Annotated in this window: 44 protein-coding genes (1 of these 44 running past the window's edge); 22 read left to right on the top strand and 22 right to left on the bottom strand. The window is 55.9% G+C overall.

Features of this window, described 5'->3' with window-relative positions:
• On the bottom strand, positions 1–445 hold the 5' portion of the coding sequence (locus JUJ53_RS19060) for a PD-(D/E)XK nuclease family protein (RefSeq protein WP_204153626.1). It extends 248 nt beyond the left edge of the window; the window shows 445 of its 693 coding nt (coding positions 1–445); its start codon is at positions 443–445; its stop codon lies off the left edge, out of view.
• A gap of 150 nt (positions 446–595) precedes the next feature.
• Between JUJ53_RS19060 and JUJ53_RS19055 the strand changes: the two genes are divergently transcribed.
• The 7 genes from JUJ53_RS19055 to JUJ53_RS19025 all read left to right on the top strand — a co-directional run bounded on the left by JUJ53_RS19055 (position 596) and on the right by JUJ53_RS19025 (position 10,295).
• Positions 596–2,353, top strand: coding sequence for a glycosyltransferase (locus JUJ53_RS19055; protein ID WP_204153625.1), 1,758 nt, complete (start codon positions 596–598; stop codon positions 2,351–2,353).
• Between the two features lie 1,297 nt (positions 2,354–3,650).
• Positions 3,651–4,028, top strand: a complete 378-nt coding sequence (locus JUJ53_RS19050) for a PadR family transcriptional regulator (protein ID WP_204153624.1) — start codon at positions 3,651–3,653, stop codon at positions 4,026–4,028.
• 231 nt (positions 4,029–4,259) lie between these two features.
• Positions 4,260–5,831 carry a photosystem II high light acclimation radical SAM protein gene (locus JUJ53_RS19045; RefSeq protein WP_204153672.1) on the top strand — a complete coding sequence of 524 codons (1,572 nt, stop codon included), beginning with the start codon at positions 4,260–4,262 and terminating at the stop codon, positions 5,829–5,831.
• A gap of 37 nt (positions 5,832–5,868) precedes the next feature.
• On the top strand, positions 5,869–7,335 hold the full coding sequence (locus tag JUJ53_RS19040; protein WP_204153623.1) for a DICT sensory domain-containing protein: 1,467 nt from the start codon (positions 5,869–5,871) through the stop codon (positions 7,333–7,335).
• Between the two features lie 22 nt (positions 7,336–7,357).
• On the top strand, positions 7,358–8,005 hold the full coding sequence (locus tag JUJ53_RS19035) for a pentapeptide repeat-containing protein (protein ID WP_204153622.1): 648 nt from the start codon (positions 7,358–7,360) through the stop codon (positions 8,003–8,005).
• 345 nt (positions 8,006–8,350) lie between these two features.
• Positions 8,351–10,018 (top strand): CHAT domain-containing protein, encoded by a 1,668-nt coding sequence (locus JUJ53_RS19030; protein WP_204153621.1) that lies wholly within the window; start codon positions 8,351–8,353, stop codon positions 10,016–10,018.
• Complete coding sequence (locus JUJ53_RS19025) at positions 9,999–10,295, top strand: MoaD/ThiS family protein (protein ID WP_239125209.1); 297 nt, start codon at positions 9,999–10,001, stop codon at positions 10,293–10,295. The genes JUJ53_RS19030 and JUJ53_RS19025 overlap by 20 nt, the downstream gene beginning before the upstream one ends.
• Positions 10,296–10,435: 140 nt before the next feature.
• Here the strand turns inward: JUJ53_RS19025 and JUJ53_RS19020 are convergent, their stop codons facing one another.
• Together JUJ53_RS19020 and JUJ53_RS19015 are read right to left on the bottom strand one after the other, a co-directional pair.
• Entirely contained in the window at positions 10,436–10,777 is a 342-nt protein-coding gene (locus JUJ53_RS19020; protein ID WP_204153620.1) for a hypothetical protein, read from the bottom strand.
• 216 nt (positions 10,778–10,993) lie between these two features.
• Positions 10,994–11,188, bottom strand: coding sequence for a hypothetical protein (locus JUJ53_RS19015; RefSeq protein ID WP_204153619.1), 195 nt, complete (start codon positions 11,186–11,188; stop codon positions 10,994–10,996).
• Positions 11,189–11,289: 101 nt separating this feature from the next.
• Between JUJ53_RS19015 and JUJ53_RS19010 the strand changes: the two genes are divergently transcribed.
• Both JUJ53_RS19010 and JUJ53_RS19005 read left to right on the top strand, forming a co-directional pair.
• The gene (locus tag JUJ53_RS19010) at positions 11,290–14,652 is read left to right on the top strand and encodes a valine--tRNA ligase (protein ID WP_204153618.1); all 3,363 of its coding nucleotides are present in this window, start codon (positions 11,290–11,292) and stop codon (positions 14,650–14,652) included.
• A gap of 234 nt (positions 14,653–14,886) precedes the next feature.
• Entirely contained in the window at positions 14,887–15,378 is a 492-nt protein-coding gene (locus JUJ53_RS19005) for a hypothetical protein (RefSeq protein ID WP_204153617.1), read from the top strand.
• A gap of 159 nt (positions 15,379–15,537) precedes the next feature.
• Here the strand turns inward: JUJ53_RS19005 and JUJ53_RS19000 are convergent, their stop codons facing one another.
• Positions 15,538–17,580, bottom strand: a complete 2,043-nt coding sequence (locus tag JUJ53_RS19000) for an AarF/ABC1/UbiB kinase family protein (RefSeq protein WP_204153616.1) — start codon at positions 17,578–17,580, stop codon at positions 15,538–15,540.
• Between the two features lie 463 nt (positions 17,581–18,043).
• Between JUJ53_RS19000 and recN the strand changes: the two genes are divergently transcribed.
• Entirely contained in the window at positions 18,044–19,960 is a 1,917-nt protein-coding gene (gene recN, locus JUJ53_RS18995) for a DNA repair protein RecN (RefSeq protein ID WP_204153615.1), read from the top strand.
• A 109-nt stretch (positions 19,961–20,069) separates the two neighbouring features.
• Positions 20,070–20,492: a pentapeptide repeat-containing protein gene (locus JUJ53_RS18990; protein ID WP_204153614.1), complete on the top strand. Its 423-nt coding sequence runs from the start codon at positions 20,070–20,072 to the stop codon at positions 20,490–20,492.
• Positions 20,493–20,508: 16 nt separating this feature from the next.
• Here the strand turns inward: JUJ53_RS18990 and JUJ53_RS18985 are convergent, their stop codons facing one another.
• The gene (locus tag JUJ53_RS18985) at positions 20,509–22,398 is read right to left on the bottom strand and encodes a two-component system sensor histidine kinase NblS (protein ID WP_204153670.1); all 1,890 of its coding nucleotides are present in this window, start codon (positions 22,396–22,398) and stop codon (positions 20,509–20,511) included.
• A gap of 313 nt (positions 22,399–22,711) precedes the next feature.
• A complete protein-coding gene (gene purD / locus JUJ53_RS18980) occupies positions 22,712–23,989 on the bottom strand; it encodes a phosphoribosylamine--glycine ligase (RefSeq protein WP_204153613.1) in 1,278 nt (425 codons plus the stop codon).
• A gap of 451 nt (positions 23,990–24,440) precedes the next feature.
• On the opposite strand from purD, the gene JUJ53_RS18975 reads away from it, so the two are divergent.
• Positions 24,441–25,802 carry a hypothetical protein gene (locus tag JUJ53_RS18975; RefSeq protein WP_204153612.1) on the top strand — a complete coding sequence of 454 codons (1,362 nt, stop codon included), beginning with the start codon at positions 24,441–24,443 and terminating at the stop codon, positions 25,800–25,802.
• A 67-nt stretch (positions 25,803–25,869) separates the two neighbouring features.
• On the opposite strand, the gene JUJ53_RS18970 is transcribed toward JUJ53_RS18975, so the two are convergent.
• From JUJ53_RS18970 to JUJ53_RS18950, 5 genes are all read right to left on the bottom strand, one after another.
• Positions 25,870–26,589: an ABC transporter ATP-binding protein gene (locus JUJ53_RS18970; protein WP_204153611.1), complete on the bottom strand. Its 720-nt coding sequence runs from the start codon at positions 26,587–26,589 to the stop codon at positions 25,870–25,872.
• Positions 26,590–26,758: 169 nt separating this feature from the next.
• Positions 26,759–27,979 carry an ABC transporter permease gene (locus JUJ53_RS18965; RefSeq protein WP_204153610.1) on the bottom strand — a complete coding sequence of 407 codons (1,221 nt, stop codon included), beginning with the start codon at positions 27,977–27,979 and terminating at the stop codon, positions 26,759–26,761.
• Positions 27,980–27,984: 5 nt separating this feature from the next.
• Positions 27,985–29,337, bottom strand: coding sequence for an efflux RND transporter periplasmic adaptor subunit (locus JUJ53_RS18960; RefSeq protein ID WP_204153609.1), 1,353 nt, complete (start codon positions 29,335–29,337; stop codon positions 27,985–27,987).
• Between the two features lie 359 nt (positions 29,338–29,696).
• Entirely contained in the window at positions 29,697–30,500 is an 804-nt protein-coding gene (locus tag JUJ53_RS18955) for a hypothetical protein (protein ID WP_204153608.1), read from the bottom strand.
• 157 nt (positions 30,501–30,657) lie between these two features.
• Complete coding sequence (locus JUJ53_RS18950; RefSeq protein WP_204153607.1) at positions 30,658–31,218, bottom strand: hypothetical protein; 561 nt, start codon at positions 31,216–31,218, stop codon at positions 30,658–30,660.
• 413 nt (positions 31,219–31,631) lie between these two features.
• Between JUJ53_RS18950 and larB the strand changes: the two genes are divergently transcribed.
• On the top strand, positions 31,632–32,405 hold the full coding sequence (gene larB / locus JUJ53_RS18945) for a nickel pincer cofactor biosynthesis protein LarB (RefSeq protein ID WP_204153606.1): 774 nt from the start codon (positions 31,632–31,634) through the stop codon (positions 32,403–32,405).
• Between the two features lie 240 nt (positions 32,406–32,645).
• Here larB and JUJ53_RS18940 read toward each other — a convergent pair whose 3' ends face one another.
• A complete protein-coding gene (locus JUJ53_RS18940; protein ID WP_204153605.1) occupies positions 32,646–35,984 on the bottom strand; it encodes a DEAD/DEAH box helicase in 3,339 nt (1,112 codons plus the stop codon).
• 461 nt (positions 35,985–36,445) lie between these two features.
• Here JUJ53_RS18940 and JUJ53_RS18935 point away from each other — a divergent pair, with 461 nt between their 5' ends.
• Together JUJ53_RS18935 and tpiA are read left to right on the top strand one after the other, a co-directional pair.
• Positions 36,446–38,593, top strand: coding sequence for a polyribonucleotide nucleotidyltransferase (locus tag JUJ53_RS18935; RefSeq protein ID WP_204153604.1), 2,148 nt, complete (start codon positions 36,446–36,448; stop codon positions 38,591–38,593).
• Between the two features lie 193 nt (positions 38,594–38,786).
• Entirely contained in the window at positions 38,787–39,515 is a 729-nt protein-coding gene (gene tpiA / locus JUJ53_RS18930) for a triose-phosphate isomerase (RefSeq protein ID WP_204153603.1), read from the top strand.
• A gap of 117 nt (positions 39,516–39,632) precedes the next feature.
• Here tpiA and JUJ53_RS18925 read toward each other — a convergent pair whose 3' ends face one another.
• Positions 39,633–40,313, bottom strand: a complete 681-nt coding sequence (locus tag JUJ53_RS18925) for an SH3 domain-containing protein (protein WP_204153602.1) — start codon at positions 40,311–40,313, stop codon at positions 39,633–39,635.
• Between the two features lie 135 nt (positions 40,314–40,448).
• Positions 40,449–40,697, bottom strand: coding sequence for a hypothetical protein (locus JUJ53_RS18920; protein WP_204153601.1), 249 nt, complete (start codon positions 40,695–40,697; stop codon positions 40,449–40,451).
• A gap of 206 nt (positions 40,698–40,903) precedes the next feature.
• Here JUJ53_RS18920 and JUJ53_RS18915 point away from each other — a divergent pair, with 206 nt between their 5' ends.
• From JUJ53_RS18915 to JUJ53_RS18905, 3 genes are read left to right on the top strand one after another with little or no spacing between them, the layout of a single operon-like run.
• Positions 40,904–42,652 carry a SpoIIE family protein phosphatase gene (locus JUJ53_RS18915; RefSeq protein ID WP_204153600.1) on the top strand — a complete coding sequence of 583 codons (1,749 nt, stop codon included), beginning with the start codon at positions 40,904–40,906 and terminating at the stop codon, positions 42,650–42,652.
• A gap of 3 nt (positions 42,653–42,655) precedes the next feature.
• Positions 42,656–43,093, top strand: a complete 438-nt coding sequence (locus JUJ53_RS18910; RefSeq protein WP_204153599.1) for an anti-sigma regulatory factor — start codon at positions 42,656–42,658, stop codon at positions 43,091–43,093.
• Positions 43,094–43,124: 31 nt separating this feature from the next.
• Positions 43,125–43,604, top strand: coding sequence for a CRR6 family NdhI maturation factor (locus JUJ53_RS18905; protein WP_204153598.1), 480 nt, complete (start codon positions 43,125–43,127; stop codon positions 43,602–43,604).
• Between the two features lie 170 nt (positions 43,605–43,774).
• On the opposite strand, the gene JUJ53_RS18900 is transcribed toward JUJ53_RS18905, so the two are convergent.
• The 4 genes from JUJ53_RS18900 to JUJ53_RS18885 are packed head-to-tail and all read right to left on the bottom strand — an operon-like array spanning position 43,775 to position 45,122.
• Positions 43,775–44,002, bottom strand: a complete 228-nt coding sequence (locus JUJ53_RS18900) for a DUF2281 domain-containing protein (RefSeq protein WP_204153597.1) — start codon at positions 44,000–44,002, stop codon at positions 43,775–43,777.
• Between the two features lie 40 nt (positions 44,003–44,042).
• The gene (locus JUJ53_RS18895; protein WP_204153596.1) at positions 44,043–44,384 is read right to left on the bottom strand and encodes a XisI protein; all 342 of its coding nucleotides are present in this window, start codon (positions 44,382–44,384) and stop codon (positions 44,043–44,045) included.
• A 1-nt stretch (position 44,385) separates the two neighbouring features.
• Positions 44,386–44,718 carry a XisI protein gene (locus JUJ53_RS18890; RefSeq protein ID WP_204153595.1) on the bottom strand — a complete coding sequence of 111 codons (333 nt, stop codon included), beginning with the start codon at positions 44,716–44,718 and terminating at the stop codon, positions 44,386–44,388.
• Complete coding sequence (locus JUJ53_RS18885; protein WP_204153594.1) at positions 44,706–45,122, bottom strand: element excision factor XisH family protein; 417 nt, start codon at positions 45,120–45,122, stop codon at positions 44,706–44,708. The genes JUJ53_RS18890 and JUJ53_RS18885 overlap by 13 nt, the downstream gene beginning before the upstream one ends.
• Positions 45,123–45,171: 49 nt before the next feature.
• On the opposite strand from JUJ53_RS18885, the gene JUJ53_RS18880 reads away from it, so the two are divergent.
• On the top strand, positions 45,172–45,417 hold the full coding sequence (locus tag JUJ53_RS18880) for a hypothetical protein (protein ID WP_204153593.1): 246 nt from the start codon (positions 45,172–45,174) through the stop codon (positions 45,415–45,417).
• A gap of 64 nt (positions 45,418–45,481) precedes the next feature.
• Here the strand turns inward: JUJ53_RS18880 and JUJ53_RS18875 are convergent, their stop codons facing one another.
• From JUJ53_RS18875 to JUJ53_RS18860, 4 genes are all read right to left on the bottom strand, one after another.
• Entirely contained in the window at positions 45,482–47,119 is a 1,638-nt protein-coding gene (locus JUJ53_RS18875) for an acetolactate synthase large subunit (RefSeq protein ID WP_204153592.1), read from the bottom strand.
• Between the two features lie 172 nt (positions 47,120–47,291).
• Positions 47,292–48,683 carry an NAD-dependent succinate-semialdehyde dehydrogenase gene (locus JUJ53_RS18870; RefSeq protein WP_204153591.1) on the bottom strand — a complete coding sequence of 464 codons (1,392 nt, stop codon included), beginning with the start codon at positions 48,681–48,683 and terminating at the stop codon, positions 47,292–47,294.
• Positions 48,684–48,694: 11 nt separating this feature from the next.
• Positions 48,695–48,844 (bottom strand): hypothetical protein, encoded by a 150-nt coding sequence (locus JUJ53_RS18865; protein ID WP_204153590.1) that lies wholly within the window; start codon positions 48,842–48,844, stop codon positions 48,695–48,697.
• Positions 48,845–49,010: 166 nt separating this feature from the next.
• On the bottom strand, positions 49,011–49,211 hold the full coding sequence (locus JUJ53_RS18860; protein ID WP_204153589.1) for a hypothetical protein: 201 nt from the start codon (positions 49,209–49,211) through the stop codon (positions 49,011–49,013).
• Here JUJ53_RS18860 and JUJ53_RS18855 point away from each other — a divergent pair.
• The 3 genes from JUJ53_RS18855 to JUJ53_RS18845 all read left to right on the top strand — a co-directional run.
• Entirely contained in the window at positions 49,210–51,084 is a 1,875-nt protein-coding gene (locus JUJ53_RS18855) for an ABC transporter substrate-binding protein (RefSeq protein ID WP_204153588.1), read from the top strand. The genes JUJ53_RS18860 and JUJ53_RS18855 overlap by 2 nt on opposite strands.
• A 562-nt stretch (positions 51,085–51,646) precedes the next feature.
• A complete protein-coding gene (locus tag JUJ53_RS18850; RefSeq protein ID WP_204153587.1) occupies positions 51,647–56,593 on the top strand; it encodes a translocation/assembly module TamB in 4,947 nt (1,648 codons plus the stop codon).
• A 209-nt stretch (positions 56,594–56,802) separates the two neighbouring features.
• A protein-coding gene (locus tag JUJ53_RS18845) for an IS630 family transposase (protein WP_204153586.1) occupies positions 56,803–57,671 on the top strand; the annotation gives its coding sequence in 2 pieces (ribosomal slippage) (positions 56,803–57,132 and positions 57,135–57,671; 867 coding nt annotated over the 2 pieces). This gene is flagged as partial in the annotation.

The following is a 57,671-nucleotide window of genomic DNA, read 5'->3' as shown; positions in this document are numbered from 1 at the left end:
CACATAGGCAGGGCGTGCCTTGGTAGCTAACCACGCAATCGACCCGGCCGGCGTAACCCAAGTCGTAGTGAAAAACAGGGCTTTCTACCAAACGCACGGCGTCTAAATCGGCCAGCACCGCCTGCAAACTCTGCCAGTAGGGCTGCACCGTATCGGGACAGGTAACTACTTCACCTTGCAAAAATTGTCGTAAGTACTTATGGGTTTGGCTACCCCAGCGGCTGGCCGTCATCGTCACCTTGGTGGCGGCATCGTGTCCTAGACGCGATCGCCATTGGGCCAGAGCAGCGCGGGCCTCCGGTGGCTTAGTGGCATTCAAAATAGTGCTCACACTCGGGAGCGATCGCGCTTGGTCATCTTGAATGAACTGCTTCCCTGCTTGGCGCACGGATTTCCCCGTCAAGGCGGGCAGCCAATCTGCTTCTGGCGGCATCAGCTCGGCCATTGTTCCCATCCTTCCATGCGTCTCACCATGCATCTAGTATCCATGGTCTTGGATGCAACGTGAGTGAGGCTTGAAATGCGTTACGGCTTCGCCTAACGCAATCCTACTCCTGACTAAGATCACGGACTGAGACCGCTTCCTGATAAAGTGATGGGCGATTCGTTCAGCGCAACTCCCATGAACCATGTGCCGCCACGAGGTAGATCGCCAGCAGCCTGGATTGGACTTCTGCTATGGATGCTTGTGGGCACTGGATTACGCCTCTGGGGCTTAGCCGACAAACCCCTGTGGACGGATGAGTTTGCCACCTTGGTCTTTAGCCTAGGGCATAGCTTTCAGACCGTCCCCCTCAACCAAGTCATCTCCCTCGACGCCCTGCTAGCGCCGGTGCAGCAGCCCCCCAACTCCGCTTCCCAGGTGATCACCAACCTGCTCAGCGAAAGCAACCATCCGCCCCTCTATTTTGTCCTCACCCACCTATGGCTGCGTCTGTGGACTGGGTTGGGCGGTCAGTCTACGCTGGTGGTCGGGGTGCGATCGCTGTCTGTCCTATTCGGAGTATTGGCCATTCCCGCCACCTATAGCCTAGCTTGGATGGCCAGCCGTTCCCAACGGGTCGCCCATTTTGCCGCTGGCTTGATGACCCTCTCACCCTTCGCGGTCTACCTCTCCCAAGAAGCTCGCCACTATACGCTGCCGATTCTGTGGATTCTTGCCTCCCTAGCCCTTTGGCTACAGGCCGTGCGATCGCTTCAGGGTCAACACCGGTTCACCATCCCAGAGGTCGCCGCCTGGATCAGCGTCAACACCCTCGGCATCGCCACCCACTATTTCTTCACGCTCACCCTACTGGCAGAAGCGATCGCCCTCCTGATAGTAGCGATCGCCTGGCGCTCTAACCTACAGAGATCTGCTTTATGGCGCATTTTGGCGGCTATAGTTGGCACAGCGGCGGGCGGTGCCGTATGGCTGCCGTGGCTGTTGGGAGCCCACGATAGTGAACTCACCCGCTGGATCTACCAAGGCGATCGCTCAGGACTCGGCTGGCTAGATCCCCTAGGGCAAGCGATCGCTGGCTGGATCACCATGCTCTACCTATTGCCCATTCAAGCCGCTTCCACCGCCGTGGTGATCGGGTCTGCCCTGGGTCTCGTTGGCTTGACCATCTGGACGATTTGGCTGCTCGGGTCGAGTCGGTCGGGACTCGTACAGGGACGGGGAACAGCCACCCCAGCGCATCCCCCATCCTCGGGACAAGCGTTCGTCTTACTGGTGGCGATCGCCGTCCTGATCTTCCTAGGCATCACCTACGGTCTAGGCATGGATCTCACCAGCGCCTTCCGCTACAACTTCGTCTACTTTCCCGCCGTGCTGGTGGCGATCGCCATCTGGGTGGAACAGAGCGATCGCCCGGTGACGCGATGGGGTCTGTCGCGTCCTGCCCTGATGATGCTCATGGCCGCACTGCTGGGTAGCCTGACCGTGGTTACCAATTTGGGCTACCAAAAGACCCATCGTCCCGATCGCGTGGTAGATGCCATTTATGCCCAAGTGCCAGCCCAAGCGCCAGCCCCAGAAACCCTGGTGGCGATCGCCCACCGCACCCACGGCCAAACCGGCCGCCTGATGGCCATCGCCTGGGACATCCAAGAGCGCTATCCTGTTTCCGCAACGGGACGCCCAGCTCCCCAGTTTCTCTTGGCCCACCAGCAACAACCTATTGATGCCGCCAACCGATTGGATGATGTCTTGAGCGATCGCCCCCGCCCCCTACAGCTTTGGCTGATCAACATGCAGACGGTTCCCCCTCGCCGACTAGAGGCGGTGCTAGACGATCAAACCTGTCTGCCCATACAGGATGCTGCCTCCGTCGATGGCTATCGGTACCAACCTTTTGAATGCCGTTGAATGGAGGATCTAAGCGATCGCCCGACCCCATGAACAATCGAGCTCCGTAGATCTGCTTGGATGATGATTCACCTGACAATGCCCAACCTCAGACGAGTTCAAGCCATCACCAAAAAAGAGCCGTTTTTTTACGCCATAAGCGCCTGATTCATCCGTAATAACCCTGAGTTGGCGGTGATCATTCCCCTAGATTCCAGAGCCCTATCGATCATTGCCCAATTGCGTAAGTTTGCTGTGGCTACTAGTCCAAAAGTTGTCTAAGGTTTGCACAGGTGCGCCTGTAACCTATCAAAATTGTCACTTCAAAGGTAGTTACTGCATCCATAAGCATGTCCCATGCTCCCACAAGCAGGATGGTGAACGTGTGGACATCCTCCACATTGACCATGCTTTGGATCCACGTCATGAGTTCCTGAATGTTTAGATCTACGTCCCATAGCTGTGGAGCATTTTAAGTGAGCCACGGGGCGATCGCTCATCCTTCCATAGCTGCTCCAGCAACGAGCCAGACTTTGACGAGTACATGTCACGAGGGTGAAAGACAATCAGCCGTGGATGCTAGATTCTGTGAAATACTCTTAGGGGGACTTCTCCTGTACGGTAAGTCATGATGTCCCCATCTTGTTTTCGCCTTGCTGCTTGTGTCGCTAGAGTTACTCCAACCCATAAAATCTCTGCTTCGACGGGGTGATGCTTTTCCCTAGATCGTAGTTTCACGGTCTGCGTCTAACTGAATGTTCTACGTAGTTAGACGACAGTCCTACGGTTGTTGATCGTCGGGACTATCTATGGGGACTGCCCTGTCCGTGACATCTGTCGTTCCGTCACCCTAGGGTTTTAGGTGTGATCAATGTTGCACCGATGGGGAACTCTCACCAACCCTAAGGATTCAGGTTAGATCAGTGGAACGATCTTGTCGCATCACCCCCAAAGCAACGTGTTCCCAACCTTGTCCCCCCTAACGCCTGATCTGCGATGTGCAGTAGCGGTTGGCGGGATACTCGTACAGCGGCATTCATTCCAGAGAATTCCTCCTATCGCCTTGCATCAAAGCTCCTGACGCAAGCGACGGATTGATCTGGATATTCTTCACGGCGCTTAGTGAACCCGTCATCCTAACGAGAGTACGCCCCTTACTTTCCTAGGAAAAACTGCCCTGCTGCTCTTTCATGGTGCATCTCACCGCACTACATTTCACCTAGATCCTGCTCATAACCCCCTATGCAATCATGTTGCCCCTGGCGTGATTTGTCCTTGAGGCGATCGCGTCTAACTTGACCTTCGACCTATAACTTCCATGACCACGTTTGACGATGTATACGAGTTTTTTAGCAATCCACCGCCGTTTTACCTCAACAAAGAACTAGCCATTTGCTATGTCTTAGATGTGCTGATTCAGCATGACTCCTATGGCACAGAACTGATTCGGCAACTCCAACATGAGCATCCCAACTATCGGCTCTCCGATACGGTGCTCTACAGTGCCATTAAGTTCCTCGAAGACGAAGCAGCGATCACGGGCTATTGGCAAAAAATGAAGGGGCGAGGACGGCCTCGACGGATGTATCAAGTGTCCCCCAAGTGGCGATCGCAGGCTCAGGAGTTAGCCCAGCTCTGGCAAGGCTATATTGGCCGATCATCCCGTCCATCTCGGCAAGGAACATCGATGTCTTAATCCAACGTTCTAACGAGCCAGTTTTTTGGGTAAAAGCCCTATCCAGCAAGACTTTTACCCAAAAAGCGATCGCTCAATCCCACGGCATTGGTTCCCGAGTCGCCCTGAAGTGTGCCACCAGCACCATTGACCGGAGTCCATCCAAACGATTCAGAGGAAGCCGTGCAGCATCTAGAGGGCAGTGGTATCGTAAAGTTATATGAAAAAACTGAGGATACCCTCGTTAAAGCCATGACGCAAGAGCGCATTTTATACGTTCGCCTTCCTTGCAATCCTATTTTTCCCATCGGTGTTGTTTACTTGGCAGATCATGTCCATAAACAATTTCCGGCTATTGAACAACGCATTTTTGATCTAGGAACGGTTCCTCCGCTGGACTTCTCCACCGCCCTTGATGCCTGCATCGACGAGTTTCAGCCCTCGCTGCTGGTTTTCTCTTGGCGAGATATTCAAATCTATGCCCCGGTGGGCGGGCGGGGCGGCAACCCCCTGCAGCACGCCTTTGAGTTTTATTACGCCAAAAATCCTCTGACTCGCCTGCGCGGTGCCATGGGCGGCCTCAAGGTGACTACGGCCTACTACCAAGAGCTATGGCGCAACACCGGCTTGATTCAACGGGGATTGCGGCAGGCCCAGCGCCACAATCCTCAGGCGCGATCGGTGGTGGGCGGCGGTGCCGTGAGTGTCTTCTACGAACAACTGGGCACCAAGCTGCCCAAGGGAACGATTATTTCCGTCGGTGAGGGAGAAACGCTCCTAGAAAAGTTGCTGCGCGGCCAAGATATAGCCGGCGAGCGCTGCTATGTGGCGGGCGAAACCCAACCCCGCGATCGCATGATCCACGAATGGCCCACGCCCATTGAAAAAACTGCCTGCAACTACGACTACATCGGTCACATCTGGCCCGAGTTTGACTATTACTTGCAGGAGCAGGATTTCTACGTCGGCGTCCAGACGAAGCGGGGCTGTCCCCACAACTGCTGCTACTGCGTATATACCGTGGTGGAAGGCAAGCAGGTGCGCATCAATCCCGCCGATGAGGTGGTGGCGGAGATGCGCCAGCTCTATGACCGGGGCATTCGCAATTTTTGGTTTACCGACGCTCAGTTTATCCCGGCCCGCAAATATATCGACGATGCGATCGAGCTTCTGCAAAAGGTTGTAGACTCCGGCATGACGGATATTCACTGGGCTGCCTATATCCGAGCGGATAATCTCACGCCACAGCTCTGTGATCTGATGGTGAAAACCGGAATGAACTACTTCGAGATTGGCATCACCAGCGGCTCTCAAGAACTGGTGCGCAAGATGCGCATGGGCTACAATCTGCGCACGGTGCTCGAAAACTGTCGAGACTTGAAGGCTGCTGGCTTCAACGATGTGGTCTCGGTCAACTATTCCTTCAATGTCATCGATGAAACCTTTGACACCATCCGGCAAACCATTGCCTACCATCGCGAGCTAGAGCGTATTTTTGGGGCCGATAAGGTCGAACCCGCCATCTTCTTCATTGGGCTGCAGCCCCACACTCACCTAGAAGAGTATGCGTTCAAAAATGACATTCTTAAGCCGGGCTATAATCCAATGAGCATGATGCCTTGGACTGCCAAGAAGCTATTGTGGAACCCGGAGCCCTTGGGGTCTTTCTTTGGGGAGGTTTGCCTACAGGCTTGGCAGCGTAACCCCAACGATTTTGGTCGAGAGGTGATGGCGCTCTTAGAGCAACGCTTAGGCTGTGCAGCCTTAGAAGAAGCGTTGTCAGCACCGATGGTTCAAAAAACGCGGCAGTTGGTGCAGGCTTAGGCGCAGAGATCTAGGGAAGTAGTAGAGTCACACGGTTATGTTAGACGGATCAATTCTCAAGAACCTACAGCTTGCCCATCAGTCTGGCGACTCAGGGCAGCGATCGCTTAATTTTGGCGTGTATTACAAAAATACGCTGGTGGCTCTATGCCATGCCTTAGAAGACGCCATTTTAGAATCCCAGGCTAACCCCTTGGTGATTACCGCCTTCCAACGAGGGAAATGGTATCTGGAAGAAGCGGAGCGCTATGGGGCGATCGCTCAGCAGGCTGACGCAGTGGTGATCATGGCGGCGGATGACGCGGGCTTTGCCGACCATCCCACCAGTCAGCGCCCCAATGTTGACATTGTGCCCCTGCAAGATAGCGATCCGGTGGCCCAAGAGTGGCACCTGATCATCGTCTCGCCAGACTACATGGCCATGGTGCTGTGCCAAGAGCTTTCCGCCGCAGACTATGCTGATTTGGGCCTACCCCAAACGGATCTAGAGCGACGATTCTATGGATTCTGGACCTTTGAGCCCGATTTGGTGCTGGAAACCGCTGAATTAGCGATCGCCCACCTCGGTTCCTATCATCCTACTCTGCAGGCACAGTTGGCCCAACGCTTAGCCACCATCACCCAGGCAGCGATTCAGCCCCAAGCCCTCTGCCGCCAGCCCACCTCCGAACGTTTAGGCCAGGTCGTAGCCCGCGTTGTAGACTACCTGCGCACCCACCAAACTGCCCTGGAAGCTACCCCAGGACAGCGGCCCCAGAAGCGTCATCAAAACCTGGATCAAAACCTGACCTCTAACGAACTTCAGGCCTTCCTGCGCGCGGCCCAGTTGATCGATCAAGCCGACCTGAGTAATCCTCTCGCGGCTACCGAAGTGGCCACCCTAGCGGAAGCGATGGGACATTTGCTAGACCTGCCAACCTGGCAACTGCATCGCCTACGCCTAGCCGGGCTGCTCTCCCGCGTGGCCGGCATTGGAGCCAGCCAACTCGATACCTCGCTCCCCGAGCCGGAAGAAGCAGATGCCACCTCCCTGCCCCTCACCTGTGCCCTCACCCCCGGCACTCAGGTGTTGCGCACCATGCCCAGACTGAGGGCGATCGCCACCATCATTACCCATCAAACAGAATGGTGGAACGGTAAGGGCTATCCGTCTGGGCTATCCGGCGATGAAATTCCCCTAGAGTCGCGTATTTTAGGGTTGGCAACGGCGTTTCAGAAGCATTTGGCCCAGCGGCGCAGCGATCGCACCGGCGCAGCCAGCCTCACCGCCGATCAATGGCTAGATGCCTTTGTCGCCTGTCAAGTTGAACAAAGCGATCGCTGGGATCCCAAGCTGCTCGATACCCTCGAACTGCTGGTCAATGGTCTACGCCAAGGGCTAGAGTTGCCCATAGTGACGCCCAAGATTGCCGCCGGGCTTTGGCTGCTCGATTCCCACTGTGACCAAAGTCCCCTGGTTGCCTGGGGGCAAAACCCCAACCGTTCGTCCACCCCGTTGCATTAATGCCTGGAGTATTTTGGAGCCTATGGAGCTTGACCTGATTCGTGCTGGACAGATCAAACAATTAGCTGGCACCAACCTTGAAGATGAAGATCTATCCGGTGTGGATCTCAGCCACGTGAACCTTGCAGGGGCCAACCTCACGGGGGTAGATCTATCCCAAGCTAAATTACTCAATGCCCGCTTAGACGGAGCCACCTTAGTGGGATGTTATGGCTATTTAGCTGACCTCCGGGGCAGTTTTTTGGGCACCAACCTCATGCAGGCTGACCTCACCGAAGCTGATCTCCGGGGCAGCAATCTGCGCGGTGCCAATTTAATGCAAGCCCAACTGCGTCAAGCCTGTCTGGCCGGAGCCTTCTTGAGTGGCGCATCTTTGATGGGAGCCCAGTTGTCTGGGGCAGATCTCCGAGGCGCAGATCTCCGAGGGTGCAATTTCAGCAGCAGCAATCTAGAGGGTGCAAATCTTAGCCAGGCAGATTTACAGGGGGCGATCCTCACCGGGGCCAATCTCCAAGAGGCCGATCTACGTGGTGCAAACCTCACCGGGGCAAACTTTAGTAGCGCCAATCTACTGTGTTGCGATCTATCCGGGGCCGTGATGCTTGGTGTGCATTGGTCAGGAGCCTGTGTGTTGGGCACGATCCTAGAAACAACGACCAGCAACGCCTAGGGATGGTTTCTCAATCCACACCGGCCCATCGGTTAGGGTGATGCTCAAAGATTTGTCAGAGAACTCCACAGAAATCTAGGATGATAGAGGAGGTAGCTGAGGATGTAGCTACCCATCCAGCAGATTCCTGCTCTTAAGTGGGCAGGCTAGGCTATGGTGACAGAGTCGTTGTCCTTGAGGGATAGCAGGTTAGTCTGTTAGGCTTTGGGTTTGGTACTGCATCGGTACTGGGTAGCCCGAGGCGATCGCTGCCCTCACATCTCGGCGCTCCATGCAACGATTCAATGTCAACCCTGTGCATTAAGCTCAGATTGACCCTTAACGATAGAAGCTGCTTGTTCGTCAATGCCCTTGTCTGACACCCCCTGCCTATCTTTAGCGATTACTCGCCTGACTGCTGCGGAGTCTGGTCATTATGCGCTGTGGGTGTTGCAAGCACCCTACCCAAGTGGCTACGTTCATCACGACTGCCTATGGCCGTTGACCCTGAGCCAAACCTGGGAAACCTGGCAAAGCCTATTCTCGCTGCGGGGCTTGCCCATGGTACCGCGCATCCCGTCCACCTACGTGCCCGAGCCAGTACCGAGCCTAGCTGGCAATGACGCCATTCCATCATCGGGGCAGGCAGGGTATACCAGCCGCCTGATGCAGCATTTGGGCGTGCAGCTATGGCAGTGGCTGTTTGATGGCCCCATTCAGAGCAGCCTCGATCAAAGTCAGGGCATTGCTATTGGGCAAGGCAACTCCCTACGCCTGCGTTTAGAAATCCGCGATCCTGAACTCATCGCCCTACCCTGGGAGATCATGCAGCCCCAGCCAGGGAAGCAAGCCATTTCCCTCAGCCAACAAATTTTCTTTAGCCGCACCACAAGCGACGTTGATCCGCTACCGCCCCTGAGAATTGAGCAGGTGCTGAAGGTGCTGTTGGTGCTGGGCCATGATGATGAGTCTGATCCGGCAACTGGCATCCGACAGCAGCAGGGCGGTGACGCTCAGCACCGTTTGAAGCTCGAACAAGAGGCGGAGGCCCTGGCCAGCTTACTCACCCGCTCCACCAAAACCTATAGCGGACGCGGGCAAACGGCTCCCGTTCCCTGTGAGGTGACGACGCTGCTGCAACCCACACCCGCCGAGCTGATTGAACAGCTAGAAGCCGATAGCTTTAATGTATTTTTCTATGCAGGGCACGGGATGCCAGCTCCTGATGGCGGGCTCTTGTTCCTGCGGGATGATGCCACCCTGAATGGCACGGAGCTCGCCCAAGTGCTAACCCGCTGCCGTGTGAAGCTGGCGGTGTTTAATGCCTGCTGGGGGGCACAGCCGGATCAGCAGGGGCAGCAGCATGCCATCCCTCGCAGTAGCCTAGCCGAGGTGTTGATTCACCATGGCGTGCCGGCAGTGGTGGGCATGCGCGACTCGATCGCCGATCGCGAATCCTTAAGTTTTATCCAAGTGTTCGCCCAGGCACTGGCCGAGCGATCGCCCGTGGATGAAGCGGTGGCGATCGCCCGTCAGCATCTCCTCACCCTCTACAAATTCAACCAGCCCGCCTGGACGCTGCCGGTGCTCTACATGCACCCCGAGTTTGACGGCGAGTTGATTAAGCGGATTGCCGAATCTGTGACTGAGATTCCCCAGCAGTCCACCACCTGGATTGATAACCAACCGCCCGCCGCCTACCTCAAAGTGCTAAACCAACCCGAGCGTAAGTGGCGCGTGCAGGGGGGCATTATCCGGGTGGGCAGCAGCGAAGACCATGGCAATGATCTGATTTTGGAAGAGCCGGGCGTTTCCCGCAAACATGCCGAAATTTTCTGCCGCAATCTGAATGACGCTCGACCCACCTACTTCCTGCGAGATTTTTCCCGCTTTGGCACCCTGATGCTCACAGACAAAGGCTGGCACAAAATTCACCGCAATGAAGTCCCACTGACCTCTCAAACCCAGCTCAAGTTTGGCAGTTCCAAGGGGCAAACCGTTGAGTTTGTGATTGATGACTCCGACGCAACCTAGCTACGACCCCAGTACACCAACCATGTCGTCCATTACCATTACGCTGAAACTTTTTGCCGCCTACCAAGAAGTCTACCAACAGCCGGAGTTAGTGCTATCTCTAGCACCCGGCACCACGGTTGCCCAAGTGCGCGATCGCTTAATTGCTGAGCAGCCGAGCCTGGCCCAGTGGCGAGATGTGACCCGATTTGGGGTAAACCTACAGTTTGCGGATGCCGATACGGTCTTAGCCGACGGCGACGAAGTGGTGCTGATTCCGCCGGTCAGCGGCGGCTGATGGCTTCAACCGCCCCAACCGAGTACGATGAGGCGGCAGTACCCCATCTATTTGCTCAAGCGGGAAACCTTAGTTTTTCCTGAATTCCTTTTCGTTCTTCTGTTTTCGTTCTTTTATTTTTGTTCTTCGGTCTTGCGGTACTAGTCGTCCCGCAGCAGCGACTCAAATTCCGATCGCAACGAGGTAACATCGGCCACCCGTGCCACAACCAAACTTTGGGTACCCGCATCATCCAAGCGCGATCGCCAATGACGCACCTGTTCTGCATTGTTCACCCAAAACTGAATCACCGTATCCACCACAGCATCCATCGGCCAACCTCGATGGCGCGGCACCGGCTCTAGGGAATCTAAAAAAGCATCCAGGGTACAGTGGTAAGCTCCCACATAGGCAGCTCCGTCCTGCTTGGTCTGCTGCTCCTGCTGGTGGTTAAAAAACGCCAAAATGGGGGAAATACCCAGTAGTTCAAATGTATAGTCCATTTTATTCTCCTGTTGATGTAGCTGCAGGGTTGAAAAAAGTTGGATTACGCTGGATGAAAACGAACAGGCGGCGATCATCGATAGGCTCCGCTACTAGTCCAAAGAACGGTAGCTGCATTAGCGGACGTCCCTCAGGCAGTCCCAAGGATCCCAAGGATCGCGATGACCAACTACGCGGGTTGCCCAGATAGGTAGACCTCAACGGTGCTCACCACTCTAGGGGAAACATCCCGGATAGTTTGAATCAGGTTTAACAATTGTGAGGAATTGTAGGGTAATCCACACTTGATGTTCAACGAGTATTCCCCATTCATAGCAAAATCTGTCATCCCAGCCTAGGGCAATGGGGATAGTTGAGGAGCGATCGCCCCCTGCATTGATACAAATCCAGCGAGAAATCCTGATATTCATCCTGCCAACCTGAACCACATGTAGAATGGCATGGCAAAATCTTAGGTAACTGTTCGCACCAAAAAGTACCGAATTGTTGGCACCCTAACCGTCTTCCCTCCATGACTGCAACGACTCCAGCCCTAACGTCTGAACTCCCCAAGCAATACGATCCTTCTGCCACAGAATCCAAATGGCAGGCATCCTGGGAAGCGAACCAGGTTTTCGTTGCCAACCCAGATCACGAGGGGGATCCCTACTGCGTGGTGATTCCGCCCCCCAATGTCACCGGCAGTCTCCACATGGGCCATGCCTTCGAGCACAGCCTGATCGATACCTTCGTGCGCTATCACCGCATGATCGGGCGCAATACCCTCTGGCTACCGGGCACGGATCATGCCAGTATTGCCGTGCAAACCATCCTAGAACGCCAACTGCGCGAGGAAGGCACCAGTCGAGCAGCCCTAGGTCGGGAAGCCTTCCTTCAGCGCGCTTGGCAATGGAAAGAGGAATCGGGCGGCACCATTGTTGGACAACTGCGACGCCTGGGTGTGTCGGTGGATTGGTCGCGGGAACGCTTCACCATGGATGAAGGGTTGTCCAAAGCGGTGACCGAAGCCTTCATGCGGCTCTATAAAGAGGGCCTGATTTATCGCGGTAAGTATTTGGTGAACTGGTGTCCAGCTAGCCAGTCCGCCGTGTCTGACCTAGAAGTGGAAAACAAGGACATCGACGGCCATCTCTGGCATTTTCGCTATCCGCTCACCGATGGCTCCGGCTTTGTGGAAGTTGCCACCACCCGTCCAGAAACCATGCTGGGCGATACGGCCGTGGCGGTGAATCCCAACGACGATCGCTACCGGCATTTGGTAGGACGAACGCTCACCCTACCGATTATGGGGCGGCACATTCCCATCATTGCCGATGACTACGTGGATGCGGCCTTTGGGACAGGCTGCGTCAAAGTCACCCCAGCCCACGATCCCAACGATTTTGAAATGGGTAAGCGCCACGACCTGCCCATGATCAACATCATGAACCCCGATGGCACCCTGAATGCCAATGCCGGCGACTTCCAGGGACAGGATCGCTTTGACGCCCGTAAAGCCGTGGTGGAGCGATTGGATGACGAAGGCTTCCTGGTGCGCGTGGAAGACTATCGCCATGCCGTCCCCTACAGCGATCGCGGCAAGGTTCCCGTAGAGCCGTTGCTGTCTACCCAATGGTTTGTCAGCATTCGCCCCATGGCTGACGCTGCTCTGCAATTTTTAGATCAGCAACAGTCGCCGGTGTTCGTGCCCGATCGCTGGACGAAGGTCTACCGCGACTGGCTGGTAAACCTGCGAGATTGGTGTATTTCTCGGCAGCTTTGGTGGGGGCATCAAATCCCCGCTTGGTATGCGGTGAGCGAAACGAACGGCCAGATTACGGATGAAACCCCCTTTGTGGTGGTGCGCACCGAAGAAGAAGCCTGGCAGCAGGCTCGGGAGCTGTTTGGCCCCCATGTGCAACTGCAGCAGGATCCGGATGTGCTGGATACCTGGTTCTCGTCGGGACTGTGGCCCTTTTCCACCATGGGCTGGCCTGAAGAAACTCGGGATCTGGAACGCTACTACCCCACGACTACCCTAGTCACGGGGTTTGACATCATCTTTTTCTGGGTCGCCCGTATGACCATGATGGCCGGGCATTTCATGGGCACGATGCCCTTTGAAACCGTGTATATTCATGGTCTCGTGCGGGATGAAAACAACAAAAAGATGTCGAAGTCGTCCAATAACGGCATCGACCCGCTGGTGCTGATCGACAAATACGGCACCGATGCCCTGCGCTATACCCTGATTCGGGAAGTGGCCGGAGCTGGGCAGGACGTGCGCCTAGAATACGATCGCAAAACCGATGAATCGGCCTCGGTAGAAGCCTCACGCAACTTCACCAATAAGCTGTGGAACGCGGCGCGGTTTGTGATGATGAACCTAGAGGGGCAAACCCCGTCCAGCCTAGGACAGCCGCAGGTGTCTGAGGTGGAACTTAGCGATCGCTGGATTATGTCCCGATTCCATCAAGTGGTGCGCCAAACCCGCCATGATATTGACCACTACGGTTTGGGCGAAGCCGCTAAGGCACTCTATGAATTCATCTGGGGCGACTTTTGCGATTGGTATATTGAACTCGCCAAGGCCCGCCTGCAGTCGGATGCGCCCTCCCGCCGGGTTGCCCAGCAAACCCTAGCCTATGTGCTCGACGGCATTCTCAAACTGCTGCATCCCTTCATGCCCCATATCACCGAGGAGATTTGGCATACCCTCACCCAGGCAGGCGATCGCGAATTTCTAGCGGTGCAGATTTATCCCGAAGCCGACAATCAGTGGATCAACCCTACCCTAGAACAGCAGTTTGACTTAGTGATTGGCACCATCCGCACCGTGCGCAACCTGCGGGCGGAGGCCGGCATTAAACCCGGCACCAAGATTACCGCCCTGCTGCTCAGCGAAAATGCCGACGAACGCCATATCCTCTCCGAAGGAGAAACCTACATTCAAGACCTGGCAAGGATCGAGCGCTTGGTGATTGGTGAACCTGGGGATGAACATCAGCTAGAGGACGGCTTGCCTGAGGTCACGCTTGACGTCTCACCGGAGGACATACCTGAGGTCACCGTGGAGGAGTCAGCGATTCCAGAGGCGATCGCCCCCGACGTCACTCCCCCATCTGCCAGCTCAGAGACCGTAGAAACCGATGACTTAACCGTGGCCACTCAACCCGCTGGTCAAGCTGCTGGTCAGTCCGATACTCCATCTAACGACCAGCCGGCCAGCGAATTTGAGTTGAATCAACTGCAAAAGCCAGCGATCGCCCTCGGGTTTCTCCTGCTGCTAGTTGTAATGGCCCGCCTGTTCCTAGCCGTCATGGACGCCCTCGACGGTCTGGTGTTCGTCTCACCGCTCTTGAAGCTCATAGGTTTGGGCTATAGCATCTGGTTTGTGAACCACTATCTTCTCCAGGCCGATCGCCGCCAAGAGTTGATGAAGGCTTGGTCGCGGTTGGTGAGCCAGATTGGTCTCAAACTGCGGGAAACGGCAGAAACAGGCACCATGCCCACGGCAAAGCCAGAGCCCACGGCTGCAGCTACCCCGGTGGAGTCTGTGGAGTCTGTGGAGTCTGTGGAGCCGGTAGAGCCCGTGCAAACCGAGGAGGTGGAGCCGGCTGCCACTCCCGATGGTCTACAGCTCTTCGCTGGCGTCGTGGGTACCGTGCAGGTTTTGATTCCGCTGGCTGGCGTGGTGGATGTGGAGGCGCTCAAGGCCAAAATTGAGAAAGACCTCGGCAAAGTGGTGGCAGAGGTCACCTCTCTGACCCAACGACTCAGCAATGCTAACTTTGTAGACAAGGCTCCGGCGGCGGTGGTGCAGGGGGCTCGCGACTCCCTGGCAGAAGCCGAGAAACAGGCGGAAATCCTCCGCGATCGCGTCCGTCGTCTTTAAGCGATCGCCCTTGGAGACCACAGCGGAAGCCTAAACCTTCCGCTGTCTCTGTCGAGTTGCTTAGCCGAAACAGAGATGCATCCTGTCAAACGGGATGAATAGCCGTAAGATGAACATCAAGATCTGAACATCACAATCTGTATCTGTAGTGAAGCTGCCCACAGCACATGCCCGGCCTAATCCTAGGAAGATACACTGTCCTTCGGTAGCCGATTAGTCGTTGTTAAAACCAAAATGCGACACCTAGCCCAGGTTCAACAAGACGAGATCACCGAGCACGCCATGTTGCGCCTGTTGGCAGTGCAAAAAACTGAGTATACCTGGGTGGTTTTGCCCAATCCCACGGAGATTGTCCTGGATAAAACGCTTGCCGACCTAGGCTATGCTCCCCAAAGCCTAGTCATGGTCGATTTATCAGACACCCAAGACATTCAGCATCTAGAAGATGCCCTACCTTGGGTGCTGCAGATGATCAGTGAGTATCTCACCAAGGGACTCAGCCCCACCAGCTTGCAAGAAGAGGCTGAGCGGGCTGAGCAATGGCGGCAGTCGCTAACCTTGCGGGATCAGGAACTGGGTCGTCGCACCCTGGAGCTGGAGGCCCGGCGCGACCAGATTCAAGAACTAGAGAAAAATCTTCAGGAAAACAAAGACAAGCTAGAGGGGAGCAGCCCTCAGGCCAAGGTGATCCCCAAGGATTCACCAGCCTCCGACGAGTCGGCCTAGTATCGCAAGACAGAAGAACGAAGATAGAAGAACGAAGACAGAAAACCGCAAAGGAATCCAGGACACATAGGGTTTTCCGCCTAGGCGGGGTACTTATGCCAGAGTACGAGTCGGCCCAGTCAGCCTTCGTTAGCTAGAGATCCGACTCGTTAGAGAGGCTTACCGACGATGGGCAGCGGGCAGCGATCGCTGTTTGGCATAGGGCTGGGGCGATCGCAGCGGCGTAGACTCCTCAGACTCCTGCATCAGTTCGCGAATGAGACGGGCAAGCGATCGCTGGGTGAGTTCTGTAGCAATCTGCTGACCCATGTGATGCAGTTCTGGTTTGACAACCAGCTTGCTCGCCATCGATGCCAGCGTCATAGGATCAAAGCCTGGGGTCTCCTTGAGCAGGTTGAGGATGCGACCTAGGGGCTCTAGGTTGCTTTGGACTGGCGCAGCATCCGCAGCATTTGCCCCCAAGGGTAGACCCGTGCGCGCCTGCAGCCAATGGGTGGCTCGGTAAACAGCATTGCGTCCAGCCGCATCTAGAGCGTTGACAATTTCAGCCGAGATGCGATCGCGAATGAAGGTGCCGCGATCGGAGAACAGAAACGTCACCGTTTGATCCAACACCTGGTTGAGATCATAGTCTTGGCTATCCTGGGCATTGCGCAGCAGGTTTTCCAGGCGGTTCCAGCGAAAATCGCCATCTTTGAACAGCAGATCCTGGAGCGAGGCTCGCAGCTCAGGGGATTGATCCGTGAGCAACCGTCTAGCCACGTAGGGGTAGGCCTTGCTGAGCACCTTGAAATTCGGGTCAATATTAATGGCGATCCCCTCTAGGGTCACCAAAGAACGGATAATCAGCGCGTAGTAGGCCGGCACTCGGAAGGGATATTCATACATCAACCCAGAAAGCTGATCGGTGATGCTCTTAAAGTTCATCTCCGCCACACTGGCGCTGAGAGCATCGTTGAACACATTGGCAAAGGCAGGAATAATCGGCGTTAGATCCGTATCTTCCGACAGAAATTCTAGCTTAATGTAGTCTTGCCCCAACCCTTCAAAGTCTCGGTTCACCAAATGCACCACCGCCTCAATCAGGCCGTAGCGCTGGTAGGGCTTCACCTCGCTCATCATGCCAAAGTCGAGGTAGGCCAGCTTGCCTTCGGGGGTGGCAAAAAGATTACCCGGATGGGGATCGGCATGGAAAAAGCCATGCTCCAGCAACTGCCGCAACGAGCACTGCACCCCCACTTCCACCAAATAGGCCGCGTCAATCCCCTGGGATTTTAGCTCGGCAATCTGGGTGAGTTTGGTGCCGTTAATCCATTCCATGGTCAGCACCCGCCGCTGGGTGTAGGGCCAATAGATTTTCGGGACGTAAATGTCCTGGATGTGGCCATAGAGGGAGGCGAAGCGCTCGGCATTATGCCCTTCTTGGGTGTAGTCCATCTCTTCAAAGATGCGCGCCCCAAACTCGTCCATGATGCCGACGAGATCACTGCGCACCGCCTTCACCATACGGGTCGTCAAGGCAGCTAGTTGGCGCAGGATATATAGATCTAGGGTAATACGCTGGGCCAAGCCAGGACGCTGCACCTTGACGGCCACCTGCTCCCCGGTTTTCAGCCGAGCCTTGTAAACCTGACCCAAGGACGCCGCCGCCACGGGATGATCGGAAAATTCTGCATAGATCTGCTCAGGGCGATCGCCCAATTCTTCCTCAATGAAGCGAAACGCGATTTCATTGGGAAAGGGTGGCAGTTGATCCTGCAATTGGGTCAATTCTTCTAGGTAAGACGGCGGCACCAAGTCAGGCCGGGTAGACAGCGCTTGCCCGACCTTGATATAGGCGGGGCCCAACTGGGTGAGCAAGATACGCAGTTGCTTAGCCCGGTTTGCCTGCCCAGCTTTAACCCGCCCTGTCCAGCGATCCCACCAAACCCCCAAACCAAAGGACAAAAACGGCAAAATAATGGCCACAATGCGCCGAAACACCATCACAGGCCGACCCCGATAATAGTTGGCGATCGCCTCTGGGTTGTAGCGAATGGCTTCATCGAGCGAATCGGACGCAATCACATCCGCTAATTCTGGGGGCAGCGTTCCCCTCGATGGGCGGCGATCGCGTGGTGGATCCACAACGGGCTGACTTTCAACCGTCACCGTTTGCAGTGTGGGCTCTGGATGATGGGAAGGAGAGGGAACGGTCTGCATAAGTGAAGATCCAAATTTGGGTCAACCGACTGGGCCGTGCTGGTGCGGCGGTGTATGGGGTTAGCTGAGGCATTCAGACTGAGCGCACAGGTGTCCCACAACCCAAAACCACTGAATGACCGCGACGTTGGGTGCATGAATGCCCACGTAAAGCATTGTAACAACTAACCTTAGATCAGCGGGATGGCCCGCAGGGTAGAGATCCATGGCGGGCAGGCTCACGATCCTCGGCAGGGAACGCGATCGCCGCGCCATGGATCCGGATGCTGCTTGTTGGCCTAGAACTTGGCCTAGAACTTGCTTGTAGTACCCAAGTACTAAGGTGTAGAGTTAAACTAGACTGTAGTCGCTCAAGCGTGATCCCGTAGCTCATCCTCAAGGTGCGATCGCCCTTCGTCCCAGTTCCTCCCAAGCCAGGAGGCGATCGCCGTCAACGCCTTACTAATCTGCTGAACCGGAGCCTATGCTGACCTCTCTTCAAGTAGAAAATTTCGCCCTTGTCGATTCCCTCGCCCTCGACTTTGCCGCCGGGCTGAACGTGCTGACCGGGGAAACCGGAGCCGGGAAATCGATCATCCTCGATGCCCTCGATGCGGCCCTCGGGGGCAAAATGACCAGTCGCGTCATTCGCTCGGGGTCAGAACGGGCGCTGGTGGAAGCCACCTTTGACCTCAACCCCGCGCTCATTAGCTGGCTCGATCAGCAAGAGATCGACCTGCTCGACGAACTCTCCCTCGTCTGTAGCCGAGAGCTAACCGCCGGACGCAGCGGCGTGCGCAGCCGATCGCGGGTGAATGGAGTGGTGATGAATAAGCAGCAGATGCAGTCTCTGCGAGAGCATTTGCTAGAAATCACCGCCCAAGGGCAAACGATCCAGCTCAGCCAGGCCAACCTGCAGCGGGAATGGCTGGATGGCTTTGGGGGCAATGAGCTATTGCAGCAAAAACGGGTGGTGGCAGACCATTACCAGGCCGCCCAAACGGCGCTGAAAGCCTTGGAAAAGCGTCGCCAGTTTGAACAGCAGCGCTTGCAACAGCTCGATCTTTTTGAGTATCAGGCTAAGGAACTGGCCGAGGCCAATCTCAACGATCCCCAAGAATTGGAACAGCTCCAGCAAGAACAGCAGCGGCTGAATCACTGCGTTGAGCTCCAGCAGCAAAGCTATCAGGTCTATCAAGCTCTCTACGATCAAGAAGAAGGCGATGCCTGTTCCGACTTGCTCGGCAAGGCAGAGTCGATCTTGTCTGACATGGTGCAGTACGACGACCAGATCCAGCCTATCCTCGACATGGTCACCAGCGCCCTGGCCCAAGTGGAAGAAGCTGGGCGGCAGATGAATGCCTATGGAGACGTGCTGGAAGCCGATCCCGATCGCCTTCAGGAGGTAGAATGCCGAATTGCAGACCTCAAGCAAATTTGCCGTAAGTATGGCCCAACCCTGCCCGACGCGATCGCCTATAGCGAACAGGTGCAGGCGGATCTAGAATCCTTGAGCGATGGTGGGCAATCTCTGGACGCCCTAGAGGAAGCCTATCAGGAGCAGCAGAACGCCCTCATCCAAACCTGTCGCGACCTCACCCGCCTCAGGCAAGCGGCCGCTCAGCAGTTGGAGGCAGGGCTACTGGAGGAACTGAAGCCTTTGGCGATGGAGAAGGTACAGTTTCGCGTTGACCTTGCGCCGATCACGCCCTCGGTGCATGGCAGCGATCGCATTACCTTCTTGCTCAGCCCTAACCCAGGAGAACCGCTACAGCCCCTAGCAGAGATCGCCTCAGGTGGAGAAATGAGCCGGTTTCTCCTAGCCCTCAAGGTCTGCCTCTCCCAGGTGGATGCGGTGGGCACCATGGTGTTTGACGAAATTGATGCAGGGGTATCGGGACGGGTTGCCCAAGCGATCGCCGACAAGCTCCACCAGCTCAGCCGCCACCGCCAGGTGCTCTGCGTCACCCACCAACCGATTATTGCTGCCCAGGCCGATTTACACCTGCGGGTGAACAAAGAAGTGGTCAATCCAGGAGCTGCCGCTTCGCCCAAGCCATCGGGTAAGGGCAAGCCGTCTAACGCCACTCCCGAGGGAGACGATGCGGTGCGTACCGTGGTGCGAGTGGTGGCCCTAGATGAACAGCAGCGCCTAGAAGAACTGGCCCAGCTCGCTGGCGGCAAAACCGATCACCACGCCATCACCTTTGCTGGCTCGTTGCGATCGCAGGTGAACCCCGAGGGCACTGGCGCTGAGCCTTCACCATCGTCACCACCGGACACTGAGGCATCTACTTCAACCGAGGCTCCGCCCAAAGCAGCCAGCAGTCGGAAGAAAGCCAGTGCCAAATCCACCGGCAAGACAGCTAAAGCAGCGTCGAAGTCCCGCCCTGCCTCCTAACCCCTCAGCGTCGCCGTCCACCGTCTAGGACTTGTCTAGAGATGCTCAAGGTCAACCAGGGCAGGGCTAGGCTAGGATTGGGGCAAACCCATCTGCAGGAGACATAACCATGCGTCAGCCTATCCTCAAATCCTTAGCAGGAGCGATCGCCTTGGGAAGTGCTCTGTTAGCGATCGCCACTCCAGCGATCGCCCAGAATGCCGACCACCTTGATCAACTCCGCAGAACTGGACGCTGCTCGTCCTGTGATCTATCTGGAGCAGACCTCAGCGGTCTCGATTTATCCCATGCCTACCTGGCGGGCGCATTCCTGATTGGAGCCGATTTGTCGAATGCCAATCTGCGTAGCGCCAACCTAGAGCGCGCTATTCTCAATGGTGCTAACCTCAGCGGTGCCGACTTCACCTTCGCAGACCTAACCGACGCCAGCCTCAACGGCGCTCGCATCGAGATCCCTGCCATCTTCACCGGAGCGACCCTCGATCGCATGGTGATGCCCAGTGGTCAGGTACGCGGCAGTTCATCTCCCTGAACCCACACCGGCAACCCTAGGAAGAAGCGGTTTGCACCGATGGGCTAGAGGCGACCTCCAACGACGACACGTCGGTTGGGGAAACCACGAGATCGAACCAAAATGTCGTCCCCACGCCTACTTCGCTGACGAGATGCATCAGGGTATGGTGTTTTTCCATAATATTACGGACAATCGATAGCCCTAAGCCCGTGCCCTCTAGGGTATGCACCCGGTTTTCTACCCGAAAGAAGCGATCGAAGATCGCCTGCTGATCTTCTGGATCAATGCCAATGCCCGTATCAGATACCTCGACCCGCACGTAGGCATTGCTCTCATAGTCTTCATTCACCGGCAGGGGATAGGCACGAATAGCAACCTTGCCACCACTTTCGGTGAACTTAAGGGCGTTACCTACCAAATTCGCAAAGACCTGCAGCAGTAAATCATAGTTACCAACGACCGATGGAATATTAGGGTCAATATCCTGCAGTAGCTCAATTCCCTTGTCTCTAGCATTCAACTGATAGGTGCGCAGGGTCTGCTCAATAGGCTGGGCAATTTCAACAGCTTCAAACCGATAGCGCTTGTTTGACTCTAGGCGAGACAGATCCAGCACATCGTTGACCAATCGCGTGAGGCGATCGGTTTCGCGGTTGGCCGTATCTAGAAATTCCCGGCGCTCCACGTCGCTTAGGTCTTCGCCATACTCATGCAGCGTTTCAATAAACGACTTGATGTTAAACAAGGGGGTGCGCAGTTCATGGGAGACATTGCTGATGAACTGGCTCTTAGCCTCATTCAGCTCCACCTCACGGGTGATATCTTGCACGGTGATAGCAATGCCCTTCAAATGCTCCCGCGATTGATCGAGCACGGTGGTCAGCAAGATGCGTACGGTGCGATCGCCCGCTTCGGGAATATGGATGCGGTATTCTGTGGCTTCGCGATCGCCCGAGGTTTCTGAGAAATCACCAGAGGCAATCTGGTAGAGCGGCTTGGTTAGCTGTGCCTTCACAGACAGCGGCAGATGCTGCAGAGCAGGCTTGGACAACACATCCTGACCATCCCAGCAAAAAATGCGCCGCGCCGTTGGATTCACCAACATAATCCGCATATGGTCATCCAGCAGCACCGCCCCATCCGCAATGGTAGACATGAGGGTCTCCAGCTTGGCTTTCTCCGCCGTCAGCTCCTCAATATTCTGCTCTTCATAGCTGCCGAGGCGTTCAGCCATCTCATTGAAATTGAGGATGAGTTCCCCTAACTCACCGCCTAGGGGTAAATCAATACGCTGATGGAAATTACCAGCGGAAATATTTTTGACCCCCACCAACAGTTCCTTAATCGGCTTGGTAATCGTGAGAGCGTTGAACACCGCACCCAAAATCACCATCACCCAGATCGACACAAAGACGGCAATGGTGACATCCCGCGTCAGGTGGGATGAGGTGACCACCGTAGGGTTGGGATTAATGCCGATCGCTAAAACGCCTAAATACGTCCCTTCGTGTTCTAAAGGCACAAACACGTCGGTCACTTCGCCATCGGGGGTAAGATGCTGCCGCACCATGGGCGCGTTGCGGTTCTCCGCGTAGTTCTCAGGGAGCTGCATGCGTCGCTGGATCGTCAGCGAGTTCTTCACCTCCGACTCTGAGAAAGGAATGCCAAAGAAGATATCACCATCCTCATCGGCATAGAGCATGTAGCGGATGCTGGTGGTGCTGCTGTAGAAACGATGGGAAAAGCGCGCCAGCTCCGTGCGGTTGCTGTCACTCACCAAGGGAGCCGCATTCGCTGCCAAGAGCAGCCCCAAGTCTCGCCCAAAGCGCGTGTCATTGAGACGGGCATCTTGCTGAATGCTGTTGACGGCCCAAAACGTGAGACCACTCATCAGCAAAGAGACCACAAGCGTAGCGGCGGCCATCAGCCGCGTTTGCAGCGTGAATTCTGACCACCACCGGGCGATAATTTCTCGAAGCTGACCAAATAGCTCAAACAAGGCAGTGTAAGAAAATAGGACTAATCGTCAAGCCGCACCGTCACGCCAGAGTACTCTTCATCGGTACTTGGTTCTCTGGCGCATCTAGCCTATGCCACGAAACACCTCAATCATATCAAGTTCAGCCGCCTCCAGCCCAGACCGATCAATGGTCTCGATCATCTAAGCCAACCTGAAACGACTGGAATAGACTCGGGGGATGGCTCCCCCTTGCGGTCTGCATAGGTCACGAGCTGGTCTAATGAGCCTGCATTTGATGACCGATATCTCGCCGAGCATAGAGCCCATCAAACTGAATGCAGTCTAGAGCAGCGTAGGTCTGAGCGATCGCTGCCTGGAAGGTATCGCCCATGGCCGTCACCCCCAACACCCGACCGCCGTCGGTGACCGGCACACCCTTCTGCTGCCGAGTGCCCGCATGGAAGACGATCGCCCCCGAGTCTTCCGCCGCCGCTAGCCCGGTAATTTCGTGGCCCTTGGTAAATTTATCGGGATAGCCCCCGGATGCAGCCACAACGCAGGTAGCCACCCCCGGTGTCCAGGTAAAGGGCGGCAGTTGGGCGAGGCGTTGCTCAACGCAGGCCAGCAACACTTGGTCGAGGGGTGTTTCCAGCAAGGGCAAAATCACCTGGGTTTCGGGATCCCCGAAGCGACAGTTAAATTCAATCACCCAGGGATCGCCCCCAGGGGTAATCATCAGGCCGGCATAGAGCACCCCCCGATAGTCGATACCGCGCTGGCGCAGAGCAGCGATCGCTGGCTCCAAAATATCGCGCTGGATGCGATCGAGCAGCGCATCGGTGACCACGGGGGCCGGAGCATAGGCTCCCATGCCGCCGGTGTTGGGGCCCGTGTCGCCCTCGCCGATGCGTTTATGATCTTGGGCGGCCAACAGCGGGCGGATAGACAAGCCATCCGTGACCGCCAGCACCGAAGCTTCTTGACCCACCAGACAGTCTTCAATCACCACCTGCTGGCCAGCATCGCCAAACTTACCGCCGAAGATGTCCTTCAGGCTAGCGATCGCCTCCTCCACCGTAGCCGCCACGGTCACCCCTTTGCCCGCCGCCAAGCCATCGGCTTTGATCACAATCGGTGCGCCCTGATCTTTCACATAGGCGATCGCCGGTTCTAGCGACGTAAACACCTGGGAGGCAGCCGTGGGGATACCCGCCTCCACCATTAAGGCCTTTGCCCAGGCCTTACTAGATTCGATTTGGGCACCGGCGCGGTTGGGCCCAAAGACCTTCAGCCCTTCATTTTGCAGATAGTCCGTCATGCCTGCTGCCAAAGGCACCTCGGGGCCAATGACAATCAGACCCACATTATTAACCAGCGATAGCCGAGCAATGCCTTCGAAGTCTAAGCTGGACATTGCAATGTTGCGACAGCCATCGAGTTGGGCGGTTCCTCCATTGCCTGGCACGCAGAAGACCTCCTGCACCTTCTCAGATTGCAGAAGCTTCCATGCGAGGGCATGTTCGCGCCCCCCATTACCAACCACTAATGCTTTCACGCCCAGATCACCTCGGTGAATAGAAATGTATTACGTATGAGAGCCAAGCGTCGAATATCAATATAAAAACAACTAGGCATCAAGTGTTAGTGAATTTAAAGGGTAGTTCTGTAGGATTGTAAGAATTGATTCGACAATACGTCTAGTCTCTACCGTGAAATTGCTTCCATATCTTAACCTGTGATGCTCCCCATGATGGCGCTCAGATCCCTGACTGAGGTGATGCAGGCAGCGATCGCTCTCGCGTAGGTGAGTTCACTGACATCAGGGCTCCGCCCCTAGGATTTGGGCGGATCGATCCATCGGTGGGCTGAAGGGACTAAAGGCCACCATCAGCTTGGTTTTGGTATGGGGTAGACATTTATGTGATGATGGCGAGAGGAACTGGAGCGTCTACCCCAGAGTCCTGAGTCTTGAGAATACGTCCCATGGGCAGACTGGAGTGGCAGTGATGGCGCGATCGCTTATTCAGACGCGGCACAATTTAATACAGCACAATTCAGGACGGAGAGGCTGGTCTTGGGCAGGGATAGCCCTTGCAGGCCTGCTGGCGATCGCGCCTCCAGCCATCGCCCAGCCGCCACCTTTCTTGCTGGATCCGATCACCGATCAGGATGAAGAGCCCCTGGTAGATGAAGCGGTGGTCGAGGGCGATCGCTCTCTCTCACCAGAGGAGGCTCTGGAGCTAGAGGCGGCTCTGGATGACCTGCGTCAAGAAGGTCTGGTCTTGGATCAACAGGGGCAGCGGGATGCCGCCTATGAGATTTGGGTGCGAGAGCTACGGTTGCGGCAGTTTCTCGGCTATCGAGCCGAAATTGAGGCTCTCAACTGGCTGGGTCAACGAGCGTTTCAGGATGATCGAACCGAGGAACTGCGGGCGGTAGGCGATCGCTTAGCGCTGATTGAAGCGATGGCGCTGGAGGAGCTGGAGGTGGATCTGGATCTCTGGATCACCATTGCCCAAACCTACGAAACGGTGCGCAAGAAAGACGAAGCGATCGCGGCCTATATCCGTGTACTCGACTACAGCCGCCAGCAGCGAGATCCGGCGCTGGAACAAAGTACGTTGCAAACCTTGGGGCAGCTTTATCTCAACTGGTTTGACTATGGTGATGCCGCTGCGACCTATCAAGAATTGGCGCAGATCCTGCAACGCCAGGGCGATCGCGCTCAAGAAGCCCAGGCGCTTGAAAATCTGGCCTATGCCTACGAGCAGGATCAGCAATATCTACAAGCGATCGCCACCCAAGAACGCTTGATAGAACTCTATACCGCCGATGTGCTGGAACGCACGTCTCCCGAGCAGATCAACCAGGTGCAGGTGATGCCCGTGCCGCGATTGAAGATTGCGATCGCCAATAACTACCAGGCTCTAGGGCGCTACGACCGCGCCGCGATCAACTACCAAGCCGCCCTCACCGCCGCCCAGCTCAGCCAGCAGTTTGGCTATGCCAGCGATGCCCTACGCCAGTTGGCCGAACTCTACAAAACCATTGAGCGCTTTGATGATGCTGTGGTGGCCTACCGTCGCTTGGTGGACGTGGAGCAACAGTCCTACAGCGTCTATGGCATGATGCGGGCCTACGACGAAATCGGTCGCATCCATCGCGATCGCGGCCAGATTCCCCAATCCTTAGCAGCCTTTGAGCAAGCCCTGCGCTTGGCTCAGCAATTGGGTTTTCGAGAGGCCTATTTTGAACGGCAGCTTTTGTCCGTCCGTCCACCCCTGCGTCCTGTGCGGGTACCCGAGGTAGCGCCAGAGGTGCTAGAAGTGCTCGGCGGTTCAGACGCAGAGGAGGCAGAGAACCCTTAAGCCGTGAACGTTGTTTGACCCATATCCTCCGACCCCTTTCCCTAGCGATCGCTAGGGAAGCTGGCCCTTAAGCAGTGAACGCCATTTGGCCAATATCCTCCGGAGCCAAGTGGTCATGCACAACTTCACCATCCCGGAACCACACCACCCGCCGCGTCAGCCGGGCCACCTCGGCCTCGTGGGTGACCATGACCACGGTGATGCCGCTGGCGTTGAGTTCGGCAAAAATCTCCATCACGTCTTGGGTGGTGTGGGAATCCAGCGCACCAGTGGGTTCATCCGCCAACAGCAGCACCGGCTGATTGACAATGGCGCGGGCGATCGCCACCCGCTGCTGCTGCCCCCCCGAAAGCTGAGCTGGCTTATTGGATAGGCGATTGTCCAAACCCACCCGCGTTAGAGCCGTCGTGGCGCGATCGCGGCGTTCCGCAAAGGGCACGCCCGCATAGACCATGGGCAGCATGACGTTTTCCAAGGCTGTCAACTGGGGCAGGAGATGAAATTGCTGAAAGACAAAGCCGATCTTTTGGTTACGGATGTGGGCCAGGGCGCGATCGTCGAGGAGGGACACATCCACCCCATCGAGACAGTAGCGACCCGCCGTAGGGCGATCGAGACAGCCAATCACGTTCATGGCCGTGGATTTTCCCGAGCCCGACGGCCCCATAATGGCGCAATACTCACCGGACTGAACCGTGAGCGATACATCCGACAGGGCGCGCACTTCTAGATTACCCGTGCCGTAGACTTTGGAAATATGGTCAAACTGAATAATGGGTTGGGTCATGGGAGGCTCCACCAGACGCGATCGCGAGATAGGGGACTAGTACTCTGAGGCGTAAGTAACCCGCCTATGGACTGAGGCGGGAAACCTTGTGTGTCCTGGATCTTTTTCGTTTTTCTGTCTTCGTTCTTCTGTCTTCGTTCTTCTGTCTTCGTTCTTCTGTCTTGCAGTACTAGGCACTGCGCAGGGCCACAATGGGGTCGAGCTGGGCTGCCTGCCGCGCCGGCACCACCCCAAAGAACAGGCCAATGCTCCCCGACACCACCACTGAAATCACAATGGCGCTCACGGAGATACCTGGCTGAAACGGCGTCACCACCCCCAGGAGCGCGGCTCCACCCACCCCAATACCGGTGCCAATAATACCGCCGGCCGCTGATAGGATCACGGCTTCAATCATGAACTGCACCAAAATGTCGTTCCCCGAAGCACCGATCGCTTTCCGTAAACCAATTTCCTGGGTACGTTCCCGCACCGATACCAGCATGATGTTCATAATGCCGATACCGCCCACTAGGAGGGAAATACCAGCGATCGCCGCTAGCATGGCGGTCAGTGCGCCGGTGATCGTGCCGGTAAACTCCAGCAGGTCTTTTTGGCTGCGCACCACAAAATCATCCGCGCCGGTAATTTTATGGCGCAGGCGCAGCAGGTTGGCAATTTGGAACTCAGCCGCCCCCATGTTGTCCTGTTGATCCACCGCCGCCACAATATAGGTGAGCTCGACGCCAAAGGGCGAGGTCTGCCCCACCAAGCGCCGGGATAGCGTCAGCAAGGGTACCAGCACCGCTTCGTCATAGTTCAAACCGCCTAGCCCAGCTCCCTTTTCCTCTAAAACACCAATCACCTGAAAGCTAACGTTTTTCACGCGGATTTGCTGCCCCACGGGTTCCGTTCCCTGAAAGAGGCGATCGGCTAGCTCATAGCCCAGCACCGCCACCTGGGTACTGCGCTGCATATCTAGATCGGTGAAAAAGCGCCCTCGCCCCACGATGAAGTTGCGCACGAGGGGAAAGCCCGGGGTGGTGCCGACAATGGTGGAATTGGTAGACCGATTGCGGTAGACCACCGGGCCGCTGTCGTTAAACTCCGGCGCAACCCCCACCACCGAAGGCACCTGCTCAGCGATCGCCTCTGCGTCGGACAGCACCAGGGTCTTGGGAAGATTAAACGTTGCCCGTTGGGTTTCTTGGTTACCCGGCACCACAAACAGCACGTTGGGGCCCAAGCTCTCAATTTCCTCTGACACAAATTTTTGCGCCCCTTCACCAATGCCCACCATGGCAATCACGGAGGCATTGCCGATGATGATGCCTAGCATCGTGAGGGTACTGCGCAGCTTGTTAGCTGTGAGGGTTTTGACCGCCATTCCCAAGCTTTCACGCAAGTCCATGGATTCTACTCCTCCTCACTAACATCACCAAAGTTGAGATTTTCTAACCGCTGTCCGGGCGGTAGATCGACAAACACGCGATCGCCGCTCTCCAGACCGCTGAGAATTTGAGTCTGGTTGCCCACGGCCGGGCCCAGGGTCACTCGGCGGAAGCGAATCCGGTTTTGGTCATCCGGCACCAAAACTCCGGTATCGCCCTGCTGGGTGACGATCGCCACGGTTGGCACCACGAGCGCTTGGTCTACCGTCTCGCCAATAAATTCCACATCCACATTCATCTGCGATCGCAGCCGATCTTGCCCTTCTAGCAGCTCAATGCGCACCTGAAACGAGGTGACGTTTTGCTCAATCACCGCCTCCGGAGCCACCAGCCGCACCCGTCCCTCAAACACCTCCTCAGGATAGGCATCCGCCATCACCTCCACCCGCTGCCCGAGCTGGATCTGGGCAATATCTACCTCTGGCACTTCGGCTAAGATTTCTAAGCCTTCAGCGATCGCCACAATCGCCGATGAGGTGGCCGACGAAGCCGTCGATGCCGAGGTTGTGGGGGCGACAAACGCCCCTTCCGACGCATAGCGCTGGGTAATGATGCCGTTAAACGGAGCCCGAATGAAGGTATCCTCATAGCGAACGCTGGCCGCTTGAAGGCTAGCCTCCGCCTCCGCCACCTGGGCCCGAGCTGCATCAATACTTTCTACGCGGCTACCGCTCTGCTGCTGGCGTAGATTTTCCTGGGCTTCCCGCAAACTAGCCTGCTGGCGTTCTAGAGTCGCGCGGGCAGCATTCACCGTGTTGGTCGCTTCATCCAAGCCATCTTGGGCGATCGCTCCCTGATCGTAGAGAAATTGCTGGCGCTCCACCCGCTCGGTCGCCAAGACCACCTGCGACTCTGCTTCAACCACCAGGGCCTGGGCCTGCTCCACCCGGGCCTGGGCCTGGGCAATCTCCTCCGGTCGGTTACCGGTCTCCAACTCCTGCAGGCGCGACTGGGCCTGGGCGACCTGGGCCTCAGCCTGGGCCACGTTGGCCGCCGCCGTATCATTTTTCATCAGAGCAATCACCTGTCCACGGGTGACGCGATCGCCCTGTTCAACGTAGAGTTCATCCAAAATATCGGAGGTCGCAGGGCTAATATTCACCGTGCGAAAGGGCTGCACTGTCCCGCTAGCTCGAATACGAAGCGCCACACTACTGGTTTCAACGGGAACTGTCAACGCATTGAGCTGCTCAGCCGACGGAGAGGATTGGCGTGTAGTCACGAGCACGACGGCACCAACTCCCAATAGCCCTACTGCGGCTAAACCAATCACCCAAGGCATCGATCCGCGGGCTTTGCCGGGAAAAGGACGTTGCATAACGTAAAGGGATCCAAGGAAAACACGATCAACATCAACAGCACTGCCCTACGGGTTAGACCATTGCTGAGTTCTGCTTCTATGGTATCGATCCTTCCAGCCATCTGTGAGGACAGGGACATCGCTACCTCGACGCTTACCTTTACGCTAGCGCTGATTCCGCCGTTTGTCGTCCTCCATGTGTAGTCATCCCATCGGGCGATCGCGGTCACAGGATCCCAGGGAGCATCCATGCCCCGCCCTAGGGTTGAGACTCCATCCAAGCAAAACGACTCCCTACGAAACAAGAGAGCCGTGATTGAGGTATGGACGTTAAGCGGCCAACGGGAGTAGCTGAGACCTAGACAAGCGATCGCCGACTAGATCGAAGAATCCAGGGGTACGGCCGGGAGAACGTTGTTAGCAGATGCTGTGGTGGTTTCAGACGGCACATCGCCTTCCCCTACAGCGCGGGTAATTTCTACGCCATTTTGCTCTAGGATCACCAGGGGCTCACCGCCGGGCACAAATTCAATGCGCTTCACCAAAACCTGACCGTTCGACAAGAGTTGACCTTCGCGAACATAGCGACTGTGGGGTTCATTCGGCGCTGCCACAATCGCGTGAACCGTGGTGCCAATTTGTACCACACCAGTAACTACCACAGCCCGAGCTAAGTCCGTGGGCGGCGGCGGCGGTGGGCCGGCCGGCTGCTGCGGCACCAGCTCGGGAATAGGCGCTAGGCCACCAGGAGTAAGAGGCGGAGAGGCACCGTTGCCACTTGGGTCACTAGGTGCTAGTTGTGGTGGTGTTGATGGCTGGTTTTCGTCCTCTCCGGTGGAAATAATGCGCGGCGTGGCGGGAATCAGCGCGAAAGGGTTATCCCGTTCCTGAGTAATCTGCCGAATACGTTCATCGGCATTCGTGGAAGCAATCAAGTCTGCATCAGCAGGGGGCGGCGGTGGCACAGCTGCACCTTCAACCACAGGCTCTTCAAAACCTTCGGCTGACTCATCGCCCAACTCATCGCCTGGAGGAAGCTCCCCTTCAACCGGCTCATCCGGAATCGGTACAGCTTCAAACTCTTCACTCACCGTCTCATCCTCGCCACCCGAGAAGAACTGGCAGCCGCCCACCAGCACCGTTAGGCTTCCAATCAACACTAGCTTCCACACTTGACGCATACCCAGTCCCCCGTGTCACACATCTCTAACAATCAATACTTCAACGATGATGCGATCTGCCTGCTTGACGTCTTCTATAAGACGACCGAATTGTATGCGGTTCTCGCCAATTCGGCAAACTGGGAGCGATCGCCGGCTAGTTGCTGTTCACCTACGTTTAGTCTAGCGAGAATGGAAAACTTGCGGTTAGGCTTTGGTCGCTGACCGTGCCCGTCAGGGTTTGGGTTTCCCCACGGGTCAACAGCGTCACCTCAAAGGGAATCTCCGCCGACCCACCAGCGCAGCGGGTAAAGAGATTGACTCGAATGCTGTAGCTGCCCGTGGGCGCTTGGGACACAGGCCAAAAGATATTTTCGATGGGCTGGGTGGTTGTGCCGCTACAGGCTGCGTTAGCATCGACATCCAGTTGCCCTCCTGAGGGTACCTGACGGTTGTAGTAAGCAACAATGTTCCCACTTGGATCGGTGACTTCTAGATCGAGGTCATCACTGGTCGCCCAACGAAGGGTGACTTGAATATCGCCCGTTCCCAACCCTTCGGGTGTGCTTTCCTGCACCACAAACGACGGCGTAGGACAAATTTCGGAGAGGTCTTGCAAGACACCTCGCGGGTTGACCATATAACACCCCTGCCGCTCTTGGGAGATAGCAGCATGGCTGCCGAAAATAGGCAGCACCACGGCAGATACCACCACTACGGTCTGTAAGAGCTTGGACATAGTGACATAATCCCTTCAGTAGCCAGCAAAGAATAGCACAGACAACCCAAATCAGAGGCGATTCCCCAAGGACAACAGGCACGGGGTAGATCGAGGCTCGGTGGAGCACCTCGACAGGGCAGAGGGTAGCGCGAAGTATTGATGGATATCGATAGGCCGATTAGGCCGCTTACTATAGAACAGCATCGTCCATCGACAACCCCATTTTTAAGATGCCCGATTTCCTGATGTTTGTTATCAACGGCGATCGATATAGGGTTTGGCATCGTGGCGGGGCGATCGCTGAAGAGCCCGTCTCGTTGAACCATCATCCACGGCCCTCCTAAGGGTGAATTTGGCTGACGAGTCTGGGCCAAATCCTTCATAATTCTTTAGCCAGCGTTAGTCAACGATCAAGTGGAAGCGATCGCCCTATGCAACCGGATATTTTGCGTCAATTACTCGCTGCTGTGGCCCAAGGCACAGTGCCACCCGATGTCGCCTTTGAGCGGCTCTGGGATGATTTTGAACCGGTGGAGGAGTTCGCCAAGCTCGACCATCAGCGATCGCTGCGTACAGGCTTTCCGGAGGTGATCTGGGGGCCAGGCAAAACACCGGAGCAGATCGTGAAGATCATGCAGACAATGCGATTGGTGCAGCCGGTGGTGATGGCGACTCGCATTGAGCCAGAGGTTTACCACCAGATTCAGGCCCACATTCCCGATGCTGTCTACTACAAGCAGCCAAGAATTGTAGCGATCGCCCCCGATAACCTCATACCCTACCAACCGGGCACCATGACGCTACTGTCAGCAGGCACGGCGGATCTAGCGGTGGCGGAGGAAGCGGCGGTGACGGCAGAGCTGTGCGGCTTTCGGGTGGAGCGCCTCTGGGACGTGGGCGTAGCGGGCATTCAGCGGCTGTTGCAGCATCAGGAGCTGGTGCGGGAGGCGGATGTGTTGATTGTGGTGGCGGGCATGGAGGGAGCGCTGCCCAGTGTGGTGGCGGGGCTAACCAGCTGTCCGGTGATCGCCGTGCCCACCAGCATCGGTTATGGGGCTAATTTTGGCGGGCTGGCTCCCCTGCTAACCATGCTCAATTCCTGCGCGGCGGGCATTGGGGTGGTGAATATTGATAACGGGTTTGGGGCCGCTATTCTCGCAGGGCAAATTTTGCGGACAGCAGCCCGGATGAGCGATCGCCCCTAGTCCACCGAGATACCGTAGTTGTAGTAGCGCGTCCAGACTAAATGACAATATCGTTCCTACGCTGAGCATAGGAATGCTCCCAGCAGCGCTCCTGCGCCCAGACCTTATCGCTCCTAGACTCAGCGTGGGAACGCTCCAAGGGTCGCTCCTGCTCCCAGACCTAGTCGCAGAAGCGACCAAGATAGGTGTCAGCGCTCCCGCGTTGACACCATAGAATTTCAGTCGTTGTAGTAGCAGCTATCAATCCTCGTCGTCTTCGATCACGGCGCTGCGATCGAGGAGGAGCAGGTTGCGCAATTGGGCCGTATCAAAGTCCGTCAGCCAATTTTCGCCCGTACCCACCAGTTGTTCAGACAGGGCTTTCTTACTTTCAATAATTTCGTGAATGCGCTCCTCCAAAGTACCCGTACAAACGAACTTATGCACCTGCACATTACGGGTTTGTCCGATACGAAAGACGCGATCGGTCGCTTGGTTTTCCACCGCCGGATTCCACCAGCGATCGAAGTGGAAGACGTGATTGGCGCGGGTCAGGTTTAAGCCCACTCCACCAGCTTTCAGAGACAGGATAAATAATCGAGGAGCTTGAGGATCGTGTTGGAAGCGATCGACCATGGCTTCCCGCTGTTTTTTGGAGGTGTTGCCGTAGAGGAACAGCACCTCTTGCTGAAACTGGTGCTCTAGATAAGTCTTAAGCAGCTTACCCCATTCAGCAAACTGGGTAAAAATCAAGGCGCGATCGCCCTCGTCCATTAGTTCATCTAACATAGCCTGGAGGCGCTGGAGCTTACCCGACTGCTGGGCAGAGAGCAGCGGCACTTTCTTACTCTTACTGCCCAAGAGCTGCGGATGATTACAGACCTGCTTGAGCTTGGTCAACAGAGCAAGGATCATGCCGTGGCGCTGAATGCCTTCCGCTGATTCAATCTCCGCCAAGGCTGAATCCACCAACTGTTGATAGAGGGCCGCTTGGTCGGGAGCCAGGCCACAGAAGACGTTATTTTCCTGCTTATCCGGCAAATCTTGAATGATCGTGCGATCGGTCTTCAGGCGACGCAGAATAAAGGGCTGGACAAGCGATCGCAAGGTTTTCAACGATGCCGTATCGCCGTAGCGTTCGATGGGAATCACAAAGCGGCGCTGGAAGAAGTTGCGCGGGCCCAGATAACCAGGGTTGAGGAAATCCATAATCGACCACAGCTCTAGCAGACGATTTTCCACGGGGGTGCCGGTGAGGGCAATGCGGAACTGGGTTTCTAATTCCCGTAGCGCCTGAGATTGCTTTGCTTGAGGGTTTTTAATATTCTGAGCTTCATCCAAGACAATCCCCCGCCAAGAGACCCGCTTCAGGGTTTTCAGATCGCGGTATACCAGAGGATAGCTGGTCATCACTAGATCAACGGCTTCAGCAGCGGTGACAAACTCAGCCCGTTGCGATCGCTTCTCCCCATGCTGCACCAACACCTTGAGACTGGGCGCAAAGCGTTTCACCTCCCGTTCCCAGTTGCCCAACACCGAGGTGGGACAGACCAGCAGGGTGGGAGCCGTCAGGGCTCCCTGTTCCTTGAGATGCAGCAACAGGGCGATGAGCTGAATGGTTTTTCCTAGACCCATATCATCAGCCAGGCAGGCCCCCAAGCCCCACTGTTCCAAAAAGTCGAGCCAGGATGCACCGCGCTGCTGGTAAGGGCGTAGGGTGCCTTGGAAGCTGGCGGGGGTGGGCAGGGGTTCGATGCTTTGGTTGCCGGTGGTGAGGGTGGTTAGCAGTTTTTCCAAGGCTCCGGAGGTCTCAAAGTTGACCACCGGCAGCTTATCGATCATCTGCGTGTCGCCGGTTTTGATGCGCAGGACGTCTTCTAGGGAGAGCGATCGCTGATCTTTGCGACTTTCAAAAAAGGCTTGGGCCGCGCGAATATCGGGCGATCGCAATTCCACCCATTCGCCGTTAATGTCCACCAGCGGCGTATCCAGTGCCACCAGCCGATCAAACTCTGCCTTGGAAATCCGCTGTCCGCCAATGGACAGTTCCCACTTAAAGTTCAGCAAACTTTGCAGCCCCAAGCGTTTGCGGTTGCCCTTGGGCGGATCGGCCTTGATGCTCAAACCTAGACGATTGGCAAACCCATCTTGCTGAGCCAAACTCGGAGGCAGCACCACCCCCAGCCCATTCTCCCGCAAGCGCCAGGTTTGCACCTTCAGAAAGTCATACACCTGATTGGGATTGAGGTGACAGGCGATCGGCTGCTGGGTTTGCAGACTAGCTTCCAACACCGGATAGAGGCGGGAGGCGAGACCAAGACCGGCTAACAGGGTTTCCTGGGGCAGTTCAATGGTGCGGCCATGGTAGACCCAGCGATCGACGGGATGGGCCCAAACCGTCTGGGCATCCACCAAAAAACTAGGCTCAATCACCGACTGCAGGTAGTAGTCTAGCACCCAAGCCTTTTCATGCTCCGCTGGCACCTTGAGGATAAAACAGGTGCGAAAGGTGGCGGTTTGTTGGGCAAGCTGATGTTGAATGGGGGCAATCCAGGCGGTCAGCAGCGACTGCAGGGAATCGAGACCAGCCGCATCGGTCTGCAGGCCACGAGTCGTCTCCGAGGGCGATCGCTCTTGGCCAACCCCCAAGGCCTGCAGCCATTCTCGCAGGGGCGGATCTTTGGGAAACGGGCTGGTGGGCAGAGGACGGGCGGCGATCGCTTGCTGCACTTGAGTATCGGTGGCGGCTTGCAGAAAGCTGAGGATGCGGGCTCTGGCATCGCTGGGCAGGATCGGCTCGGTCTCGGCATCGTCTGCCTGGGTGGTGACATCCAAGCCATAGAACCGGCAGACCGCAGGCATAACCTCGGCAAAGCGCGCCAGCCGTTCTTGATCGGTGGCGCTGTCGAGCAAGACCTGCCAGGTGGCGATCGCGGTTTGCTCATCCACCCGGCTAAATTCCGGCAAAAACTTGGATCGCGCCAGCAGGTCTAGGTGCCAGCGGGCCACGTGCGACCAAAAGCGCAGATCGCCGCCCATGAAGCCACTGGCTTGGGATTGGATCCCTAGGGGCAGCGATCGCAGCAGGGTGAGCGCCTCATCGGCCGACAGCCACAGGCCGCTAATCTGCCAGGGTTGAAGGGTTAACTCCGAAGCGCTTGGCTCAGCCGCATCCCCAGGCACCGCCACAGAAAAGCGCGGCATCGTTTTGCCATCCTGCTCCAGGGTGGGCAAGCTCACGGGCAGCGATCGCCATCGGGGAGCCCAGGCATCGACCCAGTTGTCCAGGGAGTCTGCCCCATCGCGATTGGAACCTGCCGGCACCGTCGCCAAGGGGAACTGGGGCATAGCCCACTGGATGGAGTGCTCCTGGTGCAACTGCTGCAAAAACTGCATCAGGTCTGCCAACGCCATGCCATAGGGATGGGCGCGATCGCTGCCCACCTCCGCTAGCGCATCCAGCGGCTGCCAGGCCTCACCCCAGACCACAAAGCCAGGCTCAGTCTCCGGAGGTTGATGGTCGGTCGAGGTGCCCTCTGGAGCGTCGAACAACGCCGAATTCTGGGGCAATGCCAGCCAGCTACCGTGTAAGATTGCCATGCGAACCGTAGAACCATAAGTTGACGTGGGAGACGGGATGGCTGATGGTCAACGCAGACCAGCGCCCTGAACCATTCCAGCAAACCAAAACGACCTAAGCGACTACGTCATCAGCAAATCTCGGGAAGCAGGAGCCCGTTGCTCTTAATCCCCCATCCCTTCATGATGTCAAGCATCGCCGGATACGTTTGGCTCATTCTACCAAGATCCGGTGATGGCCACGGAAAATCGATACAACTGGCCAAGGAACGCTGGTGATCCGAGGCTAAGGTTTAGCCTGAACGTGCCGCGTGAAGAGCGATCGCAGCAATTGGCGTTCGGGGCTACTTTAGAGCCATTTAGGGCTTAAAAAACAAGAGAATAGTTAAGCTTAGCGGAAAGCGATCGCAGTTTCAAGATCGATGTTACGATTGCCACAGAAGAACAACAGAACTCAAGAAGAAATAAAGGTACAGCATTTCATGCGAGAGGAAATTGATAAGTTAATATCCATCGACGGTCGGGATATTAGACTTAAGATGGGGTTGCTAGCACCCCAAGCCGGCGGTTCCGTTTTGGTCGAGTCAGAACAAACCTCCGTCCTAGTCACGGCAACCCGCTCCTCAGGCCGTGAAGGAATCGACTTTTTGCCCCTCCTGGTGGATTACGAAGAAAGGCTTTATGCCGCTGGGCGCATCCCTGGCGGTTTTCTGCGTCGTGAGGGTCGCCCACCGGAAAAAGCAACGTTGATTTGCCGCTTGATCGATCGTCCCATGCGGCCGCTCTTTCCCCAGTGGCTCCGGGATGACATCCAGGTGGTAGCCACCACCCTATCCATGGATGAACGGGTTCCCCCCGATGTCTTGGCGGTGACGGCGGCATCCTTAGCCACTCTGATTGCACAAATTCCCTTCAATGGGCCGATGGCTGCCGTGCGGGTCGGGCTAGTCGGCGATGATTTTATTATTAATCCCACCTATCAAGAAATTGAGATGGGAGATCTAGATTTGGTGGTCGCCGGATCCCCCGATGGCGTGATTATGGTGGAAGCTGGGGCAAACCAATTGCCCGAGCAAGACATCATTGAAGCCATCGACTTCGGCTATGAAGTGGTGCGCGATTTGATCCAGGCCCAGCTCGACATCATCAAAGAATTGGGCATCGAGGTGGTCACCCTCGCAGAACCAGTTGCCGATGAAACCTTAGCAACCTTCGTCAGTGAGCAGTCTGCGGACGCCATCAAGACCATCTTGGCGCACTTCGAGTATGACAAGAGCGCTCGGGATGCGGCCTTAGATGAAGTGAAGGACAAGGTGGCCCAAGCCATTAGCGAACTTCCTGACGATCATGCCATTCAGGTGGCGATCGCTTCGGATGGTAAAGCTCTGGGTAAGGCCTTCAAATCCCTCACCAAAACCCTCATGCGTCGCCAAATCGTTGACGATAAGGTGCGGGTGGATGGACGGAAACTCGATGAAGTTCGTCCGATCCAATGTCGGACAGGGCTCTTGCCATCGCGGGTGCATGGCAGCGGTCTCTTCCAGCGCGGGCTCACCCAGGTGATGTCTATTGTCACCCTAGGAACGCCCGGCGACGCCCAGGAAATGGACGATCTCCATCCCGATGGCAAGAAGCGCTACCTGCACCACTACAACTTCCCCCCCTACTCCGTGGGTGAAACCCGGCCGATGCGATCGCCCGGACGGCGGGAAATTGGTCACGGTGCCTTGGCAGAACGGGCCCTGATTCCCGTCCTTCCCCCCAAAGAAGAGTTTCCCTACGTGATTCGGGTCGTCTCGGAAGTGCTGTCCTCCAACGGTTCCACCTCCATGGGTTCCGTTTGTGGATCGACTCTAGGCTTAATGGATGCTGGTGTACCGATTACCAAGCCCGTGAGTGGTGCAGCCATGGGCTTGATTAAGGAAGGCGATGAAATTCGCATCCTCACCGACATCCAAGGCATTGAAGACTTCCTCGGCGATATGGACTTCAAGGTAGCTGGTACCGATACCGGCATCACTGCCCTGCAGATGGACATGAAAATCACCGGTCTACCGATTTCGGTGATTGCCGATGCCATCCACCAGGCTAAGCCAGCTCGGATGCACATCCTAGAAAAGATGCTGGCTACCATTGATCAGCCTCGCGCTGAGCTATCGCCCTTTGCGCCACGCTTGCTGACCATCAAGATCGATCCTGACCTAATTGGCTTGGTGATTGGTCCCGGTGGGAAAACCATCAAGGGGATCACCGAACAAACCGGTGCCAAGGTAGACATCGAAGACGACGGTACCATCACCATCTCCGCCCTAGAAGGCAGCAATGCCGAACAGGCTCGCGGCATCATCGAAGGCATGACTCGCAAGCTATCGGCGGGCGATGTCTATGTGGGTCGCGTGACGCGGATTATCCCCATTGGCGCATTTGTGGAAATCCTGCCCGGCAAAGAAGGCATGATCCACATTTCCCAACTCGCCGACTACCGAGTGGGCAAGGTTGAGGATGAAGTTGCCATTGGTGATGAGGTGATCGTCAAGGTACGGGAAATTGATAGTCGCGGTCGGATTAACTTAACGCGTCTTAACATTCATCCCGACGAAGCCGCTGCGGCTCGGGCTGCTGCCGACTAGCTGTCTGACCTATTGATTTAGGCCAAACCATCTGGCGATCGCTCTTGGGATAATCCTAGGGGCGATCGCTTTTTTGTGGGGGAGCGATCGGGGCAATTCCTGGGATTTGCTCATCTGCCCTTCAGAATGTGCCCATTCCGTCCTAAACTATAGGATGCATTATTGCTGATAACCCATCACGACAGAGTCACTCGTGCGAAAGATTGTCATTGCTGGTAACTGGAAAATGTACAAAACCCAGGCAGAAGCCCTAGAGTTTCTCCTCGGGTTTACCACCCTGGTGAATGAAGCGCCAGACGAACGAGAGATCGTCCTTTGTGGGCCGTTCACCGCCCTAGGCACCCTCTCCAAAAATTTACACGGCAGCCGCATTCGCATTGGCGCACAGAATATTCACTGGGAAGAATCGGGTGCCTACACGGGAGAAATCTCCGGGCCGATGCTGACCGAATATAGCATTCGCTATGTCGTCGTTGGGCATAGTGAACGACGGCAGTATTTTGGCGAAACCGATGAAACCGTCAACCTCCGCCTAAAAGCAGCCCAGCGCCACGGTTTAACGCCGATCCTCTGTGTGGGAGAAACCAAGGAGCAGCGTGATGCTGGGGAAACAGAATCCCTGATCATGATGCAGTTGGAAAAAGACTTGGTTGGCGTCGATCAAACCCAGTTGGTGATTGCCTACGAACCCATTTGGGCGATCGGCACCGGCGAGACCTGCGAATCCAGCGAAGCCAACCGAGTGATTGGCCTGATTCGTAGCCAACTCACCCATGCCGACGTGCCGATTCAGTATGGCGGATCGGTGAAGCCGGGTAATATCGATGAAATTATGGCCCAGCCCGAGATTGATGGCGCGCTGGTGGGCGGAGCTAGCCTAGAGCCCGAAAGCTTTGCCCGCATCGTCAACTACGTCGCCTAATCGTCTAGACAGGGGCGATCGCTCCATCATCGAAACAACCCATCAAAACAACTCAACACAGGAATGGGGGGTGGCCATCGTCATCCCCCATTCCTGTATCGTCTAGCGCCCGTTAGTCTATGGGCAACTCACCCCAACAAGATTGGAGCCACTACCCACAAAACCGGTGGAAATCCATCCTTCATAGGGAGCTGTGATGTAAATCCAGGTGCGCCGTCCTTCCGGCGTCACGGTTGTCCGGGTCATGTCCGCAAACTCAAAATCCTGGGCTCCTGTGGGAATTGTTGCCACATAGGTGCGTTCAGAAATCACCGGCTGGTTGCGTACGATCAGACCCAGAGGGGGCACCACTTGACAACGGGTGGTACCGGGCGCAGGCGTAGACGCAGCAGCCCCCGGAGCGGGCATAGGCGCGGGAAAGTTGGCTGCGGGTTCCGTATAGCTAAAGCCTGGCGGACAGGGCGTGCTGTCATCCCCAATCAAAAATCGCGTGTCAACCCAGCCCACTTGGGGCTCTAGGATTTGGATCCAGCCCTCACCGCGCCCATCTCCTAGCATCATCACACCTTCCGCTGGAATGGTGCCGACCACGGTACTGATCGTATTAGGCTGTTCATATACGGCAATTTGCGCCACGGTGGTGCGGCAGGTGCCCACCCGTTGAGCGATCGCTCCCCCAGCCCCCCCAGGAGCCAAGGTTGGCTTTTGGAGAGTTCTATCTGCCGCCTGTCCTGTCCCAACATTACCCATCGTCGCTAGAGCTAGCCCCAAAGCGATCGCGTATCCCATTCGTTTCATGGTTATAAACCTCACTCGTTAGCAGATCCCGTCACGGACATTTGCACTATACCTGTGGGTATCATCCCCCATGCTGGCGAACCCTGCACCGGATTAGACCATTCCCCAGGTGACGTCTGACCAACTGTAGCTAGATTATCCATTCGTCACCAGTAATTGGATCACCTGGCTGCATCTTCTGAGCCCTTTTTGGGGTAGGAAGTTCCCATAGTACAGCCTGGAAACCGACTGCCCATGGGTCATTTCAGAAACAAGGTGCCGAGGGTAACCGCTGAGGGCGATCGCCGCCGATCCTGACCAACCTGAGGTCAAAACAATCCTGAAGTCGGTCAAGAATCCTAGACTGGTAGAGCAGAGGGCGATCGCTCCGGAACGTTCATTCAAAACCCTCCTATCCGTACGCTACGGTATCGTTAGTGAGCATCCCAAGGATTAAGCGCATCCAAAGATAGCTGGGAGAAAGATTCGAGCATAATAAGAAGGTAGCAAACGACAAACCCTCGGCATCGGTGTGCCATCTTAACGGGTCTGGGTGTCCCAATCCGGTCTCGTTCGCTGAGCACGTGGCTAACTCAGGAGTAGGCAGTTGTATGGTTCAGGTTGAACATCTAAAGCCCAGACTTATGGTGGTGGACGATGAAACCGACAATTTAGCTTTGTTATATCGCACCTTTCGGCGAGACTTTGAGGTGTTTAAGGCAGAGAGTGCCTTTGAGGCCATGGATCTGTTGGATCGCGAAGGGGAGATGGCCGTCATCATCTCCGACCAACAAATGCCAAGGCTGTCGGGGATTGAGTTTTTGAGCCGAACGGTGGACTTGTTTCCCGATACGATTCGTATCGTCTTAACGGGCTACACCGATGCTCAGGATCTCGTCGATGCTATCAACAGTGGCAAGGTCTTCAAATACATCACCAAGCCATGGGATGCAGCCGAACTCAGAGCCTTGGTGAATCAAGCGGCGGAAACCTACAGCGCCATCAAGCAGCGCACCTGCGACTTGACCCGGGCCCTGCGGCGAGAGTCGCTATTCAACGCCGTGACCAGCGCCATTCGCGAGTCCTTGGACTACGACAGCATGTTGCGCACCATTGTGGAAACCATTGGCAACACCTTTGGAGCAGATGCCTGCATGTTGTACCCCGTCGAACAGGTGGAGTTTGGAGAGGCAGGATCGGTGAACCTACCCCTGGCCACCAAGGCTGAGGCGGATTTTGTGCTGGCCAATAGTACCCGCTGGGTCAACGCCGACTCGCCCAGCGATCGCGCCTCCCTCCCCCCGGTCGATCCAGAGGTATTGATGGGCAGTGTGGGCGATCGCTCCGTGAAAATTGCCCAAACCCAGCAGCAGGATCAGCCCTACGTCCAGCTTGTGATTCCCCTCACCTGCAAGCAAGAAATCCCGGCGGTGCTGGTGCTCTATAAGCAAACCACCAGTGCCTCTTGGCTCAAAGACGATATCGAGCTGGTGAAAGGCGTTGCCGAACAGGCCGCCCTAGCCATTTCCCAAGCCAAGCTCTATCAACGCATCCAAAAGCAAAGCGAACAAATGCAGGGCGAATTGGCCGTAGCCCGGCAGATTCAAGGCAATCTGCTGCGCCAGAGCCTGCCTGATATCGACAATGTCAAAATTCAGGCCTACTGCTACCCCGCCCGCGAGGTGGGGGGCGACTTTTTTGAAGTCTACCTGCATCCCCAAGGAGACATCTGGTTAGCCGTGGGTGACGTATCTGGTAAAGGAGTGCCCGCTGCCTTGTTTATGGCCAGCGCCCTATCGGTGCTGCGCCGAGAGCTAGCCCAAGAAGCGCCACCGCCCCCCAATATCGTCATGCAAAACCTCAACAGTAGCTTGCTTGACAACCTCGTTAGCAGCAATTGCTTTATTACCATGGTGCTTGCTAGTTTTTCCCCCGACACCAAACGCTTGGTCTATGCCAATGCGGGGCATATCTATCCCCTCGTGTGGTCGTCCTACCACCGGGAAGATAACGGTGAGAAAACCGGCAACCCGGCCCTCGAACCCACCTACCTCAAACAGCGCGGTGTGCCCCTCGGGATCTTGCCGCGATGGACAGCAGCGGCGGGCGAGTTGCAGCTACAGTCTGGAGATGTGCTGCTCTTGGCCAGCGATGGCGTCACCGAAGCCAGCATCGCCAATGTGGAACCCGGCAGCGGTTATGCCCCCACCAGCCGTTCTATGCTGCGGCAGGCGGGGCTATGGCAACTGTTGATTCAAGACCATAGCAGCCTCGACCTAACCCATATCCTGTCTCGGATTCAGGCTCATAGCGAGACCCAAGAAGATGATCAAACCATGCTCTCCCTGGAGGTGTTGTAGCTGATGAGAACTGAGCTGCATATCCCTAGTGACTTACGATTTTTGAATATTGTGGAAAGCTGGTTGCTGGGCGCGCTGGAGGTGGAACTGGGCGATCGCGTAGATTGGCCGCGCCAGTCCAATCGCCTGCGCCTCGTGTTGGTGGAGGCTTACTCCAATGTGGTGCGCCATGCCCACAAAAACCAGCCCAATTTGCCGGTGCTGATCCGATTGGAGCTGAAGGGACAAGATATTTCCATGGAAATCTGGGATCATGGACAAGGCTTCGACCTATCCACCTACTTGCCTCCCATGCCGGAGGAAAAACAAGACGGGGGCTATGGTTGGCTGATTTTGAACCGCTTAATGGATCGGGTGGAGTATCGCCTACAGGTGAATGGACGCAACTGTTTATCCCTGGAAGCAACACTGCCCACGGGCGAGTCCGAAAGCCCAAGCTGATGCCCAGACGTGATACTTAGATTGCATCCCCATGACTCTTACCATTTCCCTTCAGGCTGAGCATATCCACACCCTCAACCTCTCGCCCGCCACCAAGGTGTTGTCTACCCTCAAGGTTCAAGAAGCGATCGCTCAAGCTGGGCAAGCGATTCAGTTTGACCTAGACTATCCCCGCGAACCCGACGACCCCCGTGAACTTTCCGAAATTCCTGAGGTGCGCCTCTGGTTTCTGCGGCTGGATGCCGAATATCCTTGGCTACCCTTGTGGCTAGATTGGGGCACGGAGCTGAGCCGCTATACCGCCATGCTGGTGCCCCATCAATTCAGCCGTACGGAGGGCATTCAGTACAACCCTGAGGCGCTGGAGCTGTTTGTCATGGGCAAGACGTTCACCTTGCTGCACTGGCTGCGTCAGAATGGTATCGACGGACGCACCAAAATTAAGGCCATGCTGCTCACCCTCGGGTATGACCTCGATGATGCCTTTTTTGACCTCGTGGGAACCGCCTAGGAGTGCAAAACAGAAGAACGAAGACAGAAAAACGAAAAGGAATCCAGGACACACAAGGTTTCCTGCCTCAGCATATAGGCGGTTTACTTACGCCTCAGAGTACTAGGAGCGATCGCTGAGATTGGGATCGTCATGGATAAACCACAGGAGGGTCGTATCAATGAGTAGCTTCATTCCATGTAATCTTTAAAGCCTTCAAGCGGCTCATCAAAATCTGGAGCCATCCAAACTTGTCCTTTGGCACTGCCTCGTTGCCGTCGTTGGGTGGGTTGTAAAAACTGGATTAATTTTAGAATCGGCTGCTGATTTTGAGTAATGATAATTTCCTCGCCGTTGAGGGCAGATTGTAATAAATCCTCGATTTGGGCTTTAGCTTCGGTAATGTCAACGTGCTGCATGTTGAACCTCCATCGGTTAGGCGATTTGCGGGCGCAAGACTCACGCTGTTGCAAATTCAGTGAGGGGGCATTTACTGGAATGATGGAAACCCAAAACAATGTCTTCAGCAGGGATTCCAGTCTCGAATAGATCGTGGGCAATGCTCTGCTCAGTCCAGTCTTCTTCGATCCAAATTTTGTCGTTCTCTATGCGCAGATAGACCCTCACCCCAAAAGCCCGCTGTTTACCATCCCAACCAACACTGAACCAGAAGTAATGATCGCGTTCTTCGTCAAACGCAATGCATTCTTGCACGCCAATTTTGTTTGAACCTGCTGCCCAATCTCGATACTCGGTCAGAATGTTTTGGATGATTTGGCGATACTGAGTTAATTGAGCCATATTAGGCGGTGGCGTAGCCAGAATGTTCACGCATTAAAGGATGATGAAACCCAACTACGATTTCTTTTTTGGAGATCCCCATTTCTTCAAGGTCTTTGTCAAGTTCAATATCGGTATTATTTTCTTGAACCCAGATCTTGCCGTCTTTGATATCAAAGTGAAAGACTATATGATTGATGCGTTTGTCTCCTTCCCAGCCAACTCGAAGCAGTAGGTAATGATCTCGCTCCAAATCAATGATGAGTTGAGTTTCAACATCTTTCTCTCGCCAGATATCAACATATTTGTCTAAAAACTTACGAATACTTTGGCGGTAGTGTTCTAGTCTATCCATGATTGAATCTCCTTATTTGAAAGGTTGTACACAAGTAACTTTACGGGGTAGGCTTGCAGAACTTTTTGAATTAACTCTTCGACAAAAAAGAGGTTGTACACAAGATCGGGGATAGCTAAATAGAGGATGCGATCGGGCTGTCTTTCTGCCAAAGCGACTTTGTAGCAAAGATATTGTCCTAGAGCCGCATAGAAGTCAGTAATCTGAGAGACATTACTGAAGCTTTTAATTTCAACAGCTATCTTTCTTGCTCCTTTTTCTGCTCCGATGAGACTTTCTAAACCTAGATCGATCTGGACACTAATTTTTCCAATCGCAATTGAGAGTGGATCATGAGAAATCACCCACCCATCCAAAGTTAAAGTTTCTTTAACCCAGTCATGATATCGATCTCTCGCGGACATAACTTTACACCTCCGCTTCTATAGTAATTGAGGTATCGCAGCCAAAGGTATGGACGACTTTGACACAGGCGATGTAGTTGCCGGGGGCGGGATAGGTACAGGCGGCATCGCTGAGGGTTTTGAGGCTGCGATCTTTGCGGGTGCGGCAGTCTTGCAAGTCGTGGGTGAGGGGTTTGCCCGGTTGCTAGTTGAAGTCGATCGCCCAGACATCAAGAAAGTCAACGCCGCTGCGGATGGCGCGATCGCGGATGGCTTCGAGTTCCTTGGCAGGAACGCGAGTTCGAGGAACCTATAGCTAGGAACGATCCATCGAACTCAGGTCACGGTTGAGCAAGGTGTAATAGCAGAGGCACCAGACCCTAGATAGGGCAGCTTAAATCCCCCGCTTTCTGGGTAAACAGTAGGTTTTCCCGATAGTCGATGGGGCAGTCGATCACCGCTGGCACCGATTGGTTGAGGGCATCCTTGAGCATGGGTATAAAGTCTAGGGTCGATTCCAAACGATAGCCCTTGAGACCCATACTTTCAGCAAATTTAACAAAATCGGGATTGCCAAACTTGATGAAGGCCGGCTCGCCATACTGATTGCGCTGCTTCCATTCGATCAGGCCATAGCCGCCATCGTTGAAAATAATGGTGACAAAGGGTGTGCCAATGCGCAAAGCTGTTTCTAGCTCTTGGCAGTTCATCATAAACCCGCCATCGCCCGAGACTGCCACCACCTTACGATTGGGCGCAACCAGCTTAGCCGCGATCGCCCCTGGAATAGCGATACCCATGGCAGCAAACCCATTGGAAATAATGCAGGTATTGGGTTGCTCAGAATGGTAGTGGCGCGCCATCCACATCTTGTGGGCTCCCACGTCAGAAATCACAATATCGTCTGGGCCCAGTACCTGGCGCAGATCGTAGATCAGCTTCTGGGGCTTGATGGGAAACTCACTATCCGTTGCATATTGCTCATAGTCTGCCACTATTTCCTGGCGTAGATCGAGGGCCCGGGGTTCGGGTTTATCTTGCCGATTTACCCGCTTCAGCAACTCCCACAACGAGTCGGAAATATCTCCTACCACTTCCGCCAGGGGAATGTAGCTGCTGTCAATTTCTGCCGAGATTTGCCCAATGTGAACAATGGGCATGGTGCCATCCGGGTTCCAGCGTTTGGGGGAATATTCCACCAGGTCGTAGCCGATGGCAATAATTAGATCGGCGCTGTCAAACCCGCAGCTAATATAGTCCCGCTGCTGTAGACCAAAGGTCCACAGGGCTAGGGGGTGGGTGTAGGGAATGGCTCCCTTGCCCATGAAGGTGTTGACGACAGGAATATTGAGCTGGGTGGCGAGAGCGGTGAGGGCTTCACTGGCCTGCGATCGCAATACCCCATTCCCCGCAAGGATCAGCGGATTTTTGGCATTAGCAATGGCCGCCGCTGCCCGGTCTAGGCTTTGGAAGGACGCATAGGTTTTTTCCCGCGTATCGGGCTGTAGCGGCGCACCCACGGCGGGCATGGCGGCAATATTTTCCGGTAGGTCAATATGGACGGCACCCGGTTTTTCACTTTGGGCAATCTTAAAGGCCTTGCGGATAATTTCTGGGGTGTTGCTGGGGCGCACGATCTGGGTATTCCACTTGGTCACGGGCGAGAACATGGCCACCAAATCGAGGTATTGATGGGATTCGATATGCATTTGATCCGTCCCCACCTGACCCGTAATCGCCACTAAGGGAGCGCGATCGAGGGTGGCATCGGCAACGCCGGTCATTAAGTTTGTGGCACCGGGGCCCAGGGTCGATAGACAAACCCCAGCCTTCCCGGTCAAGCGTCCATACACATCGGCCATGAACGCAGCTCCTTGTTCATGGCGGGTGGTGATGAATTGAATGGAGGAATGCTTCAGGGCTTGGAGAATTTGGAGATTTTCTTCTCCCGGTACGCCAAAGATATATTCAACGCCTTCATTTTCGAGGCAGCGGACAAGAAGTTCGGCAGTATTCATGGTGCTCATAGTCATGACCTTTTTCTGAACGGATAGGACGCAGCGGTAGTTTTTGGGGTAGCAGGCTGGAGGCTGGAGGGGCGGGGGCGATCGCCCTCTGTCGAGATAGCAACGCTAGGGGACGGCAACCGAGGCGGGCCCCAACCGAGGGTCAAGACCTCGGCTGCGATCGCTACTTCACCCAGATGGTTTTAATGTTGACGAATTCCTGAATGCCTTGGCTGCTCAGTTCGCGACCATAGCCCGATCGCTTGATGCCGCCAAAGGGCAAGCGGGGGTCAGACTTCACCAAACCGTTGATAAACACCGATCCGGCTTCTAGGCCCGCCAGCAGGCGATCGCGTTCTTGGGCATCGGTCGTCCAAGCGCTCGCGCCTAGGCCAAAGGGGGTTTGGTTGGCCAGGGCGATCGCTTCATCGAGATCAGCAACGGTGTAGACCAAGGCAACGGGACCAAAGAACTCTTCTTGGTTGGCGGCGCTGGTCGGGGGAATGCGGGTCAAAATGGTGGGCGGGTAGAAGTTGCCCTGCTGAAATTCGGCGATGGCGCGAATGGGTAATGCCGATGGATCGCCACCGACTAAAACCGTGGCCCCGTCAGCTAAGCAAGCCTGCACCTGCTGATCCAGTTCGTGCAAAATAGCCGGCGTGGCCAGGGGGCCAATGTCGGTGCCCATATCCAGAGGATCGCCAATCTTCAGGGACTTAAACGCCGCCACAAAGCGATCGAGAAACTGGGGGGCGATCGCTTCGTGGAGGATAAACCGCTTGGCCGCAATGCAAGACTGACCATTATTCAGTAAGCGCGCCGTCACGCCCGTGGTCACCGCCGCTTCTAGATCGGCGCTGGGCATGACGATGAACGGATCACTGCCGCCCAATTCCAGCACGGTTTTCTTGAGATGGGTGCCCGCCGTGGCCGCCAAACTTGCCCCCGCCCCTTCACTGCCGGTGAGAGTGGCGGCCTTAATCCGAGGATCGGCCACCACTGAGGCCACTTGATCGGCTTGGATCAGCAAGGTTTGGAACGCGCCCTCGGGAAAACCGGCTTGGCGCAGAATGGTTTCAATGGCGATCGCGCTCTGGGGTACATTCGAGGCATGTTTGAGCAACGCCACATTCCCCGCCATCAGCGCTGGTGCAGCAAAGCGAAACACCTGCCAAAAGGGAAAATTCCACGGCATCACCGCCAGAATAATGCCCAAGGGGTCGTAGCGCACACCGCTGTAGCTGGCGTCGGTGGCAATGGGGTGATCCGCCAGCAGGGTTTCAGCCTGGTCGGCATAGTAGCGACAGACCAAGGCACATTTCTCCACCTCAGCGATCGCGGACTTCAGAGGCTTACCCATTTCCAAGGTCAGCAGCTTGCCATAGCCAGCACTGTTGGCCATGAGATAGTCCGCCGCTGCCTGCAGCCATGCTTTGCGCTGGGCAAAGGTGGTGTGGCGGTAGGTTTCAAAGGTCTGTTGGGCCAGGTCAATCGCTTGGGCGATCGCCGTTTCATCCAAGGGCTCAAAGGTTTTGAGGGTGATGCCTGTCGCTGGGTTAATGGACGCAATCCCCATCTGTGACTCTCCTATTCCATAACGTTAAGGGTGCCAAACTCCCGGTGGCGAGCGGAGATGCACCAGTCACCCAAACCATGGTCATGGAGCACCCCTAAACGGTGATACTGGTAAGCCTGAGCGGTGCTGGGCTGCATCATGGTGAGAGACGTTGCGTGCAAGATCTGGGACTACGTTCAACCCATCAAAATGAAGGGGAATCGAGCAGAGGAGGTCACGCCTATCCCACGGAGCCATGCCGCGATCGCTCAAGCCTCATAACCTGGGTGACTAATCCTAGTGTTCCAATAAACTTCAAGCCTCGTCCAAGACTCCATCAAAAACATCTCAAAACTTGATAATTTGTTGCACAGTCTCAGGGGCGATCTCAGACGTGATCTCAGCAGTAATCTCACGGGCGATCTCAGGAGCGATCTCAGGGGCAATCTCAGGAGCGATCGCGCCCTTCAAACCGCAGCAATCAATGCTACAGTAATCGGCAACTTCAAGCCGTAAGGTCAACATCAGCAGCTCGTGAGGGATTTTCATGCAGTATCGAGGGAGGCGATATCGTCAGAGACAGGCTCGGCGCAGCCAGGGACGCCGTTGGGCATGGATAGGTCTTTGGCTGGCGATCGCTCTGCTGTTGATCGGCTGTCAAAGAGCCGATGTATCGACTGATGTATCGACTGATATATCGACGACGCTAGCGACAGTTGAGCGATCGCCGCTGGGCAGGCTGGTACTGGCAGGTCTATCCGATCCCAAAACCTTTAACCCACCGCTCAACCAAGAATTTCCCCATGTATTTCTGTTCACCGCCAGGGGGCTGACCCAGGAAAACGGCATTACTGGAGAATTGCTGCCCGAACTGGCCGAATCCTGGCAGGTGTCGGACGACGGTACGCTGATCACCTTCACCCTGCGTCCCAACCTGCGCTGGTCGGATGGGGAACCGCTGACAGTGGAGGATGTGGTGTTTACATACCGCGATGTGATTTTTAATCCCGCCATCCCGTCCGATGCCAAGGATGGGCTACGCATTGGGGACGATCGCCAGTTTCCCACCGTCCAGGCCGTGGGCGATCGCCAGGTTGCCTTTCGCTTGCCCGAACCCTTTTCGCCCTTCCTGCGGGCCACCGCCGACTACCGTACCTCAATCCTGCCCCGCCATCGCCTGGCCGATACGGTGAGCACCCTAGACAGCAGCGGTAATCCTCTGTTCATCTCCCAGTGGGACACGAGTACCAATCCCGCCGATCTGGTGGTGGCGGGGCCGTTCCAAATCGCGTCCTACACGCCCGCCGAGCGGGTGCTGTTTCGCCGCAATCCCTACTATTGGCAGCAGGATGACCAGGGGCGATCGCTCCCCGGTCTTGACCAAATTGTCTGGCAGTTGGTGGAATCGACGGATAATCAACTGCTGCGCTTTCGCTCCGGTGACCTAGACGTGATCGGCGACAGCCGTCCCCTGCGCCCCGACTATTTTGAGTTGCTGAAGCGGGAGGAGGAGCGCGGCCAGTTTCAGATCTTGGTGGGGGGAGAATCATCCAGCACCACCTTTGTGGCGTTTAACCTGAATCGGGCCAAGAACAATGAGGGGCAGCCGGTGGTCGATCCGGTCAAGTCTGCTTGGTTTCACAATCGCCAGTTTCGGCAAGCGATCGCCCATGCCATTAACCGTCCACGGCTGATTAACAATATCTATCGCGGCATCGCCACCCCGCAAAATTCCCCCGTGTCCCTGCAAAGTCCCTATTTTCTCTCCCCCGAGCAGGGGCTGCCGGTGTATGACTATGACCTAGAGCGATCGCGGCAGTTGCTAGAGTTGGCCGGCTTTGTTTACGACGCGGGAGGGCAACTGTTCGACGCTGAGGGCAACCGAGTGCAGTTTTCCCTGCGCACCAATGCGGGCAACCAAGTCCGGGAAGCGATCGCCTCCCAGTTGCGGTCTGACCTAGGCGCGATCGGCATTCAGCTCGACGTGGAAGCGATCGACTTCGGTGCCCTCGTATCCCGCCTCACCCAAACCCGCGAGTGGGATACGATTCTGATTGGCTTCACCGGCAGCATCGAACCCCACAGCGGCTCCAACCTCTGGACGAGTACCGGCGGCTCCCATTTGTTCAACCTTGGCCCGCAGCCCGGTCAACCGCCCATCCAAGATTGGCAGGTCTCCGACTGGGAAGCGGATATCGATCGCCTGTTTCGGGCTGGGGCTCAGGAATTTGACGAAGCGCGGCGGCAGGAGATCTACGGCGAGTTTCAAACCATTGTGCAAAACCAACTGCCGGTGATTTACCTGGCCCATGAGATTGCGCTGATGGCGGTGCGCAATTCGGTCGAGGGGGTTGACTATTCGGGTCTATCACCCTGGGGGTTGTGGAACATCGAACACCTGCAAATCCGTCAGGACAATTAATGGGCTCGGGGGTCTAGAAATCTGGTGTAGACCCATTGTCGGTGCTAGCGATCTAGGCTAAATTTCTAAGGAATCTCATCATAAACACCAGTTTTTTTTCAAGACTGGTTTGTCTCGCTTCGCATACCGATGATCCCGATGACCTCTAGTTGCCCCGATGACCTCTAGGGCAATGGGACATTCATCTCATACCGCCCTATCCTTGCCCATGCCGGCTGTTCTCAAAACCTAATACCGGGGGCGACAATCTCCTGACTATCGTCGCGCAAGCCTCTGGATTGCTGTAGGCGAGACGCCTGAGCGACACTGGAGCTCAAGCTGTAGCTCAAACCTAAATCCCGATGTCTTGATAACCTATGTTCGCACCGTCCACCCCATCGTCTTCACCGTCTGGATAGAAGGTCAACCTATGACACTTGGACACACATGGCACCGTGCCTCCGTCTAGAACCATCCGCAGCACTACGTGCAGCACGGTCATCTAGTATCAGATAGGGTGTCAGGTATCGGTCAATCCACCAGTCTTGAAGCCGACGGATCCGCATGAGATTAAGAGGGTGCAATGAGCCATACACCTGAACCCGACCCAATGATCCCAGACCCCAATCCATCGCCGCCGCCACGCCGCCGGCGGTATTTGGCACGTTCTGTGGTGGTCTTACTGCTGCTGGGCAGCGGTCTAGGCGTGCTGCGGGTTCGGCAGTTTGTCTATGATGATCTGTCGCCGATGGTGTCTCGCAGTCTCAGCAACCTGGTGAACCGCCCGGTAGATATCGGCGAGGTGGAGAGTTTTTGGGTGACGGGGTTACGTCTCGGGCCATCAACCATGCCTCCGACAGACGACAATCGCGATCGCCTCGATATTGCTGCAGTTGACGTACATTTCAATCCCCTAGAGGTGGTCTTCGATCGCACCCTCACCCTAGATATCACCCTAGTTCAGCCCCAGCTTTACTTAGATCAAACCGCTGATGGAGCCTGGCTACCCCTCACCTTTACCCCTGCAGAACCTGGGCCGCTCTCCATTGAACTCAACCGCATTTGGCTAGACAACGGTACCGTCACCCTCCAGCCCTTTGACTGGTCGCGGTTACCCGATGCCCTGGCAGCCTCCCCCAGCGAAATCCTGGGATCACAGGCGATCGCTCCCCTCCCTGGCGCGCAGATTGATCAAGCGATCGCCCCCATTGTGCTAGACGCGGTAGACGGCGAGGCCACCTTCCGCAATGAAAATAAGTTAATTGGCTTTAACCTGCGCGGACTGCCCGACAGCGGCGGACGCTTCCGCATTCAGGGTGAAGCCGACCTAGAGGGTGAGCGCCTGCAGTTGGCAGTACAGGGGCACCAATTGGCGATCGCGGCCTTGGGAACCGTGGTGCGATCGCCCTTGACGTTTCAGCAGGGCGCAGTGGACACCAATCTAGAGGTGGCCCTGAATCTAAGCGAGCTCATGGACTTTGGTCTCCAGGGCAGTTTAACCTTCCGCGATCTGGCGGCGGCCATCGATGGCATCCCCGACACTGTGCCCAATACCATTCAGAATGGCAACGGTCGCCTACGGTTTCAGGGACAAACGGTGACCGTGGAAGATACCAACCTGCGCTACGGCAGCATCGACGCGATCGCCCAAGGCCAGGTGGATTTATCCGAAGGGTATGATCTGTCCGTGGAATTACCTAGCCTCACCCTAGATAACCTATTCACCACCTTTGCGATCACGCCACCAGAGCTGGAGCTGTCGGGCGATTTTCAGGTCACCACCACCATCACCGGCCCCTTAGCAGAACCCCAAGTGGCGGGTCGAGTGCGCAATCGGCAGGCCGTGCAGGTTGATCGCCTCGCCCTAGACACCGTGGGCACCGAGTTTTTGGTGACCCCCAGTGAGGTGCTGATCTCCAATCTCGAAGTCTTGCCCCGAGTTGGCGGACGACTGCTGGGCAACGGCAGCATTGCCCTAGGCGAGGTCTCCGGTCTCGTCTTCGACACCACGGTACAAAACATTCCCGCCGACGCGATCGCCATCCTCTACGGAGCCTCCCTGCCAGACAATTTGACCATCGGCGCAGTCTCAGGTGATATCCAAGTCTTTGGCCCCCTCAGCCCGGCAAGTTCCATCCAGGCAATCGCCAACTGGCGCACCGATGGCACCTATCCAGCCCAAGGGGAAATTACCCTAGACAACAATCTAGTGGAAGTGCGCAACACCGTCGTGCAGGCCTTGGATGGCACCCTCACCGCCAATGGCTTTGCCGCCCTCGATACCCGCGAGTGGCAGGCCAACGTGGGGGTGAATCAAGTGCCCCTTGCTCCCTTCTCGCCCCAGCTCCGCGGCGTCTTGGATGCCAACCTCGACCTCAGCGGCAGCCTCGCCGATCTTTCTCCCGCAGGCATTACCGCCACCGGAGATGCCCGCCTTTCCGATGGGGTCTCCTTGCTAACTGGCCCCTTGACCACGGTCTTTGCCTGGGAGGGCGATCGCCTGGTCGTCAACCGGGCTGAGGCCGATGGCTTCTACGCCGACGGTACGATTGACACTGATCTCAGCCAACGGGGTGCCGAAGCGATCGCCGCCCTGAATTTGAACCTACGCTTGGATGATTTTGACCTAGCCACCCTGCCCGCCCGCTTGGAGACCTTTCCATCCCAGGTGGATGTGCGCGGTCTAGTGAGCTTTAGCGGTCAGGTGACCGGCAGCGGCACCGACCCAGCCTTGACCGGCGTCACCCAAGTAGATCGCCTGGCCATCAACCAACTGACCTTCGAGCCAAGCCTCGCTGGCAACCTGCAAGCCACCCTCACCAGCGGCGTCGCCCTAGATATTTCCGGCAGCCAAGACCGCATTGCCCTCGCTCTCAATGAGCGATACCTGCCCACCGCCGTGCTGGTGGATGTGCAAGGAGCTTCACTCCTGGCGATTGAAGAAGGCGATCGCTTGGTGGGAGAGATCCAGCAGGTTGATCTAGCTTGGTTTGACGTTGCTCCGGCAGCCGACCAAGGTCTAGGCGAAATTCAGGGCATTCTCAGCGGCACCTTTCAAGCCAATATCAACGACCTCAGCAATCCCATCGTCACGGCCAATGTAGCTGTAGATCGTCCCGCCATCGGCTACATCGATGCCCAAGCTTTTTCAGGAGAACTATACTATGGCAACGGCAGCCTCTCGCTGACCGGCGGTGACCTAGCCTTTGCCCGCAGCAATTACGGCGTGGAGGCTAGCTACAATCCGGGGCGATCGCCGCAACTGTCAGGGCAAGTCATCGCCCAACCTGGTGAACTCAGTGATTTGCTATTTGCCCTAAAAATTATTGATGTTCAAGATTTCACCCGCGGGCTGCGTCCGCCCCTCTATGGTGCTGCCAGCGCCGTCCAGCCCACCGCCCTAGACGTGCGACCCTACACCCTGATCAATCGCCTGCGTCGCCTAGCCGAACTTGATGCCCTACGCGATCGCCAAGAGATAGACGAATCCAACGATCTCAACCTTCCCAGCCCCAGTGATGCTGAAGGACAATTCACCGGCGGCATCCAATTCACCGCCTCCGCTCAAACAGGCTTCACCGCTGATTTCAATATCGAAGGCACAGACTGGCGCTGGGGAGACTATGACATTCAACGGGTGGTTGCCGTTGGTGATCTGCGAGACAATATGCTTACTCTCCTACCTCTACGGGCAGAATCAGGGGATGCGGTTCTTAATCTATCAGGACGCATTGGCGGCAGCGATCAATCCGCCCAGCTCGTCCTCAGCAATGTCCCCGTTGCCCCCTTGCGTGACCTCGTAGATCTACCGCTCCTTGTGGATGGCAACCTCAACGCCAACGCCTTGCTGACGGGTGATGTAACCGCACCTCAGGTCACGGGGGCAGTCTCCCTCAGCAACGGCACCCTCAACGCCACCCCCATCGATACAGCCGAAGTTCGCCTCAGCTACAACAATGCCCGCTTAAACTTCATTGGGGAAATGCTGGTGGGCGAAATTAAGGGGGCTGATGGCGCAGGGGTAGATCCTGAACCCCTTTCGATATCCGGCAGCATTCCCTACGCCCTGCCATTCATGACCATTGAGCCCGAAAGCGATGCCCTACGATTGGCTGTGAATGTTCGAGACGACGGTCTAGCGCTGATGAACTTGTTTACCAACCAGGTTACTTGGATCAGTGGCCAAGGAGCAGTTGACCTGACCATCGAAGGAACGCTATCTGATCCGAGGGCGGTGGGCAGCATCACGCTGCAAGATACGGTGTTGACAGCCCAGAACCTACCTGCCCCGATTACCGAGGTGACCGGTCAGGTTGACTTCAACTTCGATCGCATCCAGGTTCAGTCTCTGACCGGGAACTTCAGCGCTGGTACCATCAGCGCCCAGGGGGTGTTGCCTATCGCTACGCCGCTGAGGGAGCTCGTGGATAATCTAGATACGGAGGAGGATCCCAGGCTTCAACCCCTCACCGTAACGCTGCGCGATATTGCCATGAATTTCCGAGGGTTGTATAACGGCGGTGTTGCCGGTGATTTACGGATTGATGGAACAGCGATCGCTCCCCTCGTCGGTGGTGATATTCGCCTCAGCAATGGGCGTGTCTTTCTAGCTAGCGGCAACCAGCCAGCAGAACCCGTCCCAGAAGCCGAAGAGCAACGACAGGGAGGATTCCGTCCACCCGAGTTAAATAACTTGCAGATCACCCTAGGAAATAACCTACAAATTTTGAGTGAGCCGTTGATTAACTTTGTGGCTACCGGCGGGTTAACTATCAACGGAACCTTTGATAACCTACTGCCCCAAGGTACCGTCCAGCTTGAACGCGGCTATGTTAACTTATTTACAACTCGCTTTAATCTGACCCAAGAAACCGATGAGTTTCCGCAAACCGCCGTCTTCACCCCCAATCAAGGATTAATGCCCTCCCTCAAGGTACGGCTTTTGGCCATCGTTCCCGAGGTGACGCTCCCACCCACTTTCCAATCCAGCAGTGGCTTTACGTCCTCCGAAATTGCTGAATCCGTGGTGACGGCCAGCGATTTTGGTACGGTAGAAAGCGTGCGGATTATTGCAACGGTAGATGGCCCAGCCAATCGCATCTTCGACACCCTTGAGCTGAGCAGTGATCCATCCCGTAGCGAGAATCAAATTGTGGCCTTGATCGGCGGCGGTGCCCTCAGCGCCTTGAACGAAGGAGACGAAACCTTAGCGATCGTTAACTTAGCTGGCTCTGCCCTCCTCGGCAGTTTACAAAACCTCATTGGTCGCGCCCTAGGCTTATCCGAATTTCGCCTCTTTCCTACCAATACTGCATCAGATAGTGGTGATGCCTCCACCCTAGGACTGGCCGCAGAGGTGGGCTTCGAAGTCACCAATGATCTGTCAGTATCGATTTTGCAAGTCTTGACAGCGGATGATCCACCCCAGTTAGGGCTACGCTATCGCCTCAATGACGAGTTTCGTATCCGAGGTAGTGTTAGCTCCAGTGGTAATCCCAGTGCCGTTTTAGAATATCAAATCCGATTTTAGATTTTGGAAAGAATATGATGCATAGCTCATTCGATTTGCTTGAGACATGCCCTGGGTGAATGCTCTGAAGTTTCAGGACTCCCAGACTTTCTGGACGTCCTCACCTATGGGATGAGAGCCACAATAAGATATTCATGTTTTTTATCTATAGCTGCATTCATCACGGTTAGGACGCATACTAGAAGAGTTCCCTTGCCTCCACCCTCTCCATGGCTAAACCCTATAGTGACGACTTTCGACGCAAAGTGATGCAGGCGATCGAGTTGGACGGACTCAAGAAATGCGAAGCCAGTCAACTGTTCAACATCAGCCGCAACACCATCAACTTGTGGTGTCAGCGCAAAGCCCAAACCGGCGATATCAAACCCACCCCCCGAAACCGACCCCAACGCCCACCCAAAATCAACGATTGGGAGAAATTTGAGGTCTTCGTCCGTGCCCATGGCGACAAAACTCAGCGGGAACTAGCCGAACTGTGGGACGGTGAGATCAGCCAACCTACCATCTCACGGGCCATCGCGAAGATTCGCTACAGCCGTAAAAAAAAACCTACGGGTACATCCAACGAGATGAGGAGAAACGAGCAGCATTCCTAGTCTGGTTGAGCCAAGTGTTCAAGGCTTCTGTGACCTACGTCGATGAGTCTGGTATGGATGAGCGGGACAACTATGGCTATGGCTACTCCCCCATCGGCGAGCGGTTCTATGCGATGAAATCGGGTCGGCGTCAGGGACGGGTGAACATGATTGCGGGGTATCGGGATGGTGAGCTGATTGCGCCCTTTACGGTGGAGGGTTCCTGTAATCGCATGGTGTTTGAGGTGTGGCTGGAAAGCTGCTTAATCCCGCAACTGCGTCCAGGGGAGTGGGTGGTCTTGGATAATGCGACGTTTCATCATGGGGGACGAATAGCTGAACTGATTGAGGCAGCTGGGTGTCAGGTGATGTATCTGCCGCCGTACTCCCCGGACTTAAATCGAATTGAGAAGTGCTGGGCGTGGTTGAAGAGCCGGATTCGTAAAGTATTGGGAGACGTTGCGAATTTACGAGAGGCGATGGAGCTTGTGCTGAAGGAAGCT

Origin of the sequence: Leptolyngbya sp. CCY15150 (assembly GCF_016888135.1) — a bacterium.
GTDB lineage: Bacteria > Cyanobacteriota > Cyanobacteriia > RECH01 > RECH01 > RECH01.
Note: the sequence above shows the minus strand (reverse complement) of the source record. Positions and strands in the feature narration are given on the sequence as shown.

What these genes read in the sequence shown, in the direction of transcription:
- JUJ53_RS18975 (WP_204153612.1), top strand. Translation starts at nt 24,441, where the DNA reads ATGGCGCGATCGCTTATTCAGACGCGGCACAATTTAATACAGCACAAT.
- JUJ53_RS19000 (WP_204153616.1), bottom strand. Translation starts at nt 17,580, where the DNA reads ATGCAGACCGTTCCCTCTCCTTCCCATCATCCAGAGCCCACACTGCAA.
- JUJ53_RS18935 (WP_204153604.1), top strand. Translation starts at nt 36,446, where the DNA reads ATGCGAGAGGAAATTGATAAGTTAATATCCATCGACGGTCGGGATATT.
- larB (WP_204153606.1), top strand. Translation starts at nt 31,632, where the DNA reads ATGCAACCGGATATTTTGCGTCAATTACTCGCTGCTGTGGCCCAAGGC.
- JUJ53_RS18900 (WP_204153597.1), bottom strand. Translation starts at nt 44,002, where the DNA reads ATGCAGCACGTTGACATTACCGAAGCTAAAGCCCAAATCGAGGATTTA.
- JUJ53_RS18890 (WP_204153595.1), bottom strand. Translation starts at nt 44,718, where the DNA reads ATGGATAGACTAGAACACTACCGCCAAAGTATTCGTAAGTTTTTAGAC.
- JUJ53_RS18880 (WP_204153593.1), top strand. Translation starts at nt 45,172, where the DNA reads ATGGACGACTTTGACACAGGCGATGTAGTTGCCGGGGGCGGGATAGGT.
- JUJ53_RS18885 (WP_204153594.1), bottom strand. Translation starts at nt 45,122, where the DNA reads ATGTCCGCGAGAGATCGATATCATGACTGGGTTAAAGAAACTTTAACT.
- JUJ53_RS18870 (WP_204153591.1), bottom strand. Translation starts at nt 48,683, where the DNA reads ATGGGGATTGCGTCCATTAACCCAGCGACAGGCATCACCCTCAAAACC.
- JUJ53_RS19015 (WP_204153619.1), bottom strand. Translation starts at nt 11,188, where the DNA reads ATGAATATCAGGATTTCTCGCTGGATTTGTATCAATGCAGGGGGCGAT.
- JUJ53_RS19005 (WP_204153617.1), top strand. Translation starts at nt 14,887, where the DNA reads ATGCGACACCTAGCCCAGGTTCAACAAGACGAGATCACCGAGCACGCC.
- JUJ53_RS19055 (WP_204153625.1), top strand. Translation starts at nt 596, where the DNA reads ATGGGCGATTCGTTCAGCGCAACTCCCATGAACCATGTGCCGCCACGA.
- JUJ53_RS19045 (WP_204153672.1), top strand. Translation starts at nt 4,260, where the DNA reads ATGACGCAAGAGCGCATTTTATACGTTCGCCTTCCTTGCAATCCTATT.
- JUJ53_RS18990 (WP_204153614.1), top strand. Translation starts at nt 20,070, where the DNA reads ATGCGTCAGCCTATCCTCAAATCCTTAGCAGGAGCGATCGCCTTGGGA.
- JUJ53_RS18860 (WP_204153589.1), bottom strand. Translation starts at nt 49,211, where the DNA reads ATGAAAATCCCTCACGAGCTGCTGATGTTGACCTTACGGCTTGAAGTT.
- JUJ53_RS19035 (WP_204153622.1), top strand. Translation starts at nt 7,358, where the DNA reads ATGGAGCTTGACCTGATTCGTGCTGGACAGATCAAACAATTAGCTGGC.
- JUJ53_RS19020 (WP_204153620.1), bottom strand. Translation starts at nt 10,777, where the DNA reads ATGGACTATACATTTGAACTACTGGGTATTTCCCCCATTTTGGCGTTT.
- JUJ53_RS18970 (WP_204153611.1), bottom strand. Translation starts at nt 26,589, where the DNA reads ATGACCCAACCCATTATTCAGTTTGACCATATTTCCAAAGTCTACGGC.
- JUJ53_RS18985 (WP_204153670.1), bottom strand. Translation starts at nt 22,398, where the DNA reads ATGGCCGCCGCTACGCTTGTGGTCTCTTTGCTGATGAGTGGTCTCACG.
- JUJ53_RS19050 (WP_204153624.1), top strand. Translation starts at nt 3,651, where the DNA reads ATGACCACGTTTGACGATGTATACGAGTTTTTTAGCAATCCACCGCCG.
- JUJ53_RS19025 (WP_239125209.1), top strand. Translation starts at nt 9,999, where the DNA reads ATGACTCCGACGCAACCTAGCTACGACCCCAGTACACCAACCATGTCG.
- JUJ53_RS18855 (WP_204153588.1), top strand. Translation starts at nt 49,210, where the DNA reads ATGCAGTATCGAGGGAGGCGATATCGTCAGAGACAGGCTCGGCGCAGC.
- JUJ53_RS18905 (WP_204153598.1), top strand. Translation starts at nt 43,125, where the DNA reads ATGACTCTTACCATTTCCCTTCAGGCTGAGCATATCCACACCCTCAAC.
- JUJ53_RS18925 (WP_204153602.1), bottom strand. Translation starts at nt 40,313, where the DNA reads ATGAAACGAATGGGATACGCGATCGCTTTGGGGCTAGCTCTAGCGACG.
- JUJ53_RS18875 (WP_204153592.1), bottom strand. Translation starts at nt 47,119, where the DNA reads ATGAATACTGCCGAACTTCTTGTCCGCTGCCTCGAAAATGAAGGCGTT.
- JUJ53_RS19010 (WP_204153618.1), top strand. Translation starts at nt 11,290, where the DNA reads ATGACTGCAACGACTCCAGCCCTAACGTCTGAACTCCCCAAGCAATAC.
- JUJ53_RS18910 (WP_204153599.1), top strand. Translation starts at nt 42,656, where the DNA reads ATGAGAACTGAGCTGCATATCCCTAGTGACTTACGATTTTTGAATATT.
- JUJ53_RS18965 (WP_204153610.1), bottom strand. Translation starts at nt 27,979, where the DNA reads ATGGACTTGCGTGAAAGCTTGGGAATGGCGGTCAAAACCCTCACAGCT.
- JUJ53_RS19040 (WP_204153623.1), top strand. Translation starts at nt 5,869, where the DNA reads ATGTTAGACGGATCAATTCTCAAGAACCTACAGCTTGCCCATCAGTCT.
- JUJ53_RS18960 (WP_204153609.1), bottom strand. Translation starts at nt 29,337, where the DNA reads ATGCAACGTCCTTTTCCCGGCAAAGCCCGCGGATCGATGCCTTGGGTG.
- recN (WP_204153615.1), top strand. Translation starts at nt 18,044, where the DNA reads ATGCTGACCTCTCTTCAAGTAGAAAATTTCGCCCTTGTCGATTCCCTC.
- JUJ53_RS18850 (WP_204153587.1), top strand. Translation starts at nt 51,647, where the DNA reads ATGAGCCATACACCTGAACCCGACCCAATGATCCCAGACCCCAATCCA.
- JUJ53_RS18940 (WP_204153605.1), bottom strand. Translation starts at nt 35,984, where the DNA reads ATGGCAATCTTACACGGTAGCTGGCTGGCATTGCCCCAGAATTCGGCG.
- JUJ53_RS19030 (WP_204153621.1), top strand. Translation starts at nt 8,351, where the DNA reads ATGCCCTTGTCTGACACCCCCTGCCTATCTTTAGCGATTACTCGCCTG.
- JUJ53_RS18895 (WP_204153596.1), bottom strand. Translation starts at nt 44,384, where the DNA reads ATGGCTCAATTAACTCAGTATCGCCAAATCATCCAAAACATTCTGACC.
- JUJ53_RS18915 (WP_204153600.1), top strand. Translation starts at nt 40,904, where the DNA reads ATGGTTCAGGTTGAACATCTAAAGCCCAGACTTATGGTGGTGGACGAT.
- JUJ53_RS18955 (WP_204153608.1), bottom strand. Translation starts at nt 30,500, where the DNA reads ATGCGTCAAGTGTGGAAGCTAGTGTTGATTGGAAGCCTAACGGTGCTG.
- JUJ53_RS18950 (WP_204153607.1), bottom strand. Translation starts at nt 31,218, where the DNA reads ATGTCCAAGCTCTTACAGACCGTAGTGGTGGTATCTGCCGTGGTGCTG.